Origin of the sequence: Mesorhizobium marinum, assembly GCF_040813675.1 — a bacterium.
Classification (GTDB): Bacteria; Pseudomonadota; Alphaproteobacteria; order Rhizobiales; family Rhizobiaceae; genus Mesorhizobium_K; species Mesorhizobium_K marinum.
Window position 1 is genome coordinate 511,173 of sequence record NZ_JBFOCI010000001.1, and the last position, 57,671, is coordinate 568,843.

Consider the following 57,671-nt stretch of genomic DNA (forward strand, 5'->3'; position numbering starts at 1 on the left):
CCTACAGCCTCGACAACGGCGACCGCGTATCCTTCCTGGCGACCGACGGCCCGGCGCAGTCGCTGACCGCCGACCGTGCCGAATTCATAGGCCGCGGCGGTTCCGTCGACATGCCGGCGACGGTTGCGGCAGGCGCCACGCTGTCCGGCAGGGTCGAGGCGGGCACCGACCCCTGCGCGGCGATCGCGCGCGACATCGAGGTTTCGCCCGGCGGCGAGGTCAGCCTGCTCTGGCTGCTCGGCGACGCCGGCTCCCAGGAAGAAGCGTCGGCCCTCGTCGAGAAGCATCGCGCCGCGGATTTTTCGGCGCGGCTGGAGGAGAACGAAGCGGAATGGCGCGGCTTCCTCGACACGCTGCAGGTGAAGACGCCTGACGGCGCCTTCGACGCGATGGTCAACCATTGGCTGCCCTATCAGAGCCTCGCCTGCCGCATTCGCGCGCGCTCGGCCTTCTACCAGGCGAGTGGGGCGTTCGGTTTCCGCGACCAGTTGCAGGACACGCTGGCGCTTCTGCTTCACGATCCGAAGCTCGCCCGCGAGCAGATACTGAACGCGGCCCGCCGGCAGTTCGCGGAGGGCGACGTCCAGCACTGGTGGCTGCCGCGCACCGGCGCCGGCGTGCGCACCATCATCTCCGACGATGTCGTCTGGCTGGCCTATGCCGTCCACCGCTACATGCGGGTCACCGGCGACGACACGCTGCTGGCCGAAGAGGTTCCCTTCATCAAGGGCGAGCCGCTGCAGCCCGGCCAGCACGATGCCTTCTTCACGCCCGAGGTGACCGAAAAGACGGCCAGCATCTACGATCATTGCGTCAAGGCGCTCGACCTCGCCGTCAAGCGCACCAGCGCGAACGGCCTGCCGCTGATCCTCGGCGGCGACTGGAACGACGGCATGAACCGTGTCGGCGAGGAGGGCCGGGGCGAGAGCGTGTGGCTCGGCTGGTTCCTCCTGAAGACGCTCGGCAACTTCATCGCCATCGCGAAGGCGCGGGGCGACGCCAAGCGCGCCAAGGCATGGGACAAGCACGCCCGCCGGCTCAAGCAGGCGCTCGAGAACGCCGCCTGGGACGGCGAGTGGTACCGGCGCGGCAGCTATGACGACGGCACGCCGCTCGGCTCGCGCCAGTCCGACGAGTGCCAAATCGATTCGATCGCGCAGTCGTGGAGCGTGATGTCGGAAGGCGGCGATCCGGTGCGCTCGCGAACCGCGATGGAGGCCGCGTCCGCGCGCCTGGTCGACGGCGAGCTGAAGCTGATCAAGCTGTTCACGCCGCCGTTCCACGACACCGGCAAGGAGCCGGGCTACATCAAGAGCTATCCGCCGGGCGTGCGTGAGAACGGTGGACAGTACACCCACGCGGCGACCTGGTTCGTCATCGCGCTCGCCGAGATGGGCAAGGTCGACGACGCCTGGCGCTGCTATTCGATGCTCAACCCGGTCAACCACGCCCTCGACGAACAGGCGGCCGAGCAGTACCGGACCGAACCCTATGTCGTCGCCGCCGACATCTATTCGGCACCCGACAAGGGCGGTCGCGGGGGCTGGACCTGGTACACGGGGTCGGCGGGCTGGATGTACCGCGCGGCGGTGGAGAGCATCCTCGGCATCCGGCGGCAAGGGAACCGCCTGTCGGTGAAGCCGGCGCTTCCCGGCCACTGGGACGGCTACGAGGCGACGCTGCGCCTCGACGCCGCCGTCTACCGGATCAGTGTGCGGCGCGAAAAGAATGCGGGTCCGGCGATCGAGATCGACGGCCAGAGGCAGGCCGGTTCGACGCTCGAGCTCGGCCGGACCGGGGAGGTCGCCGTTACAGTATTCGTGCCCGTCTGAACTTGCGAAATAAATCACATTATCGGCTGCGGCGGCCATCATTTCGCCGCAAGCCTGCCATTTTTGCTGAAATCTCAATCCGTTAGGAGATCACGCGACGTAACGGTCCGTTTCTGTTTGTTGTTCGGCGAATCGGAACGGAACCTTTCGCGGCGCATTGTGTTGCCGTCCAAGCCCGGCTACCAATTCTCCCATGGTGCGATGCACAATTTTTCGATGACGAGGTAATTGCGTTGTCTTTGTTCGAAATTTACTGGAGGGCACTCCGGTATCTCGGGGCAGACAGGAGGCGGGTTGCCTTCATCTGCGGCGCCAACGTCGTCCTGGCGATGGTGACGATCGCCGAACCGGTGCTCTTCGGACGCATCATCGACGCCATCTCGGACAAGGCCAACGTGGTGCCGACGCTCGCGCTCTGGGCCGGCCTCGGCGTCTTCAACATCGTCGCCTTCGTGCTGGTCGCGCGCGGCGCCGACCGGATCGCGCATGCCCGCCGCGCCGGCGTTCTGTGCGACGCCTTCGAACGCGTCATCACCATGCCGCTCGCCTGGCACCACGAACGCGGCACGTCCAACACGCTGCACACCATGCTGAGGGCCGTGGAGGCGCTGTTCGCGCTCTGGCTCGAGTTCATGCGCCAGCACCTGTCGACCTTCGTCGCGCTCGTGCTCCTGGTGCCGACTGCGCTGTCGCTGGACGTGCGCATGTCGATGGTGCTTCTGGTGCTCGGCGTGCTCTACGTGGCGATCGGTCGGCTGGTCATGCTCAAGACCACCGAGGGCCAGAAGTCGGTGGAGCGGCACTACCACACCGTTTTCAGCCACGTGACGGATTCGGTCGGCAACGTCGCCGTCCTGCAGAGCTACAACCGCATCGGGCATGAGGCCGAGGCGCTCAGGAGCCACGTCCGGTCGCTGCTGTCGGCGCAGAACCCGGTGCTCGACTGGTGGGCGCTGGCCAGCGCGCTGCACCGCCTGTCCTCAACCATCTCGATGATGGTGGTCCTGCTCATCGGCGCATTGCTGGTCTCGCGCGGCGAACTCAGGATCGGCGACATCGTCGCCTTCACCGGCTTTGCTGCGCTGTTGATAAGCCGGCTCGACCAGGTCTCCAACTTCGTCAACCAGGTGTTCGAGGCGCGGGTGAAGCTCGAGGATTTCTACCGCATCGAGGACGCGTCGGCCGCCGCCCGGGAGCCGGCCGGGCTGCTCGAACTCGACCGTGTCGCGGGCAGTGTCCGTTTCGAGGACGTCTCCTTCCGCTTCCCGAACTCGGGGCAGGGCGTCGCCGACATCTCCTTCGAGGTCGAGGCCGGGCAGACGATTGCCATCGTCGGCCCCACCGGTTCCGGCAAGACGACCCTCATCAACCTGCTGCAGCGCGTGCATTCCCCGCAGGCGGGCCGCATCCTCATCGATGGCGTCGACATCGCCGACGTCACCCGCAAGTCGCTGCGCCAGCAGATCGCGACGGTGTTCCAGGACGCCGGCCTGTTCAACCGGTCGATCGAGGAGAACATCCGGATCGGCCGCGCCGGCGCAGTCAACGACGAGGTGCACGCCGCTGCCGAGGCCGCAGCCGCGCACGATTTCATCCTGGCCAAGAGCGACGGCTACGATACCGCCGCCGGCGAACGCGGCAGCCAGCTTTCCGGCGGCGAGCGGCAGCGCATTGCGATCGCGCGGGCGATCCTGAAGGATTCGCCGATCCTGGTGCTCGACGAGGCGACCAGCGCGCTCGACGTCGAGACCGAGGCGCGCGTCAAGGAGGCGATCGACCGCCTGCGCCAGGGCCGCACCACCTTCATCATCGCGCACCGCCTGACCACCGTACGCGACGCCGACCTCGTCGTCTTCCTCGACAATGGCCGGATCGTCGAAATGGGCGGGTTCAACGAGCTTTCCGCCCGCAACGGGCGTTTTGCCGGCCTGCTGCGCGCAGGCGGCCTGCTGACCGACGACGAGGTGCGCCGCCTGGCCAGGGTGGCGGTCGAGGAAGCGGCCTGACGCGGCGATGCGGCGCTTGGCGCGATTGCGGCGGCCCGTCGCCGGGTCTATGTAACGCGCGATGAGCGAAACCAGCCAGAGCGCCCGGCGCCTTTCCGACCTCGCCAACCCGACCCGGTTCCTGGCGCTGGCGGACCGCGTGCTGCCGTGGCTGGCCGCGGCCAGCGCGCTGGTGCTTGCCGCCGGGCTCTATCTCGCCTTCGCCGCTCCCGCCGACTACCAGCAGGGCATCACGGTCAGGATCATGTACATCCACGTGCCCTTCGCGTGGCTGTCGATGTTCTGCTACTCGCTGATGGCGCTGTCGGCGCTGGGCACGCTGGTCTGGCGCCATCCGCTTGCCGACGTCGCCTTGAAGGCTGCCGCCCCGATCGGCGCGGTCTTTACCGCGCTGGCGCTCGCCACCGGCTCGATCTGGGGCAAGCCGATGTGGGGCACATGGTGGGTCTGGGACGCCCGGCTGACCTCGGTGTTCGTTCTCTTCCTGATGTATCTCGGCATCCTCGCCCTGACCCGCGCGCTCGACGACCCGTCGCGATCCGCCCGCGCCGCCGCCATCATCACGCTGGTCGGCTTCATCAACATCCCGATCATCAAGTTTTCGGTCGACTGGTGGAACACGCTGCACCAGCCGGCGTCGGTGTTCCGCCTCGACGGACCGACCATCGATCCCTCGATGCTGCGGCCGCTGATGGTGATGGCGGTCGGCTTCACGCTGCTCTTCATGACGCTGCACGTCGCCTCGATGCGCACCGAGATCTACCGCCGCCGCGTCATCGCCATGCGCCAGATCGCGGCGCGGCGGGCGGAGCGGGGCCAGGGCTGATCACCCTCCAGCGGCGGCGTAGGCCCCGCGCATCACCGCAATGTCTGCAAGCTTCGCATGGAAAGCGGACCAGTCGTCGCTGTCGGCGATCGGCGCCCACAGCGCCTCGACCTCGTCGATCAGCATCGTGCACGGCTCTTCGCGCGCGAAATAGGGGTGCTCAAGATTGACGCCCGGCCGCGGCGGATGCGCGGCGATGGCCGCGAAAACCGGCTCGAAGGCGTCCGTGGCATAGAATCCGGCCGCCGGGCTCGCCGCCGCGCGGCTTTCGCTCAGGCGACCGCCGAACCAGTCGAAGAAAAACTGCTCGAACGGCATCTTTGTGTCGCCGAGGTGCTTCCAGACCATGCGCACGAGCGCGCCCGCCGCCTCGTCGCCGGCGGGCGCCAGGCCAAGCCGCCTCAGCATCGCCGCGCTGAACGCCGCATGGAATTGCGCCTCGAAGCCGCGCAGGATCGCCTCCAGCCCTGACTTTTCGGCCAGCGGCAGCAGGCATTCGGCGAGCCGTGTCAGGTTCCACAGCAGGGTGTCGGGCTGACGACCGTAGGCATAGAGGCCAGTCTGGTCGAAATAGGCGGCGGTGAAGGCCGGATCGAGCTCCGGCAGGAACCGCCAGGGACCGTAGTCGAAGCTCTCGCCTGTCACGTTGATGTTGTCGGTGTTCAGGACGCCGTGCACGAAACCGGCGAGCATCCAGTCCGCGCCGGTGACGGCGACGCGGCGGCAGACCTCCTCGAGGAAGGCCAGCGCCCGCCCGGCGGGATCGTCGCGCCAGATGTCGGGCATGTAGCTGCGGATGACATGGTCCAGCAGCGTGCGGATGTTGTCGTGCTGGTCGAGGTAGAGCAGCCGCTGGAAACTGCCGATGCGGACATGCGAATGGCTGAGCCGAACCAGCACCGAGGACCGGGTGGGGGAGGGCTCGTCGCCGCGCGCGAGTTCTTCGCCGGTTTCGACGAGGCTGAACGATTTCGACGTGTCGACGCCAAGCGCTTCCAGCATTTCGGTGGCCAGCACCTCGCGCACGCCGCCCTTCAGCGTCAGCCGGCCGTCAGCGGTGCGCGACCAGGGCGTCCGGCCGCTTCCCTTGGTGGCGAGGTCGAGCAGCCGTCCGTCTTCCCGGTCGTGCAACTGCGCGTGGAGGAAGCCGCGACCGTCGCCGAGGTCGGGGTTGTAAACGCGGAACTGGTGTCCGTGGTAGCGCAGCGCGAGCGGGGTGGCGAAGCTGCCGGGCAGGGGCTTGAAACGTGCAAAATGGTCGAGCCACTCGGCGTCGCTCAGCGCTCCGAGCCCGACGCGCTCGGCCCAGCGCTGGTTGCGGTAGCGCAGGATGTGTGCCGGAAATTCCGCCGGCTGGACCTCGTCGAAGAAGTCGCCGCCGAGCGTGGCATGGGCGAGGGAGGGGCGATAGTCTTCCGAGACGGGCATTTTTACTCCGGCCTTCCGGTCTGGCCTTGCAGGGGGTGGGACATCCGGGGTGGCGGGCCGGCGTCCGGTGCGGACGTCGGCGTCGCGTTCATTCGACGAACACCTTGATGCTCGCGGCCCGGCCGGCGGCGTCGATGACGGTCAGCGTCGACTGGCCGACGCCGTCGGGCTGCCACGTCGCCTCGCGACGGCGTTCTATGTCGGCCAGCGGCTTGCCGTTGGCAAGCCAGCGGAACGGCGCCCGGCCGCCCTGCAGCTTCAGCACCAGCGGGGTTGCCTCGGTGCTCGCGGCGCCGAGTTCGACGCGGGCGCCGTCGGGCGGGAAGACGATGCGCGGGGCAGGCTCCGCAGCGACGTGGACGGCAGAGACCGCGTCCCCGTCCGCGGAGACGAAGCGCTCCATCGTCACCGGCAGGTCGCCGGGCGACAGGTGGAAAGCGCCGGCCGGCGGCCGGCGCAGCGGGGTTGCGGCAAGCCCGGAGCGGGCAAACGCCTCGAAGAGCACGGGCGCTGCGGAGTCGTAGCCGGAGATGCCGGGCACCGAACCGGAATCGGGCCGGCCCAGCCACACCCCGAGGACATGCCGGCCGTCGTAGCCGACGGACCAGGCGTCGCGGTTGCCGTAGGACGTCCCGGTCTTGTAGGCGATGCCGCGCGGCGCCGCGCCGACCGGCGGACGAACGCCTGCAAGCATGTCGCTGACCTGCCATGCCGCCCGTTCCTCGAGCACCATGCCATTGGCGAGCGGGGTCGGAGCTGCTGCCTCCGAGCCGTCCCGAAGAACCTTCGCGTCGCCGCCGTTGGAAAGGCCGGTATAGAGCTGGACGAGGTCACGCAGTGACAGGCCGACGCCGCCGAGCCCGATCGCCAGGCCCGGAACTTCCCCTGGCGGCAGTACCGGCGTGACGCCGGCTTGCCGGAAGCGCGACACCAGGCGCTGCGGCCCGACCGCGTCGAGCAGGCGGATCGCCGGCACGTTCAGCGAAAGCTGCAGCGCCTGGCGCACCGTCACGTCGCCCTGGTAGGTCATGTCGAAGTTTCTCGGGCGGTAGCCGGCGAAGTCGGCCGGCCGGTCCTCGATCAGCGTTTCCTGCGCCACGAGGCCCTCTTCGACGGCGAGGCCGTAGATGAAGGGTTTCAGCGTGGAGCCCGGCGAGCGCAGGGTGCGCGTCATGTCGATCCAGCCCGAGCGGCTGGCGTCGAAGTAGTTGGCCGAGCCGACCTCGCCGAGGATCTCGCCGGTCATCGCGTCGGCGAGGATCAACGCCACCGACACGCGGGGGCCGGTCCTGCGTGCGGCGTCGAGCGCGACGGCCTCGAGGTTTTCCTGCACGCTTCGCCGTATCGTCAACTGGTGGCGCGCCTGGCCGGGCTGGTTTCGCAGCGCCACGTCGGCGGCATGGGCGGCCAGGGCGGGCAGGTCGCGGCGCAGGTCCGACACCGGGTCGAGTGCGGCGCGGGCCGCCTCGCGCTCGCCGAGCAGGCCGGCCCCGACCATGCGCGAGAGGACGCGGTCGCGCGCCGACTGCGCCCCGGCAGGGTTGCGATCCGGCCGGCGTCGCTCGGGCAGCTGCGGCAAGGCGACCAGCAAAGCGGCTTCCGATACGCCGAGCCGCCTTGGTTCCTTGCCGAACCACGCCAGGGAGGCTGCCCGCACTCCTTCCAGATTGCCGCCATAGGGCGCAAGCGTCAGATAGAGTTCGAGGATTTCGCGCTTCGACAGCCGGCGCTCGATCTGCAGCGCGCGAAAGACCTGGCGGAGCTTCTGGCCGAGGCTGCGCTGTTCGCGCGGCTCCAGCAGTCGGGCGAGCTGCATCGACAGGGTCGAGCCGCCGGAGACGATCCGACCGTTCGTCGCGAACTGCAGGGCGGCGCGGGCCAGCGCAACGACGTCCACGCCCCGATGTTCGAAGAAGCGCTTGTCCTCGTAGGCGACCAGCATGTCGACGAAAGCCGGGTCGACCTGGTCGAGCGTGGCGGCAAGCCGCCAGCGCCCGTCCGGCGTCGCATAGGCGCGCAGCAATTGCCCGTCGCGGTCGACGACTTCGGCGGAAACCGGGAGCCTGTCGGGCAGCGGCGGTGGGAAGGCCCGGTCGCCGGCCTCAAGGGCAACCCACGCGGCAATCGTGAGGGCGGCGAGAGAGCCGCCCGCGATCGCCGAACGCCGGAACCATTTCCTCATGTCGTCACCGGGCGGTCAGGGCGCCCTGACCTCCATCACGCCGCTCGCCGTGCGCGCCGAATATTGCGGCCGGTACATGTCCTCGACGCTTGCCGCCGGGTGCGCGAACACGCCGGGCGTCACCGCGCGGACCACGTAGGCCACCGCGAAGTCGGAGCCGACATCCTCGTCGCGATCGAAGGCCGCGACGAACCGGTCGTCGCGGAATTCGAGATGGGCGGCGTCGGTGCGCGGCAGCCAGCCGAAATTGGCGAGGTCCGCGCTCGACACGAGACGCGGGTTGTCGATCTCGAAGCCGGCCGGCAGGAGGTCGCTGATGACGACGCGGGAAGTCCAGTCGTTGGTCTCCTTGACGCGCAGCACGACCACGAAGCGCTCGTTCTGCGTGACTTCCGTCACGTTCGCCTCGCTGCCGTCCATGCGATAGTAGGTTCGCGAGATGGTGAAGCCGTCGCCGCCGGCCGGCAGCGGTTGCTCGGGCGCCGCCACGGCCGTCACCACGGCCTGGATGGTGCTCGGTCCGGCGTTGCCGATCACGATCGGCTGGGCAAGCAGTTCTTCGCCCGTCACCTGCCGCGAGAAGGCGCCCGAATAGGGCGCGCCGTTGACCGTCAGCTGCAGTGCGGCGTTGCCGGCCTGGAGCGCGCGGGCGGCGAGCAGCATCCACGCCTGGTCCTGGGTGCTGGTCCAGCGCGTGGCCTTGCGTTCCGCGGCAACGGTGCGCACCAGTTCCGGCACCACCGACGAGACCGGCCGGCTGTCGGCGGCAAGTGCCAGGATCGCCGCGCCGTCGCGCAGCTTCGATCCGTAGTCGGTCCGGTACCAGTCGTATTCCGGCGTGTTCTTCGCCAGTCGAAGCGCCGCCGCGAAGGTGGCTTCCGACCGCTGCGTGTCGCCGTAGAGGGCGAGGCTCGCGGCCAGCTGCGCCACCGCCATCGGGCTCGAGAAGGCCTCGATCTGCGTGTCGGAATAATATCTGAGGTCGCCGATCGACGCGCGCTTGTTGCGCGCCAGCACATAAAGCGCATAGGCGATTTCCGAGCCGCGATCCTCGAGGTCGATATCGTAGGCCAGAGCGTTCTGCAGGTTGCCGAGGGCCTGGTTCATCGCCTGCGCCGGGACGTCATATCCCTTTTCGCGGGCACGGGTGAGGAAGTCCGAGACATAGGCGTCGAGCCAGAGGTCGCCGGAGCCCGGCCCCCACAGGCCGAAGCTTCCCGACGATGACTGGTAGTTCAGCACGCGCCAGATGGCGCCCTGAACGCGCTCCTTGAGCTCGGGATCGTCCTTCATGCCGACCGACGCTGACAACTCGCTGACATAGAGCAGCGGCAGCGCGCGGCTGGTCGTCTGCTCGGCGCAGCCATAGGGATAGCGGTCCAGCGCCATGAGCATCGAGGGCACGTCGAAGGCTGCCGACTGCGAGACGCCGACGCTGACCGTCGCGCCTTCGAGCAGGCTTCCCGCGAGCAGTTCGCGGTCGACGCGCAGGCTGGAGCCGTTCGGCCCGAGGTCGACGACCATGCGCGTGGTGACGGGCGCCACGGCCGGACGGACCGGCAGCGACAGCACCTGTTCCACGGCAAGTCCGTCCGCATGGGCGAGCCGGATCGTGACGCCGGCGTCGCCGGCGGTTTCGGCCACCAGCGGCACGGTCATGGTGACGCGCTTGCCGCCGGCGAGCGTCAGCGTGTCGGGTGTCGCACCGACAACCACGTCGCTGCCTTCGATGGTGAGCGAATAGTCGCCGTCCGGGCCGTCCGTGTTGGCGACGTCGAGCCGCATCACGGCCTGGTCTCCCGGCGCCATGAAGCGGGGCAGGGCGGCGGTGACGACGATCGGGTCGCGCACGACGACGTCCTGAACCGAGTGGCCGACCGCCTTCTTGGTCCAGGCGACCGTCATGATGCGTACCGTCCCGTTGAACTGCGGGATGTCGAAGTCGACGGTCGCCTTGCCGTCCATGTCGAGGCGGACCGGGCCGGAGAAGAAGGCGACCAGCTTTTCGGTCGGCGGGCTGCCCTGCGCGGTCAGCGCCGCGCCGCCATCGCCGCCGGTGCGGATGCGGCCGGCGACGCCGAGCGAGCCGTCGATGAGCCGGCCGTAGAGGTCGCGCAACTCTATCCCCAGCTGCCGCTGGCCGAAGAACCAGGCCTCCGGGTCCGGCGCCTGGTAGCGCGTCAGGTTGAGGATGCCGACATCGACCGCGGCGACCATCGCATAGGCGTCGTCGCCGGGAGCGGCCCCGGTCACCGAGACCGGGATCGACAGGGTCGAGCGCGGCGTCGATTGTTCGGGCGCTGCGGTGGCGACGGTCAGTTGGCGTTCACCGGGATCGACCTTCAGCCATTTCACGCCGATCGCGCGCGCCGGCATGCGCGTTTCCTGCGCTTCGCCAGGCCGGAACAGCGTCGCCGTGACATAGGCTCCCGCGCCCCAGTCGGCGCCGACCGGGACGTCGATCGTCGCGCCGCCCTCGGGCACCGTTGCGGAGATGGTCGAGATCAGCTTTTCCGCTCCGATGGCGACCAGGAGTTCGCCGGCGAAGCGCGGCGAAATCTGGAGCTTTGCCACCTCGCCGGGCGCATAGCTTTCCTTGTCCAGGGCGATCTCGAGCCCGTCCGGCGTTTCGGTCGAGCTGGTCTCGACGTACCAGCCGGCGTCGAACTCGTAGCTGGTCGCGGGACCGGACGGATCGGGCGTCTCGACCTCGATCCGGTAGCGGCCCCAGTCGACCGGCCGGGAAATCGACACCTCGGCGTCGGCGGCGATGTCGATCGTGCCGCTGGCGACGGCCTTGGTGAAGGTCACCGGCTCGTAATTCCAGTAGTTGCCGGAACGGTACCACTGGTAGTTCCGCTCGAGCTTGACGAGCTTCCAGAGCGCCCCGGGTATCGCCTTTCGCTGGCCGGAGGGGTCGGTCGCGATCAGCGAGAACTTCGCATTGCCGCCCTGCGGCACCTCGCCGCCGGCGAAGTCCGGGCGGATGCCGATCATGTCGGCGGTCGGGCTGACGGCGATGTCGAGCGAACGTTCGACCGCCCGCCCGCCCGCCTCGCGCATGCGAAGCGTGACGGCGGCATTGATGAAGCGGGTGGTGGAGGGGGCCTGGTCGACGCTGACGGGGAAGTTGGCCTTGCCGTCGTCGCCGATGAACGGCAGCCCGGCAAGCGGCGTTCGGTTGGCCTGCACGTCCTGCTCGTCGGCGAGCCCGAAGAAGAAGCCCTTGTAGCTGTCCCGTTCGCGCGTCGTGCCCAGCGTCAGTTCGCCTTCCAGGGCGAGACCAGCGGCAGGCGCTCCATAGAGGAAGCGACCGTCCACCGTGATCTCGGCGGTTTCGCCGGGCGCGATCTCCGGCTTGTCGGAGGTCATGTCGAACTCGATGCGGTCCGGAACGAAGTCCTCGACGAGGAAGCTATGGGTGGCGATCGCCGGCTGCTTGGGGTCGGTGTGGATCGCGACGGACCATGTGCCCCGCATGGCGGCGGTCGACAGGCCGAGATCGACGGCGTGGCCGCCCGACGAACCGCCGTCCGAGACCAGCCGTCGGTCCTCGACGCCGTCCGGTCGGGTGAAGACGAAGGTGAGCGGCAGATTGTCGACGGCATCGACCGAATCGTCCCGGGCCAGCGCCGCGACATGCACGGTCTCGCCGACGCGGTAGATGCCGCGCTCGGTCCAGGCATAGATGTCGAGCGCGCCCGGCGCGGCGCGCCCGGCCACGCCGCGGTCGGACAGGTCGAAGCCCGCCTTGGTCATGTCGAGGAAGACGAAATCCTGGTCGGCGCCGGAGGCCATCAGCACGGCTGGGGCCATGCCGCCCTCGCCGCGGGTGAGGCCGGGATTGAGCGTGGCGCGGCCATCCGCGTCGGTCCTTGCGGTCCCGAGCACCTCGTTGTTGCGGGCAAGCAGCGTCAGTTCGGCGTCGGCGATCGGCTTGGCGGTGCCGAGCGACCGGGCAAACACGTTGAGCCCGTCCTGCCCGGTATAGGTGGTCAGGCCGATGTCGGAGACGACGAACCACTGGGTGGCGCGCGGCAGCCAGGAATCGGAACGATCGTCCTTAGGCTGGGCGGTCATTACATAGACGCCGGGCTTGCGGTCGGGCAGCGCCTCGTCGACCGGAAAGCTGGTCGTTGTCTCCTCGTTCAGCGCCTTGTCGATGACGAGTTCGCCTTCCCAGACCGGTGCACCCAGCTGGCTGGCGACGCTGTCGAGGTCGTAGCTGTCGAGCTGGCGCAGGAACTGGTAGCCCGAGAGAAGCTGCGCCAGCGAGCGGTCGCCGACCCGGTAGAGCTTCATGTCGGCGACGTCGATGTTGACGGTGACGACCGGGATGCCGCGCCGACCGGTCGACGGCAGCACGAAGCTGTCGCCGGTAAAGCGCGCGGTGGGGGCGCGGTCCTGCATGTAGATCGACAGCAGGACCGGGCTTTCGAGGACTTCGCCGATCGCCGCCGGCAGGCCGGGGCGGAAGGCGACGCGGTAGTGGCGCCCGTGCTCCAGCCCTTCCACGCAGATCTGGCGGCCCTGCGCCTCGATGCTCTTGGCCGGCTGGTCGTCGACGGTGACGAAGGGCGCGTAGTCGACGCCCGCCTTGACCAGGTCTTCGGAGAACTGCGCGCAGACGCGCGGCGAGGCGCTGTCGGCCTCGACCTTGTGCTCGACGACGCGGAAGCCCTTGCGGGCCTTCAAGTCTTCGTATTCGGCGCGGACCGAAGCTGCGTTCACCAGCGCGAGGCTCGCTTCATAGGCCTGCAGCGCGGGACGGAAAAGATCGCGGTTGTCGAGCGTCACGGCGATCGCGGCCAGCGCTTCGGCGCGCGACGGCGCGGTTCGCGACAGAAGGTAGGCATTGTAGGCGGCGGAACTCGTATCGCTCTTCAGGCTGGCGGTTTCCTGATTGTTGATGCCGCGAACCGCGGTCAGGGCGCGGGCCAGCCGCAGCCAGAGCGCGGTATCGTCAGGCGAGGTCGCCACGGCGGTGGTGAAGCGCTCTGCGGCTCTGCGCGGGTCACCCGTCAGCAGTGCGCTGTCGCCTGCGTCGGTCAGGCCGGCAAGGCCCTGTTCGCCGACGGCGATGCTGCCGTTGGTCAGGCGCGCCCGCATCCGGGCTGCTTCATCCGCCATCCAGGACGGGAAGTAGGTCAGGGAGGGCGGCGCGCCGATGTCGGGCTCGCCGCTGATCGGCACCACCTTGCCGGCGACGGCGCCGGCAAACGGCTTGAGCGTCGCGAAATCCGACTTCAGGAAACACCATTTCGCCTTGGTGTTGTAGGTGAATGCGCGGCATTCGCGGTCACCGAGGCAGGAGGTGCGGCACTGGTCGAGCGTGACGTTCTGCTCGGACCGCAGATCGAATCCAAAATAGTCCGAATTCTCCGATGTCACGACCTGGCGGCCGTCGACGGCGCCGGCTGGGCCGGCAAAGGCGAGGAAAACCACCGCAAGGAACGAAAGAACGCGCGTGTGCATGCCGCATCACTCCCATCAACTCGATCTGCCTTGCCGAGGCGCCGGCCAGATCCGCCGCATTGCGCCCCTGGTGGCCGGAACCTCCGCGCCACATGCCGTCTTGCGCACGACGGCGGGCATGCTATGCCCCCGGCGGTTTCGCACATCGACAAAACAATTGTTTAACAGCGACCGGGGTCCGACTGCAATTTGTGATATGTCCAAAACGGCAGCTTTGCGGCGTCGCAAAACTTCATTTCAATTTTAGGTTTCACGGCTAGTCTGGAGGAAATGGCAGCGGCAGTTGGTTTGAGTAAGGGTAGGAATGCGGCAGAGCGCGGAATGCGGTTGCTGCTCGTCTCCCTTTTTGCCGGCGCTGCCGTGGCGATGCATGCGCCCGCCGCGGGCGCCTTCGAACTGTTCGGCTTCAAGCTTTTCGGCTCGAAGGAGGACGACGAGGACATCGTTGATCCGCTGCATTATTCGGTCACGCTGACGGTCGCGGGCGACGACGCGGACCTCAGGAAGGCGCTCGACAGCGCCTCGTCCCTCGTCCAGGACGCGGAGCGCCCGGTTTCCGGGTCGCTCGGCCTGCTTGCCAAGGCCCGTTCCGACCGCGAGCAGCTCGTCGCCGCGCTCTATGCGAAGGCGCGCTACGACGGCGTCGTCGATATCAGCATCAACGGCCGGTCGCTCGACGACCTGCCTCCGGACGCCGATTTCGGGTCGGGACCGGTGCCGGTGGCCATCTCGGTCAGCCCGGGCGCGGTCTTCACCCTCGGCGAAATCCGGCTGAAGGGCGACGCTGCCGATCTCATGCCGGCCGAGTTCGGCCTCATTCCCGGTGGCGACGCCGGGTCTGGCGCGATCCTCAAGGCGCAGGCCGAAATCGTTCGCCGCCTCAAGGAGGAGGGCCGGCCGCTTGCGATGGTCACCGGGCGCGACATCGTCGCCGATCACGACACCGCGACGCTCGACGTGACGCTTGACGTGTCGGCCGGACCGGTCGCCGGCTACGGGCCGACGACGGTGTCCGGCACCGAGACAATGGATCCCGGCTTCACCGCCTATGTCACCGGGTTGAAGGAAGGCCGCACCTATTCGCCGAAGGAACTCGACGAGGCGCGCGACCGGCTGCTCGCGCTCGGCGTCTTCTCGAGCGTGACCGTGAAGGAAGGGGACGGGCTCGACGCCGCCGGCCAGATCCCGATCGAGGTGGAGGTCAGCGAGCGCAAGCTGCGCTATTATGGCGTCGGCGCCACGCTTTCGACGACCGAGGGGCTCGGCCTCGAGGGCTACTGGGGTCACCGCAACCTCTTCGGTCGCGCCGAGACGCTGCGCGTCGAGGGCTCCATCGGGCGCATCGGCGACCAGGACCTGACCGATGTCGGCAAGTTGAACTACAACGCCGCGATCCTGTTCGAGAAGCCCGGCGTCATTGGCCCCGATTCGAAGTTCTTCTCGCGCTTCCGGACCGTCTACGAGCACCCGGACGCCTACGACCGCTTCTCGACCGAGATTGCCGCCGGCGTCTCCTACCAGTTCACCCGCGAGCAGAGCGCGTCGGTCGAGGCGTCGCTCGAATACGAGGACGTCGAGGACTACTACCACCCCGATGGCCAGCGCCATCTTATCGCCAGCTTGCCGAGCCAGTATGTGTTCGACAATCGCGACGACAAGCTCAACCCCAAGCGCGGCTTCCGCGCGCTGGCCTTCGCGGAGCCCGCGCATGACTTCCTCACCGGTGCGACCTTCGTGAAGTTCCGCGGCGAACTTTCCGCCTACAAGGCGCTCGGCGATGCGCAGCGCCTGGTTGTGGCGGGACGCGTCGCCGCCGGCTCGATCGTCGGTGCGTCGGTCGAGGACGTTCCGGCTGACCGGCGCTTCTACGCCGGCGGCGGCGGATCGGTGCGCGGCTACGAATACCAGGGCGTCGGCCCGAAGGATCCGCACGACAATCCGATCGGCGGCCTGTCCTACATGGAGCTGTCCGGCGAACTGCGCGTGCAGGTCACCGAGACGATCGGCATCGTGCCCTTCGTCGATGCCGGAACGGTTTCGGAGGACGAGTTCCTCCAGTCGGCCCGGTTCCAGGTCGGCGCCGGCGTGGGCTTGCGCTATCTCACGCCGTTTGGCCCGCTGCGGATCGACGCCGCCGTCCCGGTCAATCCGCGGCCGGGCGACCCGGATTTCGCGATCTATGCCGGCATCGGGCAGGCGTTCTGACCGATGCGACTGGTCAAGCTCGTCCTGCGTCTTCTCCGCTATGGGATCTATGCGGCGCTGGCGCTCGTCGTGGGCGCGCTCGCGGTGCTTACGCTGACCGAGCGCGGCAGGGACAATCTGGCCGGGCTCATCTCCGATTTCGCATCGTCGCCGGGCCAGACCGTCAAGGTCGCGGGCATCGACGGCATCTGGTCCGGTGAACTGACGGTGGCGAGCGTCGTTCTGGGGGACAGGCAGGGGCCGTGGTTCGTGGCGCGCAACGTCGCCGTCGACTGGTCGCCGCTGAAGCTCCTTGCCGCGACGTTCGTCGCCGATCGCGTCCACGTCGAGCGCATCGAGGTGGCGCGCGCGCCCCTGCCGGCGAGCAAGCCGAAGGAGGAGCAGGGGTCCTTCTCGCTGCCGGTGGCGGTCGACATCAAGAAGATCGACCTGCCCGACGTCGCCCTCGGGCCGGCGCTCGCTGGCGGCGTTGCCTCGGTTTCCGCGAGCGGTTCGGCCAGCGCCGGCACGTCGCCGCTCCAGGTCGTCGCCCAGCTCAACGTTGCGCGCAGCGACGGCCGCGCCGGCAGCATCGACGCCAAAATCGACTTCGCGCCCGGGGACAACCGCCTGGACATCGACGTGCGCGCCGCCGAGCCCGGCGGCGGCATCATCGCCAACCTGCTGAAACTGCCGGGCGAACCTGCCGTCGCGATCGAGGTCGCGGGCAGCGGGCCGGCGGCCGACTGGTCGGGCAGCGGCACATTCGCGGTGGACGGCGCGGTCGTCACCCGGGTCGATGCGAGGCACCAGTTCACCGACAGGGGCAGTGCCGTCGAGGCCACCGGCGAGGGCGAATTCGAGCGCTTCCTGCCCGAGACCCTGCGTCCGCTGCTGGCCGGCAAGGCGAGCTTCGACCTGGCCGGCCTGCTGACGGCCGGCGGCGGCGTCGACATCGAGCGTGCGCGCATCGACAGCGCGGCGATGACGGCGACGGCGTCAGGCAGCCTTGACCCGCTCGGCGCCAGCGATTTCGCCGTGCAGATCGAGGCGACCGGCGGCGGCGTTCGTCTCTCCTTCGGAACAGAGGAGAGCCCGATCGACATCGACGTGAGCCGCGCCTCGGTGCGGGCGCTGGGCGATGGTCGCGAGCCGAACCTCGATATCGCAGCTGTGCTGCCCCGGGTCGCGACCGACAGCGCCGAACTCAGGAATCTCGCCCTAGAACTGCACTCGGACGCCTTCAATATCCAGGCCAGGACCGGCCCTGTGACCGGAACCGCCACCGCCTCGGCGCTCGTCATCGACAACCCGACGGTCGCGCCGCTGGTGGCAGGCAAGATCAGCGCGGGCCTGGCGGGGGTGCTGTCCACCGACCATCTTACCGTCACCGATGGCAACCTCGGCAGCGATGCGCTCGCGGGGAAATTCTCGGGCGACGTCTCGCTCGCCGACGGCTCGGTCACGTTGAAGATCAATGCCGATGTCGCGTCGTCGGCACTGCCGTCCGCCGTGCGGCCGGCGCTGGCGGAGCGGGTGCGGCTCGACGCCGACATATCGCGCGATCACGAGGGACAGGTCTCGGCCGATCCGTTCTCCATCGCGTCGGGAGAATTGTCGGCGTCAGGCCGCGTTCGCACCGCCAACGAGGAGATCGACGCGGACATCTCGGGACGGCTTGGCGATGTCGGGCTCCTGGCTCCCGGCGCCAGCGGCGCCGTCGATCTCGCCGTGACCGCGAAGGGCGCCCTGCAGAAGCCCGACGTCGGCCTGACCGTGACCAGCGACCGGATCGAAGCCGCGGGCCGCGAGATTCTGGGGTTGCGTCTCGATGCCAGCGGCAAGGCCGACATCGACAACCCGGCCGCCGACGTCCGCCTGTCGGGCACGGTCGGCGGCGACCGGCTCGACGGCGAGGCCAAGCTGTCGACCACCGGCGGCAAGCGTGAGGTGAGGGGGCTTACCCTGTCGCTCGGGGAGAACCGCATCGCCGGCGACCTCGTCCTCGACGAAAACTTCCTGCCGCTCGGCAGCGTCGACTTCCGGCTCCCGGACGTCGGCGCGCTCGCCGCGCTGGCGCTCGAGACCGTCAAGGGCGATCTGAACGGCACGATCGACTTTACCGATCGGGACGGCAAGCCAGAGCTCGCGGTCGCGGCCACCACCAACTCGCTGGCACGCGGCGACCTGACGGCTTCCGGCGTGGCGATCGACGCCACGGTCAGCGACTATGTGGCCGCGCCGCAGGTGGCGGGCAGGGTGCAGGCGGCGACCGTTACCTCGGGCTCGACGGAGATAAAGGGCATCGACGTCAGGCTGTCCCGGCAGGACGGCTGGACGGGTTTTGACGGCGGCGCGACGGTTTCGGACATCCCGGCGCGCGCTTCCGGCCGCGTCCAGGTCGCAAATGGCCGGACAGTCATCGAGCTTGCGTCCGGGCAGGCGACCATGCGCGGCGTCGAGGCAAGGCTCGCCGGGACGTCGCGGGTCGAGATCTCCGACGGCACCACGACCCTCGACAAGGTCGCCGTCGACATCGGCGGGGGCACCGCGGTCGTCTCGGGAACGGCGGGATCGACGCTCAACCTGACGGCCAGGCTCACTGCGGTGCCGGCTTCCGTCGCCAACAGGTTCGCACCGGGCCTCGATGCCGCCGGCACGATCTCTGGTACGGCAACGGTCAGCGGCGCGGCCGCCAGTCCGGCGGTCGGCTACGCGATCGACTGGAAGGGCGCGCAGACCGCGCAGACGCGCGGGGCCGGCTTCGGCGGGTTCAGCATCGCCTCCAGCGGCGACTTCGCCGGCGGCAGGCTCAGTTTCCAGGCCAGCGCCGCCGACGGAGCCGGCCTGACGCTCAAGGGCGGCGGTTCAGTCGATACCGGCTCGCGCGCCCTTTCCCTCGATTTTTCGGGCGGGGTGCCCTTTGCGTTCCTCTCGTCGAAGCTGGCGGCTTCGGGCCTTTCGCTCAGCGGCGCGTCCACCGTCGAGTTGTCGGTTCGCGGCACGACCGCCTCGCCTGTCATCGGCGGTTCGCTGAGGACGTCTGGCGCGCGGTTCGTTGCGGCAGCCTCTGGCATCGCGATCAACGACATCCGCGCCGACGTCTCGATAGCCAACGGCGTGGCGACGATCCGCACCCTGACCGGCAACCTGTCGACCGGCGGCAGCGTTTCGGGATCGGGCACCGTCGGCGTCGATCCCGCCACCGGCTTCCCGGCCGACATCGCCGTCAGGATCAGCAACGGGCGCTACACCGACGGGCGCGTCGTCACCACGACGATGAACGGCGACCTCGCCATCAAGGGGCCGCTCGTGTCCCAGCCCACGCTCTCGGGGACGGTCAACCTCGAGAAGACGGTGATCACCGTGCCCGACCGGCTGCCCGGTTCGCTGGCCGAGCTCGACGTCAAGCACAAGAACGCGCCGGCTGCCGTGCGGACGCAGGCCGAGGCGCTTGCGCCGTCCGGCGCATCGGGCGGCGGTTCGGGCGCGCTGATCCTCGACCTCACCGTCAATTCCAACAACCGCATCTTCGTCACCGGCCGTGGCCTGGACGCGGAGCTCGGCGGCAGCCTGCGGCTGACGGGCTCGACCGCCGCGCCGCAGGCGATCGGGCAGTTCACGCTTCGGCGCGGGCGCCTGTCGATTCTCGCGCGGCGGCTCACCTTCACGCACGGCAACATCAATTTCGCCGGTTCCCTGGTCCCCAATCTGGACCTCGCCGCCACCTCCGATGTCGGCGACACGACCGTGACAGTCACGGTCAGCGGGCCGGCGGACAATCCGAGATTCGACTTCTCGTCGGTTCCCGCGCTGCCGCAGGACGAAGTGCTCGCACGGCTCATCTTCGGTCGCTCGCTGTCCAACCTTTCGCCGCTGCAGATCGCGCAGCTTGCCGACGCTGCGGCCTCGCTCGCGGGAGGCGGCGGCAGTTCCTCGCTGCTCCAGTCGCTGCGCAACAAGCTCGGCGTCGATGATCTCGACGTCAGGACCAACGACGACGGCAGCACCTCGGTGGCGGCCGGCAAGTACCTGAACGACCGTACTTATTTCTCGCTCGAGAAGGGCGGCAAGGCCGGGTCGGGAAAGGCGAGGATCGACCTCGACGTCGGTCGCGGCGTCAAGCTTCGCGGCGAGGCAAACGACAGCGGCGAAGCCAAGGGCGGCATCTTCTTCGAACGCGAATACTGATCCGGAAGGCCTCGCGGCCGATCTTTCCACACTATCTTTGGGGTTGACAGGACGAGCCCTTGCACGGCGGGGGCTGGAGGCGCGCGTGGCACCATCTCGGACCGCCTCTGGCGCTAGGCGACCTCATGTCGCTGCGCCATCGTGAAATTCGGTTGGCGGATTTTGTCGAATCCGCAGCGCACTACTATTTTTGCGTCAAGAGTGTCGCATTCGCGCATACCGACCTCCCCCTCCACGGTGCACATTTCCTCCCGGGTTCCCGTCCGCCGCATTTTTGACAACACCGGCGCGATGCGGAATTGTAATCGGCGGAAAGCCAACAATGGGAGTTCGTCATGTCACTTTATAAGAGTAACGGAGATCGCGTCCCAGATCACATCCGCAAGATGGCCGAAGGCGTCAAGGCGGGCAATGTCGACAGGCGCGAGTTCCTGGCGATGGCCAGTGTCTTCGGCGCCACGACGGCGATGGCATACGGGATGATCGGCCTTGCCGCGCCGACGCCGGCGATGGCTCAGGAGCCCAAGAAGGGCGGCATTCTGAAGGTCGCCATGTGGGTCAAGGACCCCAAGGATCCGCGCACCGCCGACTGGTCCGAGATCGCCAACGCCGAGCGCCAGGTCATCGAGCCGCTGGTGAAATACACCAAGGAATACACCTTCCAGCCCTACCTCATCGAGAGCTGGGACGTGAACGACGACGCCACCGAATACACGCTGCATCTGCGCCAGGGCGTGGCCTGGAACAACGGCGACACCTTCAACGCCGATGACGTGATCTTCAACTTCACGCGCTGGGCCGACAAGAGCGCCGAAGGCAACTCGATGCCCGGCCGCCTCGGCACCATCGTCGACGAAGCCAGCGGCAAGATCCGCGACGGCGCCGTTACCAAGGTCGACGACAACACCGTCAAGATCTCGCTCACCAAGCCCGATATCGCGCTGATCCCAAGCCTGTGCGACTATCCGGCTCTCATCGTGCACCGGTCCTTCGACGAGACCGGCGCCAACTTCGTGCAGAACCCGATCGGCACCGGTCCCTTCGAGCTGGTTTCCTACGATGTCGGCCAGAAGGCGGTCTTCAAGCGTCGCGAGAACGGCGCCTGGTGGAACGGCGAGGTCTATCTCGACGGCGTCGAGTTCATCGACTACGGCACCGACCCGTCGGCGATGGTGTCGGCCTACGAGGCCGGCGAGGTCCACACCAACCACGAGACGTCGGCCGACTACGTGACGATCCTCGAAGGCGTCGGCGCGATCACCTCCGAAGCGGTCACCGCCTCGACGATCGTCGCCCGCACCAACGTCACCAACAAGCCGTATGACGACCAGAAGGTGCGCAACGCGCTCCAGTTCGCCGTCGACAACGCGGTCGTCCTGCAGCTCGGCTACGGCAATGCCGGCGAGCCGGCCGAGAACCACCACGTCGCGCCGATCCATCCGGAATATGTCGCGCTGCCGAAGATCGCCCGCGATCCGGAGAAGGCCAAGGCCCTGATGGCGGAGGCCGGGCAGGCCGACTTCGAGCACGACCTGATCACCGTCGACGAGGACTGGCACAAGAACACCGGCGACGCCATCGCCGCGCAGCTGCGCGACGCCGGCATCAAGGTGAAGCGCACGGTCCTGCCGGGCTCGACCTTCTGGAACGACTGGACGAAGTACCCGTACTCGATGACCAACTGGAACATGCGCCCGCTCGGCGTCCAGGTGGTGGCGATCGCCTACCGCACCGGCGAAGCCTGGAACGAGGCGGCCTACTCGAATCCGGAACTCGACGCCGCCATCGGCGAGGCGCTTTCCATCGCCGATGCCGAGAAGCGCAAGGTGGTCATGGAGAAGATCGAGACCATCCTGCAGAGCTCGGGCATCATCATCCAGCCCTACTGGCGCAAGCTCTACAATCACTCGATGCCGGCGGTGAAGAACCACTCCATGCATCCCACCTTCGAGCACGACTTCGGCAAGGTTTGGCTCGACGAAGCTTGATCGACCTGAAGCGGGGAGGGGCCGAAAGCCCCTCTCCGGTTCGACTAGACGCATCTAAACCCCAACCAACCGGCAGGGGGCTAACATGCTCGCATTCATAGCGCGGCGTCTTGGGACCATGGTTCTGACCATGCTCTGCCTGACGATCGTCGTGTTCTTCATGATCAATCTCGAGCCGAACCTGCGCAAGCTGGCGATCAGCCAGCTCGACATGCGCTCGTCCGACGAACACATCGAGAGCTGGCTGACGAGGAACGGCTACCGCCAGAACTTCTTCGTCCGCTACGGGCAATGGCTCGGCGTCGTCCAGAAACAGCCGAACATCGACCCAGAGACCGGCAAGACGGTGCCGCGCTTCAGCTACTGCAACGAACCGTCGGAGCCGTATTACGGCGGCATCCTGCAGGGCGATTTCGGCTGCTCGACCAAGTTCAAGACGACGGTTGCCTCGAAGCTGTTTCCGGCGCTGGCCGCGACCGGCAAGCTGATGTTCTGGGTGATGGCGACGATGGTGCCCATATCGCTCCTGATCGGCATTCTCGCCGGCATGCGGGAGGGCACGCGAACGGACCGGTCGCTCTCGGTCGCCTCCATCGCCACGACGGCGACGCCCGAATATGTGTCGGGCGTCATCTTCACGGTCATCTTCGCCTCGTGGCTCGGCTGGCTCAACGGTTCCGCCGCGTCGGCGACGTCGCAGGGGCTGACCTTCTACAACTTCACGCTGCCGGTCATGACGATGGCCATCTACGGCATCGGCTACATCGCCCGAATGACGCGCGCCTCGATGGTCGAGGTGATGACGCAGCAATACATCCGCACGGCGCGGCTCAAGGGACTGAGCTTCTCCAGCGTCGTCATCAAGCATGCGCTTCGCAACGCGCTGATCGCGCCGTTCACGGTGATCATGCTGCAGTTCCCGTGGCTGCTCACCGGCGTGGTGATCGTCGAGACGATGTTCCGCTACCAGGGGTTCGGCTTCACGCTCGTCGAGGCCGCCGGAAACAACGACATCGACCTCCTGCTCGGGTGCTCGCTGGTATCGGTGCTCATCGTCTTGATGACGCAGCTCATCTCCGACATCGGCTACGCCTATCTCAATCCACGCATCAGGGTTCAATAGGGGAAGCCGGGGATGGCGTTGGAATACATCGGCAGCTTCCAGATCGTGCTCGGGGTTATCGCCCGCTTCTGGCCGGTCTGGATCGCGCTCGCGGTCGTGCTCGGCGCGAGCTTCGTCTACAAGAAGCAACTCGGCCTCTACGGCCAGCTCTTCGACACCGGCGTCGGCATCGCCGGCGTCGCCATCTGCACCTTCTGGCTGTTCACCGCGATCTTCGCCTCCACGATCTCGCCGTTTGACCCGCTCGGCCAGATCGCCGTCATGAAGGACGCGATGCCGGGCGCCATCGAGCCGGCCTCGCAGCACGTCTACCTCTTCGGCGGCGACAAGCTGGCGCGCGACGTCTTCTCGCGCATGGTCTACGGCAGCCAGATCGTGCTGATCATCGCGCCGGCGGCGACCGCCTTCGCGCTGATGGTCGGCATCACGCTCGGCCTGCCGGCCGGCTACTACGGCGGACGCATCGACTCGATCCTGTCGTTCCTCGCCAATCTCGTCCTGGCGTTCCCGGTCATCCTGCTGTTCTACCTGCTGGTGACGCCGGGGATCATGGAAACTCCCATTCCCTACGCGCTGGCGGGCTTGTTCTTCCTGTTTCCGATCATCTTCTTCGTCACGCTGTTCTGGACGCGGTTCAAGGAACGGCCGGACCGGCTGTACCTGCTGCTCGGGCTGACCATCGTGATCGGCGGCTGGGTCTATATCGGCCTCGTCTTCGACGCCGACCCGCTCGGCATCGTCTCGATAAAGCCCAACCAGCTCAACATCTTCATCGCCGTTGTCTTCGCGTCGAGCCCCGGCGTCTTCCGCATCGTCCGCGGGCTGGTGATGGACATCAAGACGCGCGACTACGTTGCGGCCGCCCAGACGCGCGGCGAGAGCCCCTGGTACATCATGCTGTGGGAGATCCTGCCCAACGCGCGCGGCCCGCTGATCGTCGATGCCTGCCTGCGCATCGGCTACACCACCATCCTGCTCGGCACGCTCGGCTATTTCGGCCTCGGGCTGGCGCCGGAAAGCCCGGACTGGGGCACGGCCATCAAGGATGCCAGCCGTCTGCTGCGCTCCTTCATCCACCCGGCCCTGCCGCCGACGATTGCGCTGATGAGCTTCGTGCTCGGCCTCAACCTGCTTGCCGACGCGCTGCGCGAGCAATCGATGAAAGACTGATCATTCGGGGAACCTGACGATGAACGAAGCGGTCAAGGCCACGAACATCGACGACGCAGAACCGATCATCGACATCGAGAACGTGTCCATCTCGTTCTTCACGCGGCGCGGCGAGATTCCCGCGGTGATGGACTTTTCGTGCAAGGTGATGCCCGGCGAGGCGATGGGCATCGTCGGCGAATCCGGCTGCGGCAAGTCGACGGTCTCGCTCGGCATCATGCGCGACCTCTCGAATGTCGGGAAGATCGTCGGCGGCCGGATCAAGTTCAAGGGTCGCGACATGGGCGACATGAGCGAGGAGGAACTGCGCTCCGTCCGCGGCAACGAGATCGCCATGATCTACCAGGAGCCGATGGCATCGCTCAATCCGGCGATGAAGATCGGCCAGCAGCTGATGGAAGTGCCGATCCTGCACGACAAGGTGTCGAAGGAGGAGGCCTACAGGCGCGCGCTGGAGACGGTGCGCGCGGTCAAGCTGCCGGACCCCGAGCGCATGATGCGCTCCTACCCGCACCAGCTCTCCGGCGGACAGCAGCAGCGCATCGTCATCGCCATGGCGCTGCTTTCGAAGCCCGCGCTGCTGTTGCTTGACGAGCCGACGACGGCGCTCGACGTGACGGTCGAGGCCGGCATCGTCCAACTGGTCAAGGGCCTTGGTAAGGAATACGGCACGTCGATGATCTTCGTATCGCACAATCTGGGGCTCATCCTGGAGACGTGCGACCGCATCACCGTCATGTACTCCGGCGAGGCGGTGGAGACCGGCAACATCCGCGACGTGTTCGACCGCATGCGCCACCCCTATACGCAGGGGCTCTTCCGCTCGATCCCGCTGCCCGGCGCCGACAAGAATTCGCGTCCGCTGGTCGCCATTCCCGGCCAACTGCCGCTGCCGCATGAGCGGCCGAAGGGCTGCAATTTCGGCCCGCGCTGCCACCATTTCGTGGAAGGGGTCTGCAACGCGGCCGAGATCCCGATGATCCCGGTCGATGGCCACGACAACCATTTTTCGCGCTGCGTGCGGTTCAACGAGATCGACTGGGAGGCGCTGCCGGAAGGCGCCGACACGGCGAAGGAACCGGTCAAGCCGGGCCAACCGATGCTCGAGGTCGATGACCTCAGGAAATACTACAAGGTATCGGCGAACGAGATCTTCGGCGGCGCCGAGCCGCGCACGGTCAAGGCGAACGAGACCATCAGCTTCGTCGCGCGCGAAAGCGAGACGGTGGCGATCGTCGGCGAATCCGGCTGCGGCAAGTCGACCCTCGCAAAGGTCCTGCTCGGGCTGGAGACGGCATCGTCAGGCACGGTGAGCCTCGGCAACAAGGACATCCAGTCGACCGGGATCGAGGAACGCGACGTGCAGACCGTGTCGGCGATCCAGATGGTGTTCCAGAATCCGTTCGACACGCTGAACCCCAGCCATTCGGTCGGCTCGCAGATCGTCCGGACGCTTGAGAAATTCAAGGTCGGCAAGACGCCCGCCGATCGCCGCAAGCGCATGCTGGAACTGCTCGACCTCGTCAAGCTGCCGCGCGCCTTCGCCGAGCGCATGCCGCGCCAGCTCTCAGGCGGCCAGAAGCAGCGCATCGGCGTCGCGCGCGCCTTCGCGGGCTCGGCCAAGGTCGTCGTCGCCGACGAGCCGGTGTCGGCGCTCGACGTTTCCGTGCAGGCGGCGGTGACCGAACTCCTGATGGACATCCAGCGCAAGAACAAGACGACCATGCTGTTCATCAGCCACGACCTCAGCGTCGTGCGCTACATCGCCGACCGCGTGATCGTGATGTATCTCGGCTATATCGTCGAGCAGGGCACCACCGACCAGATCTTCTCGCCTCCCTATCACCCCTACACGGAGGCCCTTCTTTCCGCGATCCCGATCGCCGATACCAGCGTCGTCAAGAAGCACATCGTGCTCGAGGGCGACATTCCGTCGGCGATGAACCCGCCGACCGGCTGCCCCTTCCAGACGCGCTGCGGCTACAAGCACCTGGTTGCGGACAATCTCTGCGAGACGAAGGTTCCGCCGGTCAAGGATCTGGGCGACGGCCACAAGAGCCTCTGCTGGCTGGCCGACGACGTGCTGGCGAAGATGGAACAGGTCATCAAGTTCGACGCCGAGCACGCCGCGCATGAAGGCGTGCCGGAGGATGCGCCGCATGGCGCCGGCCCGGGCTTCGTGGGCGAACCGCCACAGCGGCCGCACGGCAAGAACGCCACGTTCGCCGCCGGCGAGATCGGTGACGACGCAGAGGAGGCCGAAGCCACCGCGCGTGCGCGCCGCCACGAGCGCCACGACGAAGACTCCGAGCCGCATGCGGCCGACGATCATTCCGGCCTTGCGCCGCTCACGCCGCGGACGGTGGGCGAGGGACGCCAGAGCGAGGACGAGGATGTGCCCTCGGCGTTCGAGCCGACCGAGGACGAAAACGAGGAACAGGCGAAGAAGGACAGGACCTGAGGCGCCCCCGCCGGCCGGCGAGGGGCGGCTGGGTCAGACCTGCTGGCCGCAGGTCTTCAACTGGGCGGCGTAGTCGCGCGCCATCTCTTCGGTCTGGCGGGCATAGGCCTGCAGGCCGGGCCTTTCCTTCCAGTCGCCGCGGCCGTAGCCGGTCCAGCCGAAATAGTAGGCGAGGTAGAGATTGTAGGCGTCGTCCTTGGCGATGCCGAACTGGCGCGCCGTCTTGTCGTGGTACCAGCCGACGAAGTCCACGGCGTCCTTGAAGTTCGTCCGCTTGGCCGAGGCGTTGCCGGTTTCCTTCTGGTACTGCGCCCAGGTGCCGTCGAGCGCCTGGGAGTAGCCGTAGGCGGAGGAAACCCGCTTCCACGGGATGAAGCCGAGCAGGAAGGTGCGCGGCGGCTTGGCGTCGTGCTGGAAGGCCGATTCCTTGCGCAGCGTCGCCATCAGCACCGGCACCGGCACCCCGCGCTCGCGCTGGGTCTCCTCGGCGGCCTGCTGCCAGTCCTCGAACCAGCCGGCCTTCTGGCTGAACACCGCGCAGACGTTGTCGATCTCCAGCGGCGCTGCGGAACGCCCCGGCAGCGCGGCGGCCAATGCGGCGACCAGCGTCAATCCTGCGATTTTAACAAAATGCGACGTACGCATGTCTTGAGGTCTACCCCCAAAAACTGAACGGAATCTTGCACCATCTGTTAACCGTGCGGCCTTTGGCTGACTCCTGTGTCGAAAATGGGGCATGTCAAGAATGCGACCTGTATAGTCGCTTTTGTCCTATATGGGTGGCATTTGTGACGCCATGGCTAAAATCGCGTCCGCATGCGGCGGTTTTCTGATAGTCGCGGCGGCGCATCGCCGCCTGTAATAGCGGCATGAACGAGCACCGACGCCGCCGAAGCAGCGAGCGCGCCGCAGCCAAGGGGTCGCCGGCGATCCCGCAACTGTCGGCCCGGCGCGTGCGCAGTCCCTATCCGCCGATGGCGCTGCTTTCGGCCGACCAGGTCGAGGCGATCCACGAGGCCTCGATGCACATCCTGGAGAATCTCGGCATCGAGGCGATGAGCGCGCGCGCGCTGGCGCTGTTGGAAAAAGCCGGCGCCGCCGTCGACCATGCGACGCAGACGGTGCGGCTCGACCGGGGGCTGGTTGCCGAGGCGCTGAGGACCGCGCCGCCGGCCTACACGCTCACCCCGCGCAATCCCGAGCGAAAAATCCATCTCGGCGGCGACACGATCAACTTCACGCTGGTGGCCGGGCCGCCCAATGTGCACGACATGGAGCGTGGGCGCCGGGCCGGCAATCTTCGTGACTACCAGGATCTCGTCCGCCTGGCGCAGCATTTCAACTGCATCCACATGCTCGGCAACCAGGTCTGCGCGCCCATCGAACTGCCGGCGAACTCGCGCCACCTCGATACCTATTTCGCCAACCTCACGCTGACCGACAAGGCGTTCCACGTTTCGGCGATCGGCCGGGGCAGGGCGCTCGACGGCATCGCCATGATGGCGATTGCGCGCGGCCTGACGCTCGAGCAGCTCTGCGCCGATCCCGGCGTCACCACCATCATCTCCGTCAACTCGCCGCGCCGCTTCGACGACGCCATGTCGGAAGGGCTGATGACCATGGCGGAGCACGGCCAGTCGGTCGCGGTGACGCCGTTCACGCTGATGGGCGCGATGAGCCCCGTCACGCTCGCCGGCGCGCTGGCGCAGCAGAATGCCGAGGCGCTGTTCGGCGTCGTGCTGGCGCAGCTCGTGCGGCCGGGCGCTCCGGTGATGTACGGCGCGTTCACCTCGAACGTCGACATGCGCTCGGGCGCGCCGGCCTTCGGCACGCCGGAAAACACCAGGGCCAACATAGCGTCCGGTCAGCTCGCGCGGCGCTACAATCTTCCCTACCGCACGACGCCCGGCTCGGCTTCCAACGTCGCCGACGCGCAGGGCGCCTACGAGACGATGATGGCGCTGTGGGGCGCCATCCTCGGCCACGGCAATCTCGTCTACCACGCCGCCGGCTGGCAGGAGGGCGGGCTGACGGCAAGCTTTGAAAAGCTCATCATCGACGTCGAGATGATCCAGCACATGATGGAGTTCCTGAAGCCGATCGAGGTCAATGAAAGCGAGCTCGCGCTCGACGCACTAGGCCGCGTGCCGACTGGCGGCCACTTCTTCGGCGAGCCGCACACGCTGGAGCGCTATTCCACCGCCTTCTACCAGCCGATGCTGTCCAACTGGCAGAATTACGAGGCCTGGCAGGAGGCCGGCGGACTGGACGCCACGCAGCGTGCGACGCGTCTCTGGAAGAAGGCGCTGGACGAATATGTCCAGCCGCCTATGGACCCGGCCATCCGCGAAGAGCTCGAAGCCTATGTCGCAAGGCGCCGCGAGGAAATCGGGAGCGGGGAACCGTGATGGGTTCGCTAGCGGCGACAATTCTCAACGGCGCCTCCCTCTTCGGGGGAGACTGGCAGCTTCGTCGTTCTTCCTGCAGCGCAGGAGATTGGCGAAAACAAAGCGGCCGTCTGATCTCCCCCCTCGAGGGGGAGATGGCCGGCAGGCCAGAGGGGGGCGCGAAGGATCGCTACTCCTCACCAATACCGCCCAACCTGAGCAGGAACGGAAAAACATGAAATCGCATGCTGCGGTCGTGGTCATCGGCGGGGGCGTGGTGGGATGTTCGGTGCTCTACCATCTCGCCCGTTCCGGCTGGAAGGACGTCGTTCTGCTGGAGCGCGACGAGCTGACGTCCGGCTCGACCTGGCACGCCGCCGGCGGCATGCACACCATCAACGGCGACCCCAACGTCGCGAAACTGCAGAAATACACGATCGAGCTCTACAAGGAGATCGAGGAGCTGTCGGGACAGGCGACCGGCGTGCATGTGACGGGCGGGGTGCTGCTGGCTGCCACCGAGGCGCGCATGGACTGGCTGCGCGGCGTCGTCGCCAAGGGGCGCTATCTCGGCCTCGACCTGGAGGAGATTTCCGCCGAGGAGGCGCATCGCCTGATGCCGCTGCTCGACCCGAAGCAGTTCGTCGGCGCGGTCCGCAACTCCGAGGACGGCCATCTCGATCCGTCCGGCGTGACGCACGCCTATGCCAGGGCGGCGCGAAAGCTCGGCGCGGAGGTCGAGCGTTTCACCAGGGTCGAGGACATCGTGCGCCAGCCCGACGGAAAATGGCGTGTCGTCACCAATAAGGGCGAGGTGATCGCCGACCACGTCGTCAACGCCGGCGGCCTGTGGGCGCGCGAGGTCGGCCGCATGGTCGGGCTGGAGCTGCCGGTGCTCGCCATGGAACACATGTACCTGATCACCGAGGACATGCCGGAGGTCGCCGAGGTCAACGCCGCGACCGGCAAGGAGGTGATCCACGCGGTCGATTTCGACGGCGAGCTCTATCTGCGCCAGGAGCGCGGCGGCATGCTGATGGGCACCTATGAGAAGGCGGCTAAACCCTGGTCGGAATTCTCGACGCCGTGGAATTTCGGCCATGAGCTGCTGGAGCCCGACATCGACCGTATCGCTCCGTCGCTGGAAGTCGGCTTCCGCCATTTCCCGGCCTTCCAGAACACCGGCATCAAGCAGATCATCAACGGCCCCTTCACCTTCGCCCCCGACGGCAACCCGCTGGTCGGGCCGGTGCGCGGCCTGCCGGGTTTCTGGGTCGCCTGCGGCGTCATGGCCGGTTTTTCGCAGGGCGGTGGTGTCGGGCTGGCGCTGTCCAACTGGATGATCCACGGCGATCCCGGCTTCGACATCTGGGCGATGGACGTGGCGCGCTACGGCGACTGGGCGACCATGGCCTACACCAACGCCAAGGTGCGCGAGAACTATTCGCGCCGCTTCTCGATCCGCTTCCCCAACGAGGAACTGCCGGCCGGGCGGCCGCTGAAGACGACGCCGGTCTACGATCTGCTCAAGCAGAAGGGCGCGCAGTTCGGCGTCGCCTACGGGCTGGAGGTGCCGCTGTGGTACGCGCCGGAAGGCGTGAAGGATGAGTTCTCGTGGCGGCGCTCGACAGACTTCGAGCATGTCGGGCGAGAGGTGAAGGCGGTGCGTGACAGCGTCGGGCTGAGCGAAATCTCGTCCTTCGCCAAATACCGCGTCGTGGGGCAGGGCGCGGAAGCGTGGCTCGACAGAATGCTAGCCTGCAAGCTGCCGAAACCCGGCCGCATGACGCTGGCGCCGATGCTCAAGGAAGACGGCAGGCTGATCGGCGACTTTTCGCTCGCCAATCTCGCCCGCGAGGGCAAGGCGTCCGAATGGTTCCTAGCCGGCTCGGGCATCGCCGAGCAGTTCCACATGCGCTGGTTCGAAAAACACCTGCCGGACGACGGTTCGGTCGCCATCGAGGCGCTGGGGCTGCGCCGCCTCGGCCTGTCGCTTGCCGGCCCCAACGCGCGAAAGGTGCTGGAAAAAGTCACCCGCGCCGACGTCTCGAACGCCGCTTTCCCGTTCATGGCGATCCGGTCGATCGACATCGGCATGGCGCCGTGCCTTGTCGGCCGCGTCAGCTACACCGGCGACCTCGGCTACGAGATCTGGATGGCCCCGGAATACCAGCGCGCCGTCTACGACACGTTGATGGAGGCCGGCGCCGAGTTCGGCATCGCGCTGTTCGGCAGCCGTGCGCTCAACGCACTGCGCCTGGAAAAGAGCTACGGCTCCTGGGCGCGCGAATACCGGCCGATCTACGGGCCGCTGGAAGCCGGGCTCGATCGTTTCGTCGCCTACGACAAGCCGGCCGGCTTCATAGGCAAGGCCGGCGCGCTGGCCGAGCGCGAGAGCGGCGGCAAGCTCAGGCTGCGCACCTTCATCGTGGACACCGAGGACGCCGACGTGATCGGCGACGAGGCCATCTGGCACGACGGCGCCGTGAAAGGCTGGGTCACCTCCGGCGGCTACGCGCATGGCGCCAGTCTGTCGGTCGCGCTCGGCTACGTGCCGAAGGAGATCGCCAACGCCACCGAGGGCTTCGAGATCGAGCTGCTCGGCAGGCGGTTTGCCGCACGCCTGCAGCCCGAGCCGCTGTTCGACGCCAAGCTGGAGCACATGCGCGGATGAACAACCTGGACACCATGAAAAGGCCGCTCGTCATCGCCGGCGATCGGGCGGCGCTGCTCTGCATCGACCTGCAGGAGGAACACCGGCAGGATCGGCGGCTGCTCGCCGTCGGCTTCGACGCGGTCGTCGCCAATGCGCGGCGCCTGCAGGACGCCGCGCGGCTGGCCGCCATCCCCGTTCACCACTTCGCCTATGTCGTCGATGCCGCCGTCTCGCTGCCGCATCACCCGCGGCTGCCGGACGGCCGCTCGGCCTTCAGCGACAAGGACGATCCGCTGACGGCGATCTGCCCGGAAGTCGCGCCGGTCGATGGCGAGCAACTCGTCGTCAAGTCGGAGGCGAGCGCGTTCGGCACGGGGCTCGGCGACGCCCTGAAGGCCGAGGGCGTGGAATGGCTGCTGGTCTGCGGCGTCTGGACCGAGGCCTGCGTGGACGCCACCGTCAAGGCGGCGCTGAAGCTCGGCTTCCGCGTCGTGCTCGTCAAGGACGCCTGCGGCAGCGGCTCGGTCGCCATGCACCAGACCGGCGTGCTCAACCTGGCCAACCGGATCTATGGCGGCGCGGTCGTCGATACGGCAGGCGCTTGCCGCCTGATGGCCGGCGAGACGGTGCCTGCCTGGCAGCCCGACCGGCCGGTGCCCATCCGCTACGGCTACGAGGATGCAGCGACGGTCTATGCCTGGCTGTGAACGCCCGCGTGACCCTGCGTAAATCCTGAGTTTTTAATTCAAGTTTTGACACGTGAAATCAAGGACTTGGGAAAAGTTTGACCGATTGATAAAAAACCAAAACGTGCTAGCCTTCCCCAAAAACCAATAAGGGGAATACCGGGATGCCTGATGGCCATTTGAGGGAAGGGATCGTCGGCGGCCGCCTCGGCCCGTCCCAGTATGCCGACAATTTTTCCGACCTGCACCCGCCGCTCGACCACCACGAGGCGCTGGTCGAGTCCGATCGCTGCTACTTCTGCTACGATGCGCCGTGCATGAACGCATGCCCGACGGCGATCGACATCCCGATGTTCATCCGCGAGATCTCCACCGGCAACCCGATCGGCGCAGCCAAGACGATCTTCGACCAGAACATCCTCGGCGGCATGTGCGCGCGCGTCTGCCCGACCGAGACGCTGTGCGAGGAGGCCTGCGTCCGCGAGGAGGCCGAAGGCAAGCCGGTGCAGATCGGCCGCCTGCAGCGCTACGCCACCGATGCGGCGATGGCCGAAGAAAGGCAGTTTTATGAGCGCGCGCCGTCCACCGGGCGCAAGATCGCCGTCGTCGGCGCCGGGCCCGCTGGTCTCGCTGCCGCGCACAGGCTGGCGCGCCACGGTCACGACGTCACGATCTTCGAGGCAAGGCCCAAGCCGGGCGGCCTCAACGAATACGGCATCGCCGCCTACAAGAGCACCGAGAACTTCGCGCAGGCCGAGGTCGACTACGTCACCGCGATCGGCGGCATCACGATCGAGCACGGCCGGGCGCTCGGCCGCGACGTGCAGCTGGCCGATCTCGCGGATGCCTACGACGCGGTTTTCCTGGGTCTGGGTCTCGGTGGCGTCAATGCGCTCAGGGCGGACGGCGAGGATGCCGAGGGCGTCGACAACGCCGTCGAGTTCATCGCTGATCTGCGCCAGGCGAGCGACCTCGGCGCGCTGCCCGTCGGGCGGCGCGTGGTCGTCGTCGGCGGCGGCATGACGGCGATCGATGCCGCCGTGCAGTCCAAGCTGCTGGGCGCCGAGGAGGTGACCATCTGCTACCGCCGCGGCAAGGAGCATATGAACGCGTCGGGCTTCGAGCAGGACCTCGCGGCGTCGAAGGGCGTCACCATCCGCCACTGGCTGCAGCCGAGGCGCGTCGTCACCGATGCCGGCGCTGTCGCCGGCCTTGAGCTGGAATACACCCGGCTGCAGGACGGCAAGCTGGTCGGGATCGGCCAGACCGTCGTCATCCCCGCGGACCAGGTGTTCAAGGCGATCGGCCAGACCTTCGTCGGCGAAACCGTCGGCGGCGCGGCTGCGGTCGCCCTGAAGGACGGCCGCATCGAGGTCGATCAGGAGGGCCGGACCTCGAACGCGAAGATCTGGGCGGGCGGCGACTGCGTCGCGGATGCGCGCGAGGATCTCACCGTGGCGGCGGTCGCCGCCGGCCGTGACGCCGCGGAGAGCATCCACCGGGCACTCACCTCGAACGGGAGGGCATGAGCATGGCTGATATCCGCAACAACTTCGTCGGCATCAAGAGCCCGAACCCGTTCTGGCTGGCTTCGGCGCCGCCGACCGACAAGGCCTACAATGTCGTGCGCGCCTTCAAGGCCGGATGGGGCGGCGTTGTCTGGAAGACGCTCGGCGAGGAAGGGCCGCCCGTCGTCAACGTCAACGGCCCGCGCTATGGCGCGATCTGGGGCGCCGACCGCAGGCTCCTCGGCTTCAACAACATCGAGCTGATCACCGACCGCGACCTGCAGATCAACCTGCGCGAGATCAAGCAGGTCAAGATGGATTGGCCTGACCGGGCCCTCGTGGTGTCGCTGATGGTGCCGTGCGTGGAGGAGGCCTGGAAGGCGATCCTGCCTTTGGTCGAGGAAACCGGCGCCGACGGGATCGAGCTTAACTTCGGCTGCCCGCACGGCATGAGCGAGCGCGGCATGGGCTCGGCCGTCGGCCAGGTGCCGGAATACATCGAGATGGTGGTGCGCTGGTGCAAGGCCAACACCCGCATGCCGGTCATCACCAAGCTTACTCCCAACATCACCGACATCCGCCATCCGGCGCGGGCGGCAAAGGCGGGCGGCTCCGACGCGGTCAGCCTGATCAACACGATCAGTTCGATCACTTCGGTCAACCTCGACAGCTTCTCGCCGGAGCCCTCGATCGACGGCAAGGGCAGCCATGGCGGCTATTGCGGGCCGGCGGTCAAGCCGATCGCCCTGAACATGGTGGCCGAGATCGCCCGTGATCCCGAGACGCAGGGTTTGCCGATCTCGGGCATCGGCGGCATCACCACCTGGCGCGACGCCGCCGAATTCCTGGCGCTCGGCGCCGGCAATGTCCAGGTCTGCACGGCGGCCATGACCTACGGCTTCAAGGTCGTCCAGGAGATGATCTCGGGGCTGGAGAACTGGATGGACGAGAAGGGCCACCGGTCGCTCGACGACATCATCGGCCGCGCCACGCCCAACGTCACCGACTGGCAGTACCTCAACCTCAACTACATCGCCAAGGCCAGCATCGACCAGGACGCCTGTATCAAGTGCGGCCGCTGCCACATCGCCTGCGAGGACACCTCGCACCAGGCGATCACGTCCATGGTGGACGGCAAACGTCACTTCGAGGTGATGGAGGAGGAGTGCGTCGGCTGCAATCTCTGCGTCAACGTCTGCCCTGTGGAGAACTGCATCACGATGGTGCCGCTGGCCACCGGCGCGATGGACAAGCGCACCGGCAAGCCGGTGTCGCCCGACTACGCCAACTGGACGCAGCACCCGAACAACCCGGCAGCCCGCCAGGCCGCCGAGTAGGGCGCGCCCGCCGACGGATGAGTGCCCTCTGGCCTCATCCGTGCGGCGGGCCGGCCCTTCCAATGCCGATCGGAACCGGATAACCAGCGCGCGAGGGGAGACCGCGCGCATGGCGACTACGGCAGTTCTGATGGCGATCGGACGCATCGTGTTCGGTACCTTTTTCCTGATCGCCGGCATCCGCAACTTTCTGGGCTTCGGCGAGAAGCGGCAGGCGGCGACCAACTACGGCTGGAAGCTGCCGGCGCCGGTCATGGCAGCCGGCTTCGCGGTGCAGGTTGCGGCTGGCCTGGCGCTGATCTCCGGCATCGGTGTCCTGCCGGCGGTCGTGGCGCTGATCGTGTTCCTCGTTCTGGCCACGGCGCTCTATCACAACCTCTTCCTGTTCGCGGGCAAGGAGCGCGACCCGCATCTCTATCTGACGCTGGTCAACATCACGCTGGCGGCCGGCCTGTTGATGATCGCCGCCGAATCGCTCTGAATCGGCGCTCGGAACAGCCGGATTGGCCGAAATCCGTGCCGGCGGCCGGCGATCGGCGAAAATCGTTGACTAGGCCAATCCGCGCCGACAGAACAGGTGCAAGACTGTAGGGGTCGAGCCTTGCCGCATGACGTGAACCTGGTCGCGACGATTGCCGTCGGCTTCGTGCTGGCGTCGATCTTCGGCTATATCGCCGACCGCCTGCGGCTGCCGGCGCTGGTCGGCTATCTCGTCGCCGGCATCTTCGTCGGTCCCTTCACGCCGGGCTTCGTCGCCGATGCGGCTATGGCAGGGCAACTGGCCGAGATCGGCATCATCCTGCTGATGTTCGGCGTCGGCCTGCATTTTTCGGCATCCGACCTGCTCGCCGTGCGCGGCATCGTCGTCGCCGGCGCGCTCGGCCAGATCGTCCTCGCCACCCTGCTCGGCGTCGCGCTCACCTCATTCTGGGGCTGGGACATCGGCCACGGCATCGTCTTCGGGCTCTGCCTGTCGGTGGCGAGCACCGTCGTCCTTCTGAAGGCGCTCGAGGAGCGCAACCTCCTGCAGGCGACGCAGGGCCGCGTCGCGGTCGGCTGGCTGATCGTCGAGGACCTGGCGATGGTGCTGGCGCTCGTCCTGCTGCCGGCTTTCGCGGTCAGCCTGGGGGGCCATGCCGGGCCGGGCGAGGAGGCCTCGGATGCGCCGATCGCGCTCACCCTCCTGCTGACGCTGTCCAAGGTCGGCGGCTTCGCGCTGCTGGCCGCGCTGATCGGCCCGCGCGTCGTGCCGTGGATCCTGATCAAGGTGGCGCGGACCGGCTCGCGCGAACTGTTCACGCTGGCCGTGCTGGCGCTGGCGCTCGGCATCGCCTTCGGCTCGGCCGCCGCCTTCGGGGTGTCGTTTGCGCTCGGCGCCTTCTTCGCCGGTCTGGTCATGGGCGAATCCCAGCTCAGCCATCGCGCCGCCGCCAATTCGCTGCCACTGCAGGATGCCTTTTCGGTGCTGTTCTTCGTCTCGATCGGCATGCTGTTCGAACCGACGGTCCTGCTCGACAAGCCGCTCGAGGTGCTCGCCGTGGTCGCCATCGTCGCGCTCGGCAAGCCGCTCGGCGCCTTCCTGCTCATCCTGGCGCTGCGCTACCCGGTCCGCATGGCGCTCGGCATGGCCGCCGGCATCGCGCAGATCGGCGAATTCTCCTTCATCCTCGCCAGCCTCGGCGTGGCGCACGGCCTGGTGACGCGCGAGGCGCAGAGCCTGCTGCTCGCGGCCGCCATCCTGTCGATCACCATCAACCCGCTCGCCTTTGCCGCCTCCGAGAAGCTGGAGCGGTGGATCAGCGCCCGCTTTCCGGTTTTTGCGGCAAACTACGGGCGGCGCCGCGAACGGGTGCTGACGGTCGAACTCGAGCGGATCCGCGCGCAGGCCAAGAAGCGCGAGAGCGAGCAGGCTCGCAAGATCACCGAGTTCGTGGAGACCTTTCCGCTCTTCAAGGCGATCGACGCCGACGCCCAGGAGGAACTGCTCCTCCTGTTCGTGCCGAAATCGGCGTCGCCGGGAGACCGCATCGTGCGCGCCGGCGAGAAGGGCGACGCCATGTACTTCATCGTCTCGGGCACGGTCGAGGTCGACATCAAGGGCGCCGACGTCAATCTCGAGGCCGGCTCGTTCTTCGGCGAGATGGCGCTGCTCACCGGCGCGCCAAGGGCGGCCGACGTCACGGCGGTCGACTTCTGCGACTTCCTCGTTCTGTCGCGCCGCGACTTCAGGCTGTTCATGTCGCGCCACCCGCAGGTGCGGGCGGCCGTCGAGGCGATGGCGCAAGACCGCCACGCCATGAACCGCGCCGCCGCCGACGCCGGCGAGGACGAGCCGCAGGACCGCAAGGCGGCGGCGACGGATCTCTAGCGCAGGCGGCGCGGTGTCGCGATCTGCGGCGGGAACTGGCGTTGCGCGGTCGCAGCGGTGGTCACCTCGGGCGCAGGCCCTCGAGGAACAAGTGTTCGAGGAAGCGCGCGGCGTCCTCGAAGCGGCCCTCGCTGCCGCGGTCGGGCCCGAGCACGGCGCGCACCTGCGTGTCGAAATCGGCATAGTGCTGGGTCGTCGCCCAGATCGAGAAGATCAGGTGCCAGGGGTCCGTCGGCGCGATCTTGCCGTCGCGCATCCAGCCCTTGATCACCTGCGCCTTCTCGTCGACCAACTGCTTCAGTTCGCCTTCGAGCATCGGCATGATGCGCGGCGCTCCCTGCAGGATCTCGTTCGCGAACAGCCGGCTCTCGCGCGGATAGTCGCGCGCCATTTCCAGCTTGCGGCGGATGTAGCCGCGCAGTTCGGTCAGGGGATCGCCGACATTGTCGAATTCGCGCAGCGGCGCCAGCCAGGTGTCGAGCAGCCGCTGCATCAGCGTCTCGTGGATGTCTTCCTTGCGGCGGAAATAATAGAGCAGGTTCGGCTTGGACATGCCTGCCGCCTCGGCGATCTGGTCGATCGTCGAGCCGCGGAAGCCATGCGTGGAGAAGATGTCGAGCGCCGCTTCCAGGATCAGCTCGCGCTTCTCGCGCTGAATGCGCGTGCGTTTCGGGGCGGCGGCCGGCGAGGTCACGCGCTGTGCGGTCCGCGGCCAATCTGGCCCAATTCTCTGGACCAGTTTTTGCCGACCTGTGGAACGCGCCTCCCGGGCTTCATTTCCGCTATCAGTCCCCTTGACCGCCTGCATGGCGGTGCTAACGTTTGTCCATTCGGTAAAAATTTGCGTAGCACGAAAACGCCGCCCGGACCAAGCGCTGGCACACCGCAACGAGCTACTTGAAAGGAAAGCTTGGTCATGTCGAACCGGCTGAAAGTAACGCCGAACGATCTCAACGCATTCTGGATGCCGTTCACGGCAAACCGCCAGTTCAAGCAGGCGCCGCGCATGCTGGCCGCCGCGAAGGACATGCACTACACGGCCACCGACGGCCGCAAGATCCTCGACGGCACGGCCGGCCTCTGGTGCGTCAACGCCGGCCATTGCCGGCCGAAGATCACCGAGGCGATCCAGCACCAGGCCGCGGAACTCGACTACGCGCCCGCCTTCCAGATGGGCCACCCCATCGTGTTCGAGCTTTCCAACAGGCTGATCGACATCGCGCCTGAGGGCATGGAGCATGTCTTCTACACCAACTCCGGTTCGGAATCGGTCGACACCGCGCTGAAGATGGCGATCGCCTACCACCGCGCCCGGGGCGACGGCTCGCGCACCCGCCTGATCGGCCGCGAGCGCGGCTACCACGGCGTCAATTTCGGCGGCATCTCGGTCGGCGGCATCGTCAACAACCGCAAGATGTTCGGCACGCTTCTGACCGGCGTCGACCACCTGCCGCACACCCACCTGCCGGCCAAGAACGCCTTCACGCGCGGCGTGCCCGAGCATGGCGCGGAACTCGCCGACGAACTCGAGCGGATCGTCGCGCTGCATGACGCGTCGACCATCGCCGCCGTCATCGTCGAACCCGTCGCCGGCTCGACCGGCGTGCTGATCCCGCCGAAGGGCTACCTCCAGCGGCTGCGCGAGATCTGCACCAAGCACGGCATCCTGCTCATCTTCGACGAGGTGATCACCGGCTTCGGTCGTCTAGGCACGCCGTTCGCGGCGGACTATTTCGGGGTCAAGCCCGACATCATCACTACCGCCAAGGGCGTCTCCAACGGGGTTATCCCGATGGGCGCGGTCTTCGTGACCAAGCAGATCCACGACGCCTTCATGACCGGGCCGGAACACCTGATCGAGTTCTTCCACGGCTACACCTACTCCGGCAACCCGATCGCCTGCGCCGCGGCGCTCGGCACGCTCGACACCTACAAGGAGGAGGGGCTGCTGACGCGCGGCGCGGAACTGGCGCCGCATTTCGAGGAAGCGCTGCATTCGCTGAAGGGCGAGCCGCATGTCATCGACATCCGCAACATCGGCATGGTCGGCGCGATCGAGCTTGAGCCGATCGCCGGCAGCCCGAGCAAGCGCGCCTTCCAGGCCTTCGTGAAGGCCTTCGAGAAGGGCGCCCTGATCCGCACCACCGGCGACATCATCGCGCTCTCGCCGCCGCTGATCATCACCAAGGGACAGATCGACGAACTGATAGACCACGTCCGCGAGGTGCTGCGCGCCGTCGACTGACTTCGACCGACCGTCCGGGCGGCGACGGGAACCGCCGCCCGAACGACGACATGGAATGAGAGGACCGACTATGGCCGCCCCCGGCGAAAACCTGCGCATCGATTCCGACCGTCTCTGGGATTCCCTCATGGAGATGGCGAAGATCGGCCCCGGCATCGCCGGCGGCAACAACCGCCAGACGCTGACCGACGAGGACGGCGAGGGCAGGCGGCTGTTCCAGACGTGGTGCGACGCCGCCGGCCTGACCATGGGCGTCGACCAGATGGGCACAATGTTTGCCCGCCGCGAGGGTACCGATCCCGACGCTTTGCCCGTCTATGTCGGCTCGCATCTGGACACGCAGCCCACCGGCGGCAAGTTCGACGGCGTGCTCGGCGTGCTCGGCGGCCTCGAAGTGATCCGTACGCTGAACGACCTTGGCATCAGGACAAGGCACCCGATCGTCGTCGCCAACTGGACCAACGAGGAAGGCACGCGCTACGCGCCGGCCATGATGGCTTCGGCGGTGTTTGCCGACATGATCACCCAGGACTACGCCTACGACCGCAGGGACAAGGACGGCAAGCGCTTCGGCGATGAACTGGAGCGCATCGGCTGGAAGGGCGACGAGCCTGTCGGCCAGCGCAAGATGAAGGCCTTCTTCGAACTGCACATCGAGCAGGGGCCGATCCTCGAGGACGAGGGCATCGACATCGGCGTGGTGACCCACGGCCAGGGCCTGAAATGGCTGCAGGTGACGCTGACCGGCCGCGAAGCGCATACCGGCTCGACGCCGATGCCCAAGCGCCGCAATGCGGGCCTCGGCATGGCGCGCGTCACCGAACTGGTGCACGAAGTGGCGATGGACTACCAGCCGCATGCGGTCGGCGCCGTCGGCCACATGGAGGTCTACCCGAACTCGCGCAACATCATCGCCGGACGGACCGTCTTCACCATCGACATCCGGTCGCCCGACAAGGAGGTGCTGGACGAGATGGACGCGCGCATCCGCGACGGCATCGCGACCATCTGCGAGGCGCTCGATATCGGCTTCGAGATCGAGCAGGTCGGCCATTTCGACCCGGTCACCTTCGACAAGGATTGCGTCAAGGCCGTGCGCGACGCTGCCGAGCGGCTCGGCTATTCGCATCGCGACATCGTCTCGGGGGCCGGGCACGACGCCTGCTGGATCAACCGCGTCGCGCCGACATCGATGGTGATGTGCCCCTGCGTCGACGGCCTCAGCCACAACGAGGCCGAGGAGATCTATCCGGAATGGGCCGCGGCCGGCTGCGACGTGCTGTTCCACGCGGTCGTGGAAACCGCCGTCATCGTGGATTGACGCCAGGGGAGGGTGGATGGACGTCGAAGGGCTCCTTCAAAGCGTAATCCGTTTCTCCAACTTCATGACGTCGCGATTGGTCGTCGCCGGCGTCGTCTTCTACGTCGCCTCCGGCTTCACCGACATCGGCAGCGCCTCCGAGGGATTTCTCCCGGACATGGAGCTGATCAACAGCGTCGTCGAGAACTACCAGACGATCTTCGACGTGCTCGGCGTGTCAGACTTCGCGCTGCTGCTGATCCTCTTCGTGTTCCTCACCACCATCCACATCATCTACGTCCTGTTCGAGCGGGTCGGGCGCTACATTCCGCCGGCCATCGTGCCGCTGTCGGGTTGGGTGGCGATCGACGACCTCACGCTCAGCGCCTTCGATGTCCTGCGCGCCGCGCGCGGCGAGGAACACACCGACGAGGAAAACCAGCGGCTCTACGAATTCAAGAAGAAGCTGCGCGACATCGAGCGCGAGACGGACGAGAGCTACGGCGGACAGCTGGCCGGCGAGGAGGCGGCGTTCGCCATCGCCAAGACCTTCATCCTGTTTTCGCTCGGCGTGTGGGTCTATGCACTGCTGTCAGGCACCTATACCGGCGACACCAACATCCTGCTCATCATCCTCGCGATCTCGGTGCTGACAGCGCTTTACACCGCGTTCGCGATCTTCCGCGCCAACCATTCGAGGATCGCGAGCCTGCGCGAGAGCGTCATCAACCAGTTCATGGGGTTTGCGCATATCTGGGCGAGCGAACAGCACCAGAAGCAGATCGCCGACGCCTGCACGCCGTCGCGCGACCTCAGGCCGGCGACCTTCGCCGTCGTCGTTCCCGTCTACGGCACGCTCGACCTTCTCGTGGCGGACTGGCGCAGATGGCGGGGCCGGCGAAGGCGGGGCCGGGCGTGACCTCGACGGCAGGCAGGCAAGACGGTGCGTTCGTGGCCGCCCCATGGATGCCGCGGCAGTGGGGCAAGGGCAGGCGGTGCTTATGACGGTAGGGGAAGCAACGGTGGCGGAGAAAACAACGGTCGTCGAAGCGAAAGGTCTCGGCCTGACCTTCCAGACGAACGACGGCCCGGTGCAGGCACTCACCGGCGTCGACCTGACCATCGGCAAGGGTGAATTCGTTTCGTTCATCGGGCCGTCGGGCTGCGGAAAGACGACGTTCCTGCGCGTCATCGCCGATCTGGAGAAGCCGACCGAGGGCTCCATCTCCGTCAACGGCATGAGCACCGAGCAGGCCCGCGAAAGCCGCGCCTACGGCTATGTCTTCCAGGCGGCCGCGCTGTTTCCCTGGCGCACCATCGCGCGCAACGCCGCGCTGCCTCTGGAAATCATGGGCGTCTCGGCGGAGGAGCAGGCTCGGCGCATCGCGCGCGTCATGGACCTGGTCAATCTGACCGGCTTCGAGAACAAGTATCCCTGGCAGCTCTCCGGCGGCATGCAGCAGCGCGCGTCGATCGCGCGCGCGCTCGCCTTCGATGCCGACCTGCTTTTGATGGACGAGCCGTTCGGCGCGCTCGACGAGATCGTGCGCGACCATCTCAACAAGCAACTCCTGGAGCTCTGGGCGCGGACGAACAAGACGATCTGCTTCGTCACCCACTCGATCCCCGAAGCCGTCTACCTGTCCACCCGCATCGTCGTGATGTCGCCGCGGCCAGGCCGCGTCACCGACGTGATCGAATCCACCCTGCCGAAGGAGCGCCCGCTGCACATCCGGGAGTCGCCCGAATTCCTCGCCATCGCCCACCGCGTCCGCGACGGCCTGCACGCGGGTCACAGCTATGAGGATTGAGGGCACCCCATGACGCGCGCGCTGGACAACGTCGTCCCCGTCCTTGCCATCCTCGCCGGGCTGGTGGCCGCCTGGTATGTGGCGGCCGTGCTGCTCAACGCCCCGTTCCAGCGCGACCTCGACCGGCGCGCCGAGGAGACGCCCGGGGCGATCGCCTTCATCGGCAAGACCCTGTCGCAGCCGAAGCCGACGATGCCAGCGCCGCACCAGGTGGCCGCGAACTTTTTCGAGAACACCTTCCTGCGAAAGATCACCAGCAACCGCAGCCTGGTCTACCACGCCTGGGTCACGCTCTCCTCGACGCTGCTCGGCTTTGCCTTCGGCACGCTGCTTGGCGTGTTGATCGCCGTCGGCATCGTGCACTTCACCTCGCTCGACCGCAGCCTCATGCCGTGGATCGTCGCGTCGCAGACGATCCCGATCCTGGCGATCGCGCCGATGGTCATCGTCGTGTTCGCGGCGATCGGCGTGGTCGGAATCATCCCGAAATCGCTGATCTCGACCTACCTGTCCTTCTTCCCGGTGGCGGTCGGCATGGTGAAGGGGCTGCGCTCGCCCGAGATCACGCACCTCGACCTCATGCATACCTACAATGCGAGCGCCTCGCAGACCTTCTGGAAGCTGCGCGTGCCGGCGTCGATGCCTTTCCTGTTCGCCTCGATGAAGGTCGCCGTCGCGGCAAGCCTGGTCGGCGCGATCGTCGCGGAACTGCCCACCGGTGCCGTCGCCGGCATCGGCTCCAAGCTGCTCCAGGCGTCCTACTACAGCCAGACCATCGACATGTGGTCGGCGCTCGTCGCGGGATCGATCGTCGCCGCGCTGCTGGTGACGCTGGTCGGGCGAGTCGGGCGTCTTGTCAGCCGTTCGATGGGAGCGAGGCCGGCATGAGACGCTTGCGACCGTCCTGGCAGGCAGTGCTGGCGCTCGCGCTGGCGGCGATGGCCGCGCTGATGGGGCCGCTGGCGAGCCCGCCAGCCGAAGCGCTCGGCAACGCCGCCGGCATGCCCTTCGCCGGCAGCCACGGCGCGCTGATTTCGCTTGTTGTCGCCGCCGCACTGGTGTCGCTGTTCAGCGTGCCCGCCCTGGTCGAGGCCGCGCTGCTCTTTGCCGCCGCGCATCTCGCCGCATGGCTGTTGATTTCCGGCATTGCCGGCTTCGAGGGCACGGCGCGCGCTCCCTTCTATCTCCTGCTCGCGGCCGCCTGGCTGCTTGCCTGGCGCTGCGTGACCGTCCTCTCCGAGGTCAAGGCCGGCAATCGCATTGCCGGCGCTATCCTGCGCCTGCTGATCCCGGTCATCTTCGGGGTCTGGATACTGGTCATCTGGGAAGCGGTGGTGCGCGGCGCCGGCGTCCCGTTCATCCTGCTGCCGCCGCCGTCGGCCATCGGCGCGCGCATCGCCACCTCGATCCCGATCCTCGCGGCCGACGTCAACCAGACCATCTTCAAGGCCGCGTTCTTCGGATATCTCGCCGGGTGCGGCGCGGGCTTCGCGGCCGCCATCCTGGCCGACCGGTTCGACTTCCTGCGGCGCGGCCTGCTGCCGATCGGCAACATGGTGTCGGCGCTGCCGATCATCGGCGTCGCTCCCGTCATGGTCATCTGGTTCGGCTTCGGCTGGGAATCCAAGGCGGCAGTGGTCATCGTCATGACCTTTTTCCCGATGCTGGTGAACACCGTAACCGGCCTCGCCGAGTCCGGCCACATGGAGCGCGACCTGATGCGCACCTACGCGTCGAGCTACTGGCAGACGCTGTTCAAGCTCCGCCTGCCGGCTGCGGCGCCGTTCATCTTCAACGCGCTCAAGATCAACTCGACGCTGGCGCTGATCGGCGCGATCGTCGCCGAGTTCTTCGGCACGCCGGTGGTTGGCATGGGGTTCAGGATCACCAGCGAGATGGGGAAGATGAACGTCGACATGGTGTGGGCCGAAATCGCGGTTGCTGCGCTGGCAGGCTCGCTCTTCTATGGCGTACTTGCGCTCATCGAGCGTACATTGACTTTTTGGCACCCGTCATATCGATAATCAAGACGAGGCCGCAACCAGAGGGGTATCCGATGAACAGTAAGCTAAGGACAATACTGGCGCTGTTGGTAGCAGTGGCCGTGATCGCCGCAATCGCGTTCTACGCGCTGCGCGGCTCGCAGACAGCGGACAAGGTGACGCTGCAGTTGAAATGGGTGACGCAGGCGCAGTTCGCCGGCTACTACGTCGCCAAGGACAAGGGCTTCTACAAGGAAGAAGGCCTCGACGTCGAGATCAAGCCGGGCGGCCCCGACATCGCGCCCGAGCAGGTGATCGCCGGCGGCGGCGCCGACGTCATCGTCGACTGGATGGGCGGCGCGCTGGCGGCGCGCGACAAGGGCGTCGGCCTCGTCAACATCGCCCAGCCGTTCAAGAAGGCGGGCATGGAGATGGTCTGCCCGAAGGACGGCCCGGTGCAGACGGAAGCCGATTTCAAGGGCCGCACGCTCGGCGTCTGGTTCTTCGGCAACGAATATCCGTTCTATGCCTGGATGAACAAGATCGGGCTGTCGACCGAAGGCGGTCCGGACGGCGTGACCGTCCTGAAGCAGAGCTTCGACGTGCAGCCGCTGATCCAGAAGCAGGCCGACTGCATCTCGGTCATGACCTACAACGAGTACTGGCAGCTGATCGACGCCGGCTACAAGCCTGAGGACCTGATCGTCTTCAACTACACAGAGATGGGCAACGACCTGCTTGAGGACGGCCTCTACACGCTGGACGAGAAGCTGAAGGACGCGGCCTTCGAGGACAAGATGGTGCGCTTCGTGCGGGCGTCCATGAAGGGCTGGAAATACGCCACCGAGCATCCCGACGAGGCCGCCGGCATCGTCGTCGAGAACGGCGGCCAGGACGAAAACCACCAGAAGCGCATGATGGGCGAGGTGGCCAAGCTGATCGACAACGCCGACGGCAAGCTGATCGCGGCGGCCTACGACCGCACCGCCAAGGCGCTGCTCGACCAGAAGATCATCTCGAAGCCTGCCGAGGGCGGCTACACGACCGCCATCACCGACAAGGCGATCCCGTAGGCTTCAGGCATCTGGCATACCGGGAAGAAGGGGGCGGGCGACCGCCCCTTTCTCTCATGCGGCTCAAGCTGCGCGGGGCTCGATTGATTTGATCGCTTCTGCCGGAACAGTGGCGAGATCGTAGTTCGCCTGCAAATTCATCCAGAACTGTGGCGTGGTGTCGAAGTAGCGGGCCAATCGCATCGCGGTGTCGGCGGTGATGGAGCGCTTTTCACGAACGAGCTTTTCAATCCGGTCGCGGGGCACATGAAGGGCCTTTGCCAGCGAGCCGGCAGTCAGCGAATATTCGGGAAAAAAGTCCTCACGCAGGATTTCGCCGGGGTGGATGGGTCGGGGAGCGTTCATCACAAAAGCCTCAGTGATAGTCCACGATTTCGACGTCGAAGGCGTCGCCGTCTTTCCAGGCGAAGCACAGCCGCCATTGCTGATTGATCCGTACGGAATATTGCCCGCTCCGATCGCCCTTGAGTGCTTCCAACTGGTTGGAGGGCGGCACCATCAGGTCGGCAAGGCTGGTTGCGGCGTCCAGTTGTGCGAGCCGACGTTGAGCCCTTGCAATCAGGTCGTTTGGAAAGCCCTTCGTCGTTCCGCCCGAACGGATGCCAGCGATACGCTTGTCCCTGACCGACCGGATCATTCAGCGGATTGTATCTCAAAAGGATACGCGTCGCAATCCTACTTCCCTTCCCTGATCTGGCTCAGCGTCCGCGTCGGGGTGATCGCCTCGGGGTCGAGCTTGACCTCGATGATCGCCGGCTTTCCGCTCTTGCGCGCCCGCTCGAAGGCCGGCGCGAAGTCGGCCGTCTCGTTCACCGTCTCGCCATGCCCGCCAAAGGCGCGGGCGTATGCGGCGAAGTCGGGGTTCGTCAGGTCGGTGCCGGAAACGCGGCCGGGATAGTCGCGTTCTTGGTGCATGCGGATCGTGCCGTAGATGCCGTTGTTGAGGATCACCACGACGATCGGCAGGCCGTACTGGACCGCGGTCGCGAATTCCTGGCCGTGCATCAGGAAGTCGCCGTCGCCGGCCCACACGATGACCTCGCGCTGCGGGTCCAGATGCTTGGCGGCGACGCCGGCCGGCAGCCCGTAGCCCATGGTGCCGGACGTCGGCGCGGCCTGGGTGCCGTAGCGGCGGTGGCGATGGAAGCGGTGCATCCAGGTCGCGAAATTGCCGGCGCCGTTGCAGATGATGGCGTCTTCGGCCAGCACTGTCTCCAGATGCGCCATGATCGGCCCCATCAGCACCTTGCCGGGGCCGGTCGCCGGCGGCGTCGACCATTCCAGATAGTCCTGGTGAAGCTGCTCCGTGCGGTTGGCCCAGGCCGGCGTGCGTGCCGGCGACGTCGCCGAAAACGCCTCGGCGAAGGCGGCCGGCGTCGCGTTGATCGCGACCGTCGGGCGGTAGACGCGGCCAAGCTCGTGCGGGTCGGGATAGACATGCACCAGCTTCTGGTCGGGGTAGGGGCTCTTCAGCAGCGTATAGTCCGAAGATGGCATCTCGCCGAAGCGGCAACCGACGAGCAGCACGAGGTCGGATTCGCGGATGTACTTGCCGAGCTTCGGGTTGACGCCGATGCCGACGTCGCCGGCGTAGCTCGCATGCAGCTGATCGCAGAGCGCCTGCCTGCGGAAGGAGCATCCGACCGGAAGCGACCAGCGCTCAAGGGCGGCGCACATCTGGCCGACCGCCGTTTCGCTCCAGCGGGTGCCGCCGAGAATAACGAAGGGACGCTCCGCCTGCTCCAGCAGCGACTGCAGCGCCGCCATCTCGGCGTCGCCCGGCCGCGTTTCGACCGGAGTGAAGGGCAGCGGCGCCGGCGCCTCGACCTCGTCGGTCAGCATGTCTTCGGGCAGCGCGATGACCACCGGGCCCGGCCGCCCGGAGGTCGCGACCGCGAAGGCGCGCGTCACCAGTTCGGGGATGCGCCGGGCGTCGTCGATCTCGACCACCCATTTGGCGATGTCGCCGAAGAAGCGCTTGTAGTCGACCTCCTGGAACGCCTCGCGTTCGCGGATGCCGCGCGCGATCTGGCCGATGAACAGGATCATCGGGTTGGAGTCCTGGCGGGCGATGTGGACCCCGGCGGAGGCGTTGGTCGCGCCCGGCCCGCGCGTGACGAAGCAGATGCCGGGGCGGCCGGTCAGCCTGCCCTCGCAATCCGCCATCATCGCGGCGCCGCCTTCCTGCCGGCAGACGATGGTGCTGATCGGCGAATCGTGCAGCGCGTCGAGCACGGCCAGGTAGGATTCGCCGGGCACACAGAAAATGCGCTCGACGCCATTGGCCTCGAGCGCATCGACGATCAGGCGTCCGCCGGTCTTCATCGTTTCTTCTTCTCCAGTTCGGCGAGGATTTCCTGCGTGTGCTCGCCGAGCCGGGGCGAGGCGCGCCGGTAGGCAAGCGGCGTCTCCGAAAGCAGCATCGGCGAGCGAACCGAGGGCAGCGCGTTGCCGTGCCCGTCGTCGAGGTCCATCCGCATGCCGCGCGCCGCAACCTGCGGGTCTGAGAACATCTCGCCGATCGTGTTGATCGGGCTGGCCGGTACGCCGGCGGCGTCCAGCTTGGCAAGCAGCGGGCCGCGTTCGAGGTGGGCGAGCGCTGCGACCATCTTCTCGCGCAGAGCGACGCGGTTGGCGACGCGCGCCGCGTTGGTGGCGAATGCCGGGTCCTGAGGCAGGGCGTCGAGGCCGACGGTCTTGCAGAACTTCTGGAACTGGCCGTCATTGCCGACCGCCAGAATGAAGTGGCCATCCGCCGCCGGTACCACTTCGTAGGGCGCGATGTTGGGATGCGCGTTGCCCATCTGCACTGGAGACGTTCCGGAAACCAGGAAGTTCATGTTCTGGTTGCAGAGCACGGCGATCTGGGAATCGAACAGCGCCATGTCGATGTGCTGGCCCTGGCCGGTGGCTTCGGCATGGCGAAGCGCCGCCTGGATGGCGATCACCGAATAAAGCCCCGTAAACAGGTCGGTCACGGCGACCCCCACCTTCTGCGGCTCGCCGCCGGGAGCGCCGGTGATCGACATCAGGCCCGACATGCCCTGCACGATGAAATCGTAGCCGGCGCGGGGCGCATAGGGGCCGGACTGCCCGAAGCCGGTGATCGAGCAGTAGACCAGCTTCGGGTTGTCCTTCCTGAGGCTGTCGTAGTCGAGGCCGTATTTCTTCAGGCCGCCCAGCTTGAAGTTCTCAATCAGCACATCCGCCGTTGCGACCAGCTTGCGGACCGTCTCCGCGCCTTCGGGCGTCGAAAAGTCGATGGCGATCGACCGCTTGCCGCGATTGCAGGAATGGTAATAGGCGGCCGACAGGTTCTCGCCGTCTTGCCCGGTGACGAATGGAGGGCCCCACTTGCGGGTGTCGTCGCCGCCATCGGGGTTCTCGACCTTGATCACGTCGGCGCCGAGGTCGGCCAGCATCTGTCCTGCCCACGGGCCGGCAAGGATGCGGGCCAGTTCGACGACACGGACGCCTTGAAGCGGGGGATGGGACATCGGACAGCTTCTCTTTGGTCGACGTGCTGTATCAGGTCATCCCGCCGGATGTAACCGGGTCGGGTCTTGCGGGCCCGGCATTTCACGCTTTTCGAGCGTCGCCTCCACCCAGCCTGCGAAGTCGTGCATGACGGCGTCGCGATTGACCTCGTTCAGGCTCTCGTGGCGCGTGTCGGCGTAGATCGTCGAGACCACCTGCGAAAAGCCCAGCCGCCCGAGCCGTCCGGCCAGCTGCCCGACGCTCCTGCCGCCGTCCGTCGCGGGGTCGTTCGCGCCGCCCACGAGGTTGATCGGCAGCGCCCGGGGAATGGCTGCGACATTGGCGTCTGCCGCGCCGGCATAGGCGAAGCCGAACACGTCCTGCCACATGGAGACGGAAGGGTCCCATCCGCAAAGCGGGTCGTCGATGTACCGGCGCACCTCGTCTGTGTCGCGCGACAGCCAGTCGAACGGTGTCGCGTGGCCGGGCACCTGCCGGCCCCAGGCCCGGAAGGTGAGGCGGGGCAGCATGCGGGAGACGGCGTCGGAGCCGAGCCGGAACTGCTCCCAGGCGAGGATCGCCTGGGCCGCTCGGCCGGCCAGACCGACCGAAAAATTCGCGTTCCAGATTGCGGCGGCATGCACGCCGCCGGGATGGCGCAGCAGCCGGTTCAGCACGATCATCCCGCCCATCGAATGGCCGAACATCACGACGGGCAGGCCGGGATGCTCGGCATGGATGAGGGCGTGGATCACGCCGACGTCGGCGATGACCTTGTCGGCGCCGGAGGGCGTACCGAAGCGACCCGGCGGCGCGTCCGGCGCGGTCGTTTCGCCATGCCCGCGATGGTCGTGTGCGTAGGCGTGGAAGCCTCGTTCGGCCAGGAAGTCGGCGAAGCGGCCATAGCGCGCCGCGTGCTCGGCCAGCCCGTGGTTGATCTGTACGACGGCGCGCGGTGCGCCCTGCGCGCGCTTGACGTAGAGGTTGAGCGACGCGCCGGTCGGCGAGGCGACGGCGCGCTGCGCGTCGAATGGCATCTGGGCTGCCCGCCAGGCGGCTAGTGCTGGGTGTCGGCAGGCTTCTTCGATCCCTCCCAGGCCCAGCGGATCAGTGCGCGGGCGCTGCCGCCGGTCGCCATGCCCAGCAAGTAGATCACCAGGAACATGAGGGCGAGCGGCAGGGTCATGCTGAAACCGAGGAACGCCACCGTCGCGGTCTGCAGGTTCTGCAGAGCGAAGATCACAAAGGCAATTGCTATGACGGCGATCACCGCCATGTGGAACCAACGCATCGCCGGCCTCCCTGCTGTCGAGACGGATTGGACGGCGCAACGATGCCCCTATCGGGCCGGCCAGACAAGGGGGTGCACGGTTCGGTTCGCGCTGCCCGGCGGATGTCGCCGGATGTCAGGAGGTTTCGGCGTCGCCTTGCGATGCCCGGGGCAAGGCCTATATACCGCCTATTCGTTTGCTGGCGCCGCGTTCCGGGCGCGTTTCCCCCTTTTTCATTTTTCGGCTTGTCGCATGCAGCCCGCCATTTCAGTCGCAAAGCTCAGCAAGACCTATGAGACCGGCTTCGAGGCCTTGAAGGACATCGACCTCGAGATCCGGCATGGCGAGATCTTCGCGCTGCTCGGCCCGAACGGTGCCGGCAAGACGACGCTGATCAACATCATCTGCGGCATCGTGAAACCCGGCGAAGGCAGGGTGCTGGCCGACGGTCACGACATCGTGTCGGACTATCGCGCGGCGCGCTCGCTGATCGGGCTGGTGCCCCAGGAACTGACGACCGACGCCTTCGAGACCGTCTGGGCGACCGTCAGCTTCAGCCGCGGCCTGTTCGGCAAGCCGAAGAACCCTGCCTATATAGAGAAGATCCTGAAGGACCTCTCGCTCTGGGAGAAGAAGGACTCGAAGATCATGACGCTGTCCGGCGGCATGAAGCGGCGCGTGATGATCGCCAAGGCGCTGAGCCACGAGCCCCGCATCCTCTTCCTCGACGAACCGTCGGCCGGCGTGGACGTCGAACTTCGCCGCGACATGTGGGAGGTGGTACGGCGGCTGCGCGATTCAGGCGTCACGATCATCCTCACCACGCACTACATCGAGGAAGCCGAGGAGATGGCCGACCGCGTCGGCGTCATCAACCGGGGACAGCTTGTGCTGGTCGAGGAAAAGTCCGTCCTCATGCGCAAGCTCGGCCGCAAGGAACTGACGCTGCAGCTGCAGCAGCCGGTCGACCGCGTGCCGGAGAGCCTGTCGTCGTTCTCGCTGCAGCTGTCCGAGGACGGCGGCGAGCTCACCTATGTCTACGACACCCAGGGGGAGCGCACCGGCATCACCCGCCTGTTCAAGGCGCTCGAGGAAGAGGGAATCCGCTTCCGCGACCTGGTGACCACGCAGAGCTCGCTCGAGGAAATCTTCGTCAACCTGGTGAGCCGGCGCCAATGAGCATGCTGAACCTCCATGCCGTGAAGGCGATCTACAGGTTCGAGATGGCCCGCACCGGGCGGACGCTGCTGCAGAGCGTGGTCTCGCCCGTCGTGTCGACCTCGCTCTACTTCGTGGTCTTCGGAGCGGCGATCGGCTCGCGCATCAGCGAGGTCGGCGGCGTCACCTACGGCGCCTTCATCGTGCCGGGGCTGATCATGCTGTCGCTCCTGACGCAGAGCATCTCCAACGCGTCGTTCGCCATCTATTTCCCGAAATTCGTCGGCACCATCTACGAGCTGTTGTCGGCGCCGGTCTCGTTCATCGAGATCGTGATGGCGTATGTCGGGGCGGCCGCCACCAAGTCGATCATGATCGGCCTGATCATCCTGGCGACGGCGCACCTGTTCGTGCCGCTGGAGATCCAGCATCCGGTCTTCATGCTGCTGTTCCTCGTCCTGACGGCGGTGACCTTCGCGTTGCTCGGCTTCATCATCGGCATCTGGGCGACCAATTTCGAGAAGCTGCAGCTGGTGCCGCTCCTGGTGGTGACCCCGCTCACCTTCCTCGGCGGCAGCTTCTACTCCATCGACATGCTGCCGCCGGTCTGGCAGACGATCTCGCACTTCAACCCGGTGCTCTACCTGGTCTCGGGCTTCCGCTGGAGCTTCTTCGGACAGGCCGACGTCAGCGTCGCGCTGAGCCTCGGCATGACGCTGGTCTTCCTCGCCGCCTGCCTCGCCGTCGTCTGGTGGATCTTCAAGACAGGCTGGCGGATCCGGAACTGACGCGGCCGCGCGGGTTCAGGCCCGCGCGACCTCCAGGTGCGGGCGCCCGTCGCTGGTCCTCGACGCCGACACGCCGTCCGAACCGATCGTCGCGGTGACGCGGCTGCGGAAGGCGGAGAAGCTGTCGAAGCTGACGACGTCGACCGGCGCGTCGAACTGCAGCGTCAACTCGAACGAGGCGCCGCCATGGACTTCGCGCACGCCGAGCACGCGGCCGGCGAAGGGCTGCTTCAGGTAGGTCCCGGCGACGCGGTCGCCGACCTGCAGCGGCACGTCCGGAAGGTTGGAGAGCCGCGCGGCGGCGGTGTTCCAGTCGCGGTAGCCGAGTTCGGCGGCGACCTTCTCGAGCGCCTCGGCGTGGCTGATCGCGGCGCCGCGACCGGCATGCTCGGCCCTGATCTGGCGGGCGCGCGCCTTGGCCTGGTCCCGCGTGGCGGGCATGGGGGTGGACTGCATGGCAGACTCCGTCATCGATGCGGTCGGTGTCGCAGGCGCTCGCATTGCCGCATGACCGCGATGATCGGGTCGTGGGAGAAACCGGCTCGCGCCGGGAGGCTTCACCGTCGGACAGGTCCGGCGAGCGGCGGGCGCCTCAGGCCCGCGGCTCAGATAGGCCCAAGCCCCGTCCGCGTCAACCATTGCCGTTCGGGCCGCCATCGCATACATAGCGGACCAACTCTCCATCCAGATTGCAGGGATACCGCGCGCGTGGCACGCCAGTTCATCTATCACATGTCCGGGCTGAACAAGGCCTACGGCACCAAGAAGGTGCTCGACAACATCCACCTGTCCTTCTACCCCGACGCCAAGATCGGCATCCTCGGCCCCAACGGCTCGGGCAAGTCGACGATCCTGCGCATCATGGCGGGGCTCGACAAGGATTTCCAGGGCGAGGCGTGGCTGGCCGAGGGCGCTACCGTCGGCTACCTCGCGCAGGAGCCGCAGCTCGACCCGGCGAAGACCGTCTTCGAGAACGTCATGGACGGCGTGGCCAAGAAGACCGCCATTATCGAGCGCTACAACGAGCTGATGATGAACTACTCGGACGAGACCGCCGACGAGGGCGCGCGCCTGCAGGACGAGATGGACCGCCTCAACCTGTGGGACCTCGAGCAGCAGGTCGAGATGGCGATGGACGCGCTGCAGTGCCCGCCCGGCGAATCCGAGGTGACCAACCTGTCGGGCGGCGAGCGCCGCCGCGTCGCGCTCTGCCGGCTGCTGCTGGAACAGCCCGACCTGCTGCTGCTCGACGAGCCGACCAACCATCTCGACGCCGAGACCACGCAGTGGCTGGAAAAGCACCTGCGCGACTACCCGGGCTCGGTGCTGATCATCACCCACGACCGCTACTTCCTCGACAACGTGACGGGCTGGATCCTCGAGCTCGACCGCGGCCGCGGCATTCCCTACGAGGGCAACTACACGAAGTACCTCGACGCCAAGGCCAAGCGCCTCATCCAGGAGGGCCGCGAGGACGACGCCCGCCAGAAGGCGATCTGGCGCGAGCGCGAGTGGATCGCGTCCTCGCCCAAGGCGCGCCAGACCAAGTCGAAGGCGCGCATCAACGCCTATGAGGAACTGCTGGAGCAGGCTCAGAACCGCAAGCCGACCGACACGCAGATCGTCATCCCGCTCAGCGAGCGCCTCGGCAACCGCGTCATCGAGCTCGAAGGCATCAACAAGGGTTTTGGCGACGAGCTCCTGATCGAGGACCTGTCGTTCCGCCTGCCGCCGGGCGGCATCGTCGGCGTCATCGGCCCGAACGGCGCCGGCAAGACCACGCTGTTCAAGATGATCACCGGCCAGGAAAAGCCGGATGCCGGCACCGTCACCGTCGGCGAGACGGTCAAGCTCGGCTATGTCGACCAGAGCCGCGACGCGCTCGACCCCAACAAGACCGTCTGGGAGGAAATCTCGGGCGGCGCCGAGGTCATCAAGCTCGGCAAGCACGAGGTGAACTCCAGAGCCTACTGCTCGTCCTTCAACTTCCGCGGCGGCGACCAGCAGCAGAAGGTCGGCAACCTGTCGGGCGGCCAGCGCAACCGCGTGCACCTGGCGAAGATGCTGAAGAACGGCGGCAACGTGCTGCTGCTCGACGAGCCGACCAACGACCTCGACACCGAGACGCTGGGCGCGCTCGAGGACGCGCTGGAGGCCTATGCCGGCTGCGCCGTGATCATCAGCCACGACCGCATGTTCCTCGACCGCATGGCCACCCACATGCTGGCCTTCGAGGGCGACGCGCATGTCGAGTGGTTCGAGGGCAACTTCGAGGACTACGAAAAGGACAAGGCGCGCCGGCTGGGGCCGGAAGCGCTGGTGCCCCACCGCATGACGCACAAGCGCCTGACGCGCTGATCCGGAAGCCGGGCACTGCCCGGCTTCTCCTTTTTTGACGCAATCGATGGCGGCAGGGATCGCCACCGGGGCAGCGGAAAGCCGCGCCGGCGGTTCGGTTCGCGTCGCCTCCCGCGGGGGCGGGGACGTCACGAGGTGTCGGGCGTTTCCAGCGCCCAGAAGGCAAGCCCGTGCAGCACGCTCAACACCTCGTGGACCGCATGGGCGGGACGCCGGCGGCCGCCGGGCGGCCGGCCGGGGCGCAGCGGCCACTGGCGGCGAAGCCGGCCGGGGGCGGGGTTTTTGGCCCGCGTGGCTGCGGCGGGTTTTCCAGCTTGCACGCCTGCGGCGTCGCGGTTCTTGGTTTGCGCGCCTGCGGCGTCGCGGTTTTTGTCTGGCGCGCCGGACCCGCCGGCCCGTCGCATCCGCAGGCGGGCGAAGCGTCGGGCATGGCCCGGCAGGTCGTCGAGCGCGGCAGCCAGCGCCCGCAGGCGCTCGGCGAGGCGCGCCGCGTCTAGCGGATCGTCGGGCGAGGGCGGCGGCGGGGCTGAAAACGGCTGGCCGAAGCCGGGAACCGAAATGCGGGGCAGGCCGGGCGCGGCAGGCCGGGCGCGCCGCCGCCAGCGCGGCAGCGGATCGAAGAGCGGCAGCGCCGGCGCGCGCCGGCCGGGGTCTTCTGCGCGTGACGGCAGTTGGAGGCCGGGGTTGCGCGCGAAGATGAGGCCCGGTTTGCGCGGGCGCAGCGGCGGCAGGGCCACGACGAGGCCGCGCGCCGCGACGATGATCAGCCGCCGCGCCGCCGCCTCGGCCGGGCGCAGCAGGGCGAGCACGGCGCGGTGCAGATGTCGCGGCAGGGTTGGAGACGAAGACCCCTCACCAGGTTCGGCTGACGGCTCGGCCTTGCCTCGCCGGGCCGAACCATCCTCTCCCGCAAGGGGAGAGGTAAGGCTGGCGAGCCCGGCCATGGCGACGAGCATGGCGAGCACGCCCGTCAGCGCCGCATGGTTTTTCTCGATTGCCGCATTCCAGTCCATCGCCGCTTCCTCGACACAAGGTCGGCGGGAGTATCGCTCGGGTCGGGAAGGTGTGAATGAATTGGGAAATATTTCTTAGTTATATATGTGGCGAAAGCGACCGTTTCGGAGAGACCCCACGGCGACAGGCCGGCACTAGAGACTGAGATTACTCCTGCGATGATTGACGCGGGCGTGTGGGCGTTGGCCGGTTTTGATCTGAGTACAGAGAAGGCCGACGCGTTGGCTGCCGTGTTCAGGGCGATGGTTTCGGCCAATCCAGATTTGGCAGATGCTTTTCTACGAGCATCATCTCGTATGTGAGAGTGGCGATGGCTTCTGAGAAGGCGAGCATTTCGGCATTTGAAGCCAGCATGCAGTCGCCACCCTTCGGGTCGGCTGGTAGGCTCTTCAGAGGAGAAAAGAACAAATTGTCGTCATCTTTGCGTATTGCCGACCAGTGAATGAATTTGTTCCGCTCGCCCTTCAGGGCGTCAAATCGAACGGCGATCTGGCGAATTTTCGTGATCTGCTCAAGTGAAACCACTTGGCAGAGCATCTGCTTTTCATGAATCATGCAAAGGCTTTTGATCGCCCCAATCCGGTTGTCCGGACCAAGTGAATTGGTAAGGGCTCTACCGAAGTAGCGCGGTGCCCATGCGAGCGATGCGAGTATCTCTTGGAGGACATTTTCGCATCTGGTCCACTGAACTGCTATCCTGCCGATTAGCGCAAACTGCACATCCGTGAGTTCAGGACCAAACGGATTTTTGCTCATGTCAAAAGCCCCCAAGGACAAAGAGCAGGAGAAGGGCGACGAGGTGCTTCGCCGCCTGTTGAAACCCTGCCCAATTACAAGACCGGTAATCAGAAAGAGGAAGGCAGTGGCCGAAGCCACCGCCCCCCTGCTTCAGATGAGGATGACAAAGAGGATTAGAGCGATAGCCCTGAGGCATTTCGCAACATCCACTGTCACCTCCACAGTGGTAGTAACCTTGGGTTTCATGGAGATGAAATCCTAAGGCCCGTGGCCACGAAGCCTTTCGGTTTCGTGAGTCATGCCAGCGTTACGGATTAGCCGCCGTTCGCTGGTTTATCGGCCCACTCTTGGCGTTGTACTTCCGCCGCCAGTGGCCCCATGTGCCTCCAAGATGTTGGTCCGATTGGCGTGGTTTGAGCACGCTTCTTTCCAGTCTCGGCATGGGCCGTAGGGTGCCCGACTCCGTTTGGCCGAACAGGCGTGTTCGGGGCTTCGTCGGACCTACGGTTAACCAAAGAGTGGGCCGAAAACTATTTGGAGTCGAGTCCGCGTTTCTTTCGCCAACGAAGGAACGCAGCCGCCTTCTGCTTAGGCCTGGTCGGCTTCACCAATCCGCCGATAGGTCAAACGCTTGTCGCGGGCATTGCG

General features: G+C 66.9%; 41 protein-coding genes and 1 pseudogene (2 of these 42 cut by a window edge). 27 read left to right on the top strand and 15 right to left on the bottom strand.

Annotation, left to right across the window (positions count from 1 at the left end):
* From ABUE31_RS02410 to ABUE31_RS02420, 3 genes are all read left to right on the top strand, one after another.
* On the top strand, window positions 1–1,832 hold the 3' portion of the coding sequence (locus tag ABUE31_RS02410) for a glycoside hydrolase family 94 protein (protein ID WP_367721899.1). The gene continues 6,730 nt to the left of window position 1, outside the view; 1,832 of the gene's 8,562 nt are visible here — the last part of the coding sequence; its start codon lies off the left edge, out of view; the stop codon is at window positions 1,830–1,832.
* A 233-nt stretch (window positions 1,833–2,065) separates the two neighbouring features.
* A complete protein-coding gene (locus ABUE31_RS02415; protein WP_367721900.1) occupies window positions 2,066–3,838 on the top strand; it encodes a glucan ABC transporter ATP-binding protein/ permease in 1,773 nt (590 codons plus the stop codon).
* Between the two features lie 61 nt (window positions 3,839–3,899).
* Window positions 3,900–4,664, top strand: coding sequence for a heme ABC transporter permease (locus tag ABUE31_RS02420; protein WP_367721901.1), 765 nt, complete (start codon window positions 3,900–3,902; stop codon window positions 4,662–4,664).
* Here the strand turns inward: ABUE31_RS02420 and ABUE31_RS02425 are convergent, their stop codons facing one another.
* From ABUE31_RS02425 to ABUE31_RS02435, 3 genes are all read right to left on the bottom strand, one after another.
* On the bottom strand, window positions 4,665–6,092 hold the full coding sequence (locus ABUE31_RS02425; protein ID WP_367721902.1) for a protein adenylyltransferase SelO: 1,428 nt from the start codon (window positions 6,090–6,092) through the stop codon (window positions 4,665–4,667).
* Between the two features lie 88 nt (window positions 6,093–6,180).
* Window positions 6,181–8,274, bottom strand: coding sequence for a penicillin-binding protein 1C (pbpC, locus tag ABUE31_RS02430; protein WP_367721903.1), 2,094 nt, complete (start codon window positions 8,272–8,274; stop codon window positions 6,181–6,183).
* A 15-nt stretch (window positions 8,275–8,289) separates the two neighbouring features.
* Window positions 8,290–13,749, bottom strand: a complete 5,460-nt coding sequence (locus tag ABUE31_RS02435; protein WP_367721904.1) for an alpha-2-macroglobulin family protein — start codon at window positions 13,747–13,749, stop codon at window positions 8,290–8,292.
* Between the two features lie 321 nt (window positions 13,750–14,070).
* Between ABUE31_RS02435 and ABUE31_RS02440 the strand changes: the two genes are divergently transcribed.
* The 6 genes from ABUE31_RS02440 to ABUE31_RS02465 all read left to right on the top strand — a co-directional run bounded on the left by ABUE31_RS02440 (window position 14,071) and on the right by ABUE31_RS02465 (window position 26,866).
* A complete protein-coding gene (locus tag ABUE31_RS02440) occupies window positions 14,071–15,954 on the top strand; it encodes an autotransporter assembly complex protein TamA (RefSeq protein ID WP_367721905.1) in 1,884 nt (627 codons plus the stop codon).
* A 3-nt stretch (window positions 15,955–15,957) separates the two neighbouring features.
* Window positions 15,958–20,124 carry a translocation/assembly module TamB domain-containing protein gene (locus ABUE31_RS02445; RefSeq protein WP_367721906.1) on the top strand — a complete coding sequence of 1,389 codons (4,167 nt, stop codon included), beginning with the start codon at window positions 15,958–15,960 and terminating at the stop codon, window positions 20,122–20,124.
* A gap of 335 nt (window positions 20,125–20,459) precedes the next feature.
* Window positions 20,460–22,112, top strand: coding sequence for an ABC transporter substrate-binding protein (locus tag ABUE31_RS02450; protein ID WP_367721907.1), 1,653 nt, complete (start codon window positions 20,460–20,462; stop codon window positions 22,110–22,112).
* 85 nt (window positions 22,113–22,197) lie between these two features.
* Window positions 22,198–23,235: an ABC transporter permease gene (locus ABUE31_RS02455; RefSeq protein WP_367721908.1), complete on the top strand. Its 1,038-nt coding sequence runs from the start codon at window positions 22,198–22,200 to the stop codon at window positions 23,233–23,235.
* A gap of 12 nt (window positions 23,236–23,247) precedes the next feature.
* Window positions 23,248–24,405 carry an ABC transporter permease gene (locus ABUE31_RS02460; RefSeq protein WP_367721909.1) on the top strand — a complete coding sequence of 386 codons (1,158 nt, stop codon included), beginning with the start codon at window positions 23,248–23,250 and terminating at the stop codon, window positions 24,403–24,405.
* A gap of 19 nt (window positions 24,406–24,424) precedes the next feature.
* Complete coding sequence (locus ABUE31_RS02465; RefSeq protein ID WP_367721910.1) at window positions 24,425–26,866, top strand: dipeptide ABC transporter ATP-binding protein; 2,442 nt, start codon at window positions 24,425–24,427, stop codon at window positions 26,864–26,866.
* Between the two features lie 33 nt (window positions 26,867–26,899).
* On the opposite strand, the gene ABUE31_RS02470 is transcribed toward ABUE31_RS02465, so the two are convergent.
* Complete coding sequence (locus tag ABUE31_RS02470) at window positions 26,900–27,511, bottom strand: transglycosylase SLT domain-containing protein (protein WP_367721911.1); 612 nt, start codon at window positions 27,509–27,511, stop codon at window positions 26,900–26,902.
* Between the two features lie 224 nt (window positions 27,512–27,735).
* Between ABUE31_RS02470 and ABUE31_RS02475 the strand changes: the two genes are divergently transcribed.
* The 7 genes from ABUE31_RS02475 (at window position 27,736) to ABUE31_RS02505 (ending at window position 37,808) form a co-directional block, all read left to right on the top strand.
* Window positions 27,736–29,274, top strand: coding sequence for a trimethylamine methyltransferase family protein (locus ABUE31_RS02475; RefSeq protein WP_367721912.1), 1,539 nt, complete (start codon window positions 27,736–27,738; stop codon window positions 29,272–29,274).
* Between the two features lie 214 nt (window positions 29,275–29,488).
* Window positions 29,489–31,927, top strand: coding sequence for a GcvT family protein (locus ABUE31_RS02480; protein WP_367721913.1), 2,439 nt, complete (start codon window positions 29,489–29,491; stop codon window positions 31,925–31,927).
* A gap of 14 nt (window positions 31,928–31,941) precedes the next feature.
* Window positions 31,942–32,616 (top strand): isochorismatase family protein, encoded by a 675-nt coding sequence (locus ABUE31_RS02485; RefSeq protein WP_367722508.1) that lies wholly within the window; start codon window positions 31,942–31,944, stop codon window positions 32,614–32,616.
* A gap of 143 nt (window positions 32,617–32,759) precedes the next feature.
* On the top strand, window positions 32,760–34,124 hold the full coding sequence (locus tag ABUE31_RS02490) for an NAD(P)-dependent oxidoreductase (protein WP_367721914.1): 1,365 nt from the start codon (window positions 32,760–32,762) through the stop codon (window positions 34,122–34,124).
* Window positions 34,125–34,126: 2 nt separating this feature from the next.
* Complete coding sequence (gene preA, locus ABUE31_RS02495) at window positions 34,127–35,440, top strand: NAD-dependent dihydropyrimidine dehydrogenase subunit PreA (RefSeq protein WP_367721915.1); 1,314 nt, start codon at window positions 34,127–34,129, stop codon at window positions 35,438–35,440.
* Between the two features lie 109 nt (window positions 35,441–35,549).
* Window positions 35,550–35,921, top strand: coding sequence for a DoxX family membrane protein (locus ABUE31_RS02500; protein ID WP_367721916.1), 372 nt, complete (start codon window positions 35,550–35,552; stop codon window positions 35,919–35,921).
* A 120-nt stretch (window positions 35,922–36,041) separates the two neighbouring features.
* Window positions 36,042–37,808, top strand: coding sequence for a cation:proton antiporter domain-containing protein (locus tag ABUE31_RS02505; protein WP_367721917.1), 1,767 nt, complete (start codon window positions 36,042–36,044; stop codon window positions 37,806–37,808).
* A 61-nt stretch (window positions 37,809–37,869) separates the two neighbouring features.
* On the opposite strand, the gene rutR is transcribed toward ABUE31_RS02505, so the two are convergent.
* A complete protein-coding gene (gene rutR / locus ABUE31_RS02510; protein WP_367721918.1) occupies window positions 37,870–38,502 on the bottom strand; it encodes an HTH-type transcriptional regulator RutR in 633 nt (210 codons plus the stop codon).
* Window positions 38,503–38,724: 222 nt separating this feature from the next.
* Here rutR and aptA point away from each other — a divergent pair, with 222 nt between their 5' ends.
* The 7 genes from aptA (at window position 38,725) to ABUE31_RS02545 (ending at window position 46,219) form a co-directional block, all read left to right on the top strand.
* Window positions 38,725–40,053, top strand: coding sequence for an omega-aminotransferase AptA (gene aptA, locus ABUE31_RS02515; RefSeq protein WP_367721919.1), 1,329 nt, complete (start codon window positions 38,725–38,727; stop codon window positions 40,051–40,053).
* A 70-nt stretch (window positions 40,054–40,123) separates the two neighbouring features.
* Window positions 40,124–41,374 (top strand): Zn-dependent hydrolase, encoded by a 1,251-nt coding sequence (locus tag ABUE31_RS02520; protein ID WP_367722509.1) that lies wholly within the window; start codon window positions 40,124–40,126, stop codon window positions 41,372–41,374.
* A gap of 16 nt (window positions 41,375–41,390) precedes the next feature.
* The gene (locus tag ABUE31_RS02525; protein WP_367721920.1) at window positions 41,391–42,272 is read left to right on the top strand and encodes a hypothetical protein; all 882 of its coding nucleotides are present in this window, start codon (window positions 41,391–41,393) and stop codon (window positions 42,270–42,272) included.
* A gap of 82 nt (window positions 42,273–42,354) precedes the next feature.
* Window positions 42,355–43,164: an ABC transporter ATP-binding protein gene (locus ABUE31_RS02530; protein WP_367721921.1), complete on the top strand. Its 810-nt coding sequence runs from the start codon at window positions 42,355–42,357 to the stop codon at window positions 43,162–43,164.
* Between the two features lie 9 nt (window positions 43,165–43,173).
* On the top strand, window positions 43,174–44,052 hold the full coding sequence (locus tag ABUE31_RS02535; RefSeq protein ID WP_367721922.1) for an ABC transporter permease: 879 nt from the start codon (window positions 43,174–43,176) through the stop codon (window positions 44,050–44,052).
* Window positions 44,049–45,188 (top strand): ABC transporter permease, encoded by a 1,140-nt coding sequence (locus ABUE31_RS02540; RefSeq protein WP_367721923.1) that lies wholly within the window; start codon window positions 44,049–44,051, stop codon window positions 45,186–45,188. Before ABUE31_RS02535 ends, ABUE31_RS02540 begins: the two co-directional genes overlap by 4 nt.
* A 32-nt stretch (window positions 45,189–45,220) precedes the next feature.
* Window positions 45,221–46,219 carry an ABC transporter substrate-binding protein gene (locus tag ABUE31_RS02545; protein ID WP_367721924.1) on the top strand — a complete coding sequence of 333 codons (999 nt, stop codon included), beginning with the start codon at window positions 45,221–45,223 and terminating at the stop codon, window positions 46,217–46,219.
* Between the two features lie 63 nt (window positions 46,220–46,282).
* Here ABUE31_RS02545 and ABUE31_RS02550 read toward each other — a convergent pair whose 3' ends face one another.
* From ABUE31_RS02550 to ABUE31_RS02575, 6 genes are read right to left on the bottom strand one after another with little or no spacing between them, the layout of a single operon-like run.
* Window positions 46,283–46,564, bottom strand: coding sequence for a HigA family addiction module antitoxin (locus ABUE31_RS02550; protein ID WP_367721925.1), 282 nt, complete (start codon window positions 46,562–46,564; stop codon window positions 46,283–46,285).
* A 10-nt stretch (window positions 46,565–46,574) separates the two neighbouring features.
* Window positions 46,575–46,856, bottom strand: coding sequence for a type II toxin-antitoxin system RelE/ParE family toxin (locus tag ABUE31_RS02555; protein WP_367721926.1), 282 nt, complete (start codon window positions 46,854–46,856; stop codon window positions 46,575–46,577).
* Window positions 46,857–46,894: 38 nt separating this feature from the next.
* Window positions 46,895–48,544, bottom strand: coding sequence for a thiamine pyrophosphate-binding protein (locus ABUE31_RS02560; RefSeq protein WP_367721927.1), 1,650 nt, complete (start codon window positions 48,542–48,544; stop codon window positions 46,895–46,897).
* Window positions 48,541–49,716, bottom strand: coding sequence for a CaiB/BaiF CoA transferase family protein (locus ABUE31_RS02565; RefSeq protein ID WP_367721928.1), 1,176 nt, complete (start codon window positions 49,714–49,716; stop codon window positions 48,541–48,543). The genes ABUE31_RS02560 and ABUE31_RS02565 overlap by 4 nt, the downstream gene beginning before the upstream one ends.
* 36 nt (window positions 49,717–49,752) lie before the next feature.
* Complete coding sequence (locus tag ABUE31_RS02570; protein WP_367721929.1) at window positions 49,753–50,733, bottom strand: alpha/beta fold hydrolase; 981 nt, start codon at window positions 50,731–50,733, stop codon at window positions 49,753–49,755.
* A 20-nt stretch (window positions 50,734–50,753) separates the two neighbouring features.
* Window positions 50,754–50,987, bottom strand: coding sequence for a LapA family protein (locus tag ABUE31_RS02575; RefSeq protein ID WP_367721930.1), 234 nt, complete (start codon window positions 50,985–50,987; stop codon window positions 50,754–50,756).
* A 232-nt stretch (window positions 50,988–51,219) separates the two neighbouring features.
* On the opposite strand from ABUE31_RS02575, the gene ABUE31_RS02580 reads away from it, so the two are divergent.
* Window positions 51,220–52,146 carry an ABC transporter ATP-binding protein gene (locus tag ABUE31_RS02580; protein ID WP_367721931.1) on the top strand — a complete coding sequence of 309 codons (927 nt, stop codon included), beginning with the start codon at window positions 51,220–51,222 and terminating at the stop codon, window positions 52,144–52,146.
* Window positions 52,147–52,151: 5 nt separating this feature from the next.
* Entirely contained in the window at window positions 52,152–52,913 is a 762-nt protein-coding gene (locus ABUE31_RS02585) for an ABC transporter permease (RefSeq protein ID WP_367722510.1), read from the top strand.
* 15 nt (window positions 52,914–52,928) lie between these two features.
* On the opposite strand, the gene ABUE31_RS02590 is transcribed toward ABUE31_RS02585, so the two are convergent.
* A complete protein-coding gene (locus ABUE31_RS02590; RefSeq protein ID WP_367721932.1) occupies window positions 52,929–53,369 on the bottom strand; it encodes a glyoxalase superfamily protein in 441 nt (146 codons plus the stop codon).
* A 252-nt stretch (window positions 53,370–53,621) separates the two neighbouring features.
* On the opposite strand from ABUE31_RS02590, the gene ettA reads away from it, so the two are divergent.
* The gene (gene ettA / locus ABUE31_RS02595; RefSeq protein WP_367721933.1) at window positions 53,622–55,271 is read left to right on the top strand and encodes an energy-dependent translational throttle protein EttA; all 1,650 of its coding nucleotides are present in this window, start codon (window positions 53,622–53,624) and stop codon (window positions 55,269–55,271) included.
* 128 nt (window positions 55,272–55,399) lie between these two features.
* On the opposite strand, the gene ABUE31_RS02600 is transcribed toward ettA, so the two are convergent.
* Window positions 55,400–56,284, bottom strand: coding sequence for a hypothetical protein (locus ABUE31_RS02600; RefSeq protein ID WP_367721934.1), 885 nt, complete (start codon window positions 56,282–56,284; stop codon window positions 55,400–55,402).
* 235 nt (window positions 56,285–56,519) lie between these two features.
* Complete coding sequence (locus ABUE31_RS02605; RefSeq protein WP_367721935.1) at window positions 56,520–57,041, bottom strand: hypothetical protein; 522 nt, start codon at window positions 57,039–57,041, stop codon at window positions 56,520–56,522.
* On the opposite strand from ABUE31_RS02605, the gene ABUE31_RS02610 reads away from it, so the two are divergent.
* Window positions 57,040–57,285: a hypothetical protein gene (locus ABUE31_RS02610; protein WP_367721936.1), complete on the top strand. Its 246-nt coding sequence runs from the start codon at window positions 57,040–57,042 to the stop codon at window positions 57,283–57,285. The two genes, ABUE31_RS02605 and ABUE31_RS02610, sit on opposite strands and share 2 nt — an antisense overlap.
* A gap of 326 nt (window positions 57,286–57,611) precedes the next feature.
* Here the strand turns inward: ABUE31_RS02610 and ABUE31_RS02615 are convergent.
* Window positions 57,612–57,671 (bottom strand): annotated as a pseudogene (locus ABUE31_RS02615) (transposase); its annotated part runs 249 nt beyond the window's last position; the annotation flags it as partial.

Bases quoted from the DNA above. Each gene is read 5' to 3' on its own strand.
- ABUE31_RS02420 (WP_367721901.1), top strand. From the start codon at position 3,900: ATGAGCGAAACCAGCCAGAGCGCCCGGCGCCTTTCCGACCTCGCCAAC.
- ABUE31_RS02425 (WP_367721902.1), bottom strand. From the start codon at position 6,092: ATGCCCGTCTCGGAAGACTATCGCCCCTCCCTCGCCCATGCCACGCTC.
- pbpC (WP_367721903.1), bottom strand. From the start codon at position 8,274: ATGAGGAAATGGTTCCGGCGTTCGGCGATCGCGGGCGGCTCTCTCGCC.
- ABUE31_RS02435 (WP_367721904.1), bottom strand. From the start codon at position 13,749: ATGCACACGCGCGTTCTTTCGTTCCTTGCGGTGGTTTTCCTCGCCTTT.
- ABUE31_RS02440 (WP_367721905.1), top strand. From the start codon at position 14,071: ATGCGGTTGCTGCTCGTCTCCCTTTTTGCCGGCGCTGCCGTGGCGATG.
- ABUE31_RS02445 (WP_367721906.1), top strand. From the start codon at position 15,958: ATGCGACTGGTCAAGCTCGTCCTGCGTCTTCTCCGCTATGGGATCTAT.
- ABUE31_RS02450 (WP_367721907.1), top strand. From the start codon at position 20,460: ATGTCACTTTATAAGAGTAACGGAGATCGCGTCCCAGATCACATCCGC.
- ABUE31_RS02455 (WP_367721908.1), top strand. From the start codon at position 22,198: ATGCTCGCATTCATAGCGCGGCGTCTTGGGACCATGGTTCTGACCATG.
- ABUE31_RS02460 (WP_367721909.1), top strand. From the start codon at position 23,248: ATGGCGTTGGAATACATCGGCAGCTTCCAGATCGTGCTCGGGGTTATC.
- ABUE31_RS02465 (WP_367721910.1), top strand. From the start codon at position 24,425: ATGAACGAAGCGGTCAAGGCCACGAACATCGACGACGCAGAACCGATC.
- ABUE31_RS02470 (WP_367721911.1), bottom strand. From the start codon at position 27,511: ATGCGTACGTCGCATTTTGTTAAAATCGCAGGATTGACGCTGGTCGCC.
- ABUE31_RS02475 (WP_367721912.1), top strand. From the start codon at position 27,736: ATGAACGAGCACCGACGCCGCCGAAGCAGCGAGCGCGCCGCAGCCAAG.
- ABUE31_RS02480 (WP_367721913.1), top strand. From the start codon at position 29,489: ATGAAATCGCATGCTGCGGTCGTGGTCATCGGCGGGGGCGTGGTGGGA.
- ABUE31_RS02485 (WP_367722508.1), top strand. From the start codon at position 31,942: ATGAAAAGGCCGCTCGTCATCGCCGGCGATCGGGCGGCGCTGCTCTGC.
- ABUE31_RS02490 (WP_367721914.1), top strand. From the start codon at position 32,760: ATGCCTGATGGCCATTTGAGGGAAGGGATCGTCGGCGGCCGCCTCGGC.
- preA (WP_367721915.1), top strand. From the start codon at position 34,127: ATGGCTGATATCCGCAACAACTTCGTCGGCATCAAGAGCCCGAACCCG.
- ABUE31_RS02500 (WP_367721916.1), top strand. From the start codon at position 35,550: ATGGCGACTACGGCAGTTCTGATGGCGATCGGACGCATCGTGTTCGGT.
- aptA (WP_367721919.1), top strand. From the start codon at position 38,725: ATGTCGAACCGGCTGAAAGTAACGCCGAACGATCTCAACGCATTCTGG.
- ABUE31_RS02520 (WP_367722509.1), top strand. From the start codon at position 40,124: ATGGCCGCCCCCGGCGAAAACCTGCGCATCGATTCCGACCGTCTCTGG.
- ABUE31_RS02525 (WP_367721920.1), top strand. From the start codon at position 41,391: ATGGACGTCGAAGGGCTCCTTCAAAGCGTAATCCGTTTCTCCAACTTC.
- ABUE31_RS02530 (WP_367721921.1), top strand. From the start codon at position 42,355: ATGACGGTAGGGGAAGCAACGGTGGCGGAGAAAACAACGGTCGTCGAA.
- ABUE31_RS02535 (WP_367721922.1), top strand. From the start codon at position 43,174: ATGACGCGCGCGCTGGACAACGTCGTCCCCGTCCTTGCCATCCTCGCC.
- ABUE31_RS02540 (WP_367721923.1), top strand. From the start codon at position 44,049: ATGAGACGCTTGCGACCGTCCTGGCAGGCAGTGCTGGCGCTCGCGCTG.
- ABUE31_RS02545 (WP_367721924.1), top strand. From the start codon at position 45,221: ATGAACAGTAAGCTAAGGACAATACTGGCGCTGTTGGTAGCAGTGGCC.
- ABUE31_RS02550 (WP_367721925.1), bottom strand. From the start codon at position 46,564: ATGAACGCTCCCCGACCCATCCACCCCGGCGAAATCCTGCGTGAGGAC.
- ABUE31_RS02555 (WP_367721926.1), bottom strand. From the start codon at position 46,856: ATGATCCGGTCGGTCAGGGACAAGCGTATCGCTGGCATCCGTTCGGGC.
- ABUE31_RS02560 (WP_367721927.1), bottom strand. From the start codon at position 48,544: ATGAAGACCGGCGGACGCCTGATCGTCGATGCGCTCGAGGCCAATGGC.
- ABUE31_RS02565 (WP_367721928.1), bottom strand. From the start codon at position 49,716: ATGTCCCATCCCCCGCTTCAAGGCGTCCGTGTCGTCGAACTGGCCCGC.
- ABUE31_RS02570 (WP_367721929.1), bottom strand. From the start codon at position 50,733: ATGCCATTCGACGCGCAGCGCGCCGTCGCCTCGCCGACCGGCGCGTCG.
- ABUE31_RS02575 (WP_367721930.1), bottom strand. From the start codon at position 50,987: ATGCGTTGGTTCCACATGGCGGTGATCGCCGTCATAGCAATTGCCTTT.
- ABUE31_RS02580 (WP_367721931.1), top strand. From the start codon at position 51,220: ATGCAGCCCGCCATTTCAGTCGCAAAGCTCAGCAAGACCTATGAGACC.
- ABUE31_RS02590 (WP_367721932.1), bottom strand. From the start codon at position 53,369: ATGCAGTCCACCCCCATGCCCGCCACGCGGGACCAGGCCAAGGCGCGC.
- ABUE31_RS02600 (WP_367721934.1), bottom strand. From the start codon at position 56,284: ATGGACTGGAATGCGGCAATCGAGAAAAACCATGCGGCGCTGACGGGC.
- ABUE31_RS02610 (WP_367721936.1), top strand. From the start codon at position 57,040: ATGTCAAAAGCCCCCAAGGACAAAGAGCAGGAGAAGGGCGACGAGGTG.
- ABUE31_RS02605 (WP_367721935.1), bottom strand. From the start codon at position 57,041: ATGAGCAAAAATCCGTTTGGTCCTGAACTCACGGATGTGCAGTTTGCG.